This is a genomic window from Alkalibacillus flavidus (genome assembly GCF_040545925.1).
Classification (GTDB): domain Bacteria; phylum Bacillota; class Bacilli; order Bacillales; family Alkalibacillaceae; genus Alkalibacillus; species Alkalibacillus flavidus.
The window spans coordinates 1-42,058 of the sequence record NZ_JBEPMX010000016.1 but is presented as its reverse complement, the minus strand read 5'-3'; the positions used below and the strand labels follow the sequence as shown (position 1 = coordinate 42,058).

Below are 42,058 nucleotides of genomic sequence, written 5' to 3'. Positions count from 1 at the left end.
CAAGAAAAATTAGGCTACCTTCCTCCAATTAAGTTTGGAGAAAAAGTAGCCTAAGAAGGTGTTTTATCTTTGTCTCATTTTACTAGGTCAGTCTATCTCGCGCTCGATCTTTTTTATTAAAATCCACTATAAGAATCGCGTTTAAATTGTCCGTTCGCTTGGTATAAATATTTTTCTGGTACTTGTTCCTCTGCTTTCGGGAACAAGTCACGCTCTTCAAAGCGAATATGGTCTTGTAACAGTTGACCTAAAGCTTGCATCTCTTCAGTCATCGCACGTGTCGAATGTCTTAACTGATGAACATAACCACGGATTTGTGCGTGTTCATATAACATCCGCTTCACCGCGTCGTGATCTACTTCTTCTCCATATGCTAAATACAACGGTATCAAGACGGTTTCTTCATCGACGAAATGTTGTTCACCGTCTGTTTCCCAAAAGTGAATCAACTGTCTGAGCATATCACGGTACCCGTACTTTTGTTGATCTGTGCCTACTTTCGTCATATCGACTGCCATCACTAGAGCATGATGATGATGGTGTGATAACGGATATAATGATTCATGTCGTTTCATCAATCAACGCCTCCTTTGACGTTACCAGAATTTATAACCTGGTGAACCTGGTGCTGGATCTTGAATGATATCCATCACCGGAATCGTATAGGCGACTAAAATGAGCACGAAAGCAATACCGACCCATACTTTCCAATTCTCAAGAATCTTAGGTAATTTCTCCTCTTCGTCAAGCGCTGTACCAATTGGGAATTCTTCTTTGCCAATTGGTTCTGTTTTCGCCAAACGAATAATGAGAACAAGGAACATAAAGATCGAGAATAATAGTAATGTACCACCGACTGCCATCGCGGTTTCGTAACTGCCCCATTGACTAGCGACCTCATGACCATTATAGTCTGTATTTTGCGTACGGCGCGGGTTTCCTAATAAACCTGAAAAGTGCATCGCTGCTGACATAATGAACATACCGATCGTCCATAAAATAATTTGGAAATTAGCTAAAGCGTTCATGCGTTTCGTCAACACACGTCCTTTGAGATGCGGAATTAACCAATACGCAATACCGAAAAACGTTAAAATAACGGTTGCCCCAATGGTAATATGGAAATGGCCTGTTACCCAAATCGTATTATGCACGACTTGGTTCATCTGGTGACTTGCATTAATAATACCACCTGCACCAGCAGGAATGAAGTACGCCATACCGATAAACGCTGATAAAAAGCGAACATCGCTCCATGGTAATCCTTTAAACCAACCAAAAATACCTTTATATCCTTTTTCACGTCCAGCAATTTCAAAACTAGCAAACATTGAAAAAGCGGTCATAAGCGATGGTAGAATTACTGCAAACGTTAAAATAACCTGTAAAAACTTCCAACTCTCACTAATACCCGGCTCTGTTAACTGGTGGTGAAAGCCGACCGGAATCGAGAACAAAATAAATAGCAAAAACGATAAACGCGCTAATGAGTCACTAAAGATCTTGCCACCAATCACTTTTGGCACAACAATGTACCATGCCATATAAGCTGGTAATAACCAGAAATAAACGAGCGGGTGGCCGAAATACCAGAACAATGTACGACTTAACGTCACATTAATTTCTTCTTGGAAGCCGAGTGACCACGGAATAAATTGAAATAAGACGGTCGCAACGACACCTAACGTCGCAATAATCCATAACACGAGTGTGGCAACAGCCATAAAAGCAAATAACGGACTCTTCTGACCTGGATTTGCTTTTCGCCAACCATTGTATTGCGAAATAATCGCGTAACTAGCAAAATACGTCCCGACAATTAATAGGGCTAATGCAATATAAAATAAAGGTGAAGCTTGTAGCGGTGCATAAAATGTATACAACACAGTCGCTTTATTCATGAGGATCATCACAACACCAAGAACTGTTCCAACTGTCATTAGAATAAAGCCGATCCACGCTGACTTACGACGATGTGACGACAACTCACCTGTCGTTCTTGAAACACCTGCATACATAAAACCGAAAATAAATAATGTCGTAAAGACTAATGCTAATAACACACCATGAGCCGTGAGTATTTGATAGTAATTTAACTTAAACGGTAATGTAATCGATTCACTTCTTACCAATGTCTGCAGTAAACCGAGCAAACCACCAATTAAAAGCGCCGTAAACGCGGCATAAAAATGATATAAACTAAGACGTGCATCTAATCGATTCACCATTTACTCCACCTCCAATTCGGCACTCATTAAGTGGTGTCCTGTACCACAATACTCATTACATAAAATCAAAAATGAACCTGCTTCATCGAATGTATACGTCGTTTCATTCACATGACCAGGTGTGGCCATCATGTTAACGGTCGTACCCGCAATTTCAAATCCATGTACGACGTCTTTCGATGTTATCTTAAAGTGAACGGTCGCCCCTTCAGGAATCGTCACTTCATTCGGTGTAAAGCCGTAAGACTGCAAAATCATAACAAGCTCATACTCATTCTCCCCGATTTGATGCAAGCCAGGATCATCAAACGGTGGGGTTTCTTCTACATTTTCAGGATCAACTTTCGTCAAACCACTAGGCGCCCCTTGGCCTGATGCGAAAGCTTGAATGCCTACTGTCGTTAAAAATGCTACTAATGTAATAAATCCAATTGCCAACCACACTTTTTCTAACTTGTGCACGTGCATAAGCTCACTCTCCCTTTAAAAGATAACTTACATAAATCCGACAAAAATCCCTACCCACATCAATGTTATTAATAATCCGACGATTAACACCGAAATAAACGTGCCATAAAGTTTCGGTTCATCATGATTCGACTGCTTTTTTCGACTCATTTCAACGCCTCCTTTTTCATTCCTACTCTTATCATACACATGCCATAATCAGAAAAATGTGATATATATCACATTTTGAGCATAAAAAAATGACAACATTGTGATAGTTATCACAACATTGCCATCGCTTTTATATCAATTTTTCATTAGCTATCATAAACGAACACTAATCTATGTCGCAAGTTTCATGCTCATATTCGATCGATTAACGCTTCATAGTCATGTACGACCACCTGTTGGCGAGTGTATGTAATAATGTTCGATTTTTTCAGTTGATTAAACGTTCGATTGACCGACTCGCGTGTTACCCCGATCATATTCGCCAGGTCCGCATTCGTAATCGGCAAACTAACCAGAATCTCACCATTGTCGTCCGTCTCACCTAATTCGTCGGTTAATTGAAGTAACATCGACACCGTTCGTTCAAACACTGTTTGAGTGCTCATTTGTTGCACCCGTGATTGCAAGTCTAAAATTTTCTTCCCCATAACCCGCATCACTTTGATCGAAATTTGTGGTTTTTGAATTAAAAGGTTTTCAAACGCTTCAATTGGAATGGCTATTAATTCAGTATCAGAAATGGTAACGGCTGTCGCAGGATATGGTGTGTCGTCGAAAAAGCCGACATGCGGAAACATATCATTCGAATGAATGAAATTAATGACTTGTTCCTGGCCGCCTTCACTCACTTTATAAATTTTAACTAAGCCCGAGACGACAAAATAAACCGCATCACGCTTATCACCCTCACGAAACACGACGTCATTCTTTTTCATCTGCTTAGGGCGCGAAATGTCGTTCACTTCGATTAATTCTTCATCTGCTAAATCGCTAAATATCGGAAACTGGCGAAAGAACGTCTTCGAACAAGCCATTGAACCTCTCCTTTAACCCTTGTACCTTATCCTATTATAACGTTGAAACGCCTTCAGTGATAACACGAAACTAAGAATTCTTTATCTGTCTCAGAAAGTTCAACCAATCACTTCGACTCGGGAGATGCCAATCATAAATCACGGACAGCATTCTTAATGCGATAATCAAAGTTAACAAGATCATGTATTCAACCATCTCATCAGCTAAGCCAACTCCGATAACTAAAGCACCTAACACCGCCCACATCGCATAAATTTCTTTATGTAAGACAAGAGGTTTGCGTCCAGCAAGCACATCACGAACCATGCCTCCGCCTGTCCCCGTTAAGACACTTCCAACTATGACAGCTGGCAATGGATAACCTGCAGCCACAGCAAAAAGCGCCCCTTGTACCGCAAACGACGACAAACCGATCGAATCAAAAAATGCGCCCCATTTAGCCCATCCGGTTAAAAACCAATGAAACGGGATAAAAAACAATAACGTGAGTGTAATAAATGCGATCAGAAATAACATACTTTGGTTCCACACTTCTGAAACGGGTAAACCTAGAACAACGTGGCGAATCAAACCTCCGCCAAACGCCGTCGTAAAGCCTAGCAAATACACACCGAACAAATCATAGCGTTCCTCTAAGGCCACGATCGCTCCACTGATAGCAAAAGCCATCGTTCCAATCACATTTAAAATATCCCACGTCATCGTTTCACCTCCCATAAACATGTTTAAGACTTATATTATTTTAACAAATATTGTCGGGTTGTGACGCGTTTACAGGGAATATTTTTGAAAAAAGAAAGAGACCGGCGATTGCCAGTCCCTGTTATCATGATTGGATTTGGTTTTGTGTTTTAGCAATACCGGAGTGCAATGTTTCATGTGACGTCGAAAATTTCACTACGTCCTCCACCGTTTTCAGGTGAAACATCTCAAACGGGATAGATTGGTCTAATTTTCCTTGAATCAACTGCTGAAGCGATTGATGATTTGCTTTCAACTGTTCTAACAGTTCGTCTTTCGTTGGCACAGTCTTACCTTCCCAATCTTGAGGGCTTGTGCCACGTGCGAATAAGTGTGGATAATGTGCTGGTAATTGGCTCGATTCACCGACAGCATTCGTCACTAAGTAATCCGTTGTCACCAACGCATGACCAATGTTCCAGCGTGGGTTGTTATTAAATCCTTGAGGAATACGGTCTAGCTCTTCTTCTGACATCGTTTCTGTTAATTGAATTAAACCGTTGCGAAAAAAATCCATATCTACAAAAATCGTTTGTTCGTTCATTCTCCATCCCCTCCTATAGATGATGTTACCAAAACGAACCCCAAACTTAAAAGCATCCCGCTCGCTATTGAGCGGAATGCTTTAGCTTTAATCCAAGATACGATTGTTCTCGTCAACATCACTTAAGGCACGGTTTTCTGGTTGATCGTAAAACGAGACATAACCATCACCACCACAAACGGTGCATGTATAGCGCCATTCTTCATCGTCCATTAATAAACCTGCGCCATCACACGCTTTACAACGTGACTGTTGTGAACCCATTTAGACACCACTTTCTTGTTTGTTTTTAACCCAGTTAATAATGCCTCCTGCTAGTATTATGTCCAAATGGCGATCAGTTAAACTGTGTTTCACGCGAACTTTTTTGTCTTTTCCTTTAATTCCGACTTCGAATTCATATGACTCTTGAATCTTCTGACGGACATCGCTGAATTCTAATACGTCATCTTGTTCGATCTTGTCGTATTCACTTTCATCCGCAAATGTTAACGGTAAGATACCGAAGTTAATGAGGTTCTGTAAGTGAATACGTGCGAAATCTTTCGTGATCACCGCTTTCATACCTAAATAACGTGGCGCTAAGGCTGCGTGCTCACGACTGGAACCTTGCCCGTAGTTATAACCACCGACAACCGCATGGCCCCCATCATTTCGAAGATTCATCGCACGCTCATAATATTCATCATCGACAATTTCAAACGTGAACGCACTAATCTTCGGTAAATTACTGCGGTATGGTAGAACGCGTGAACCACCCGCTAAAATTTCATCCGTCGAAATATTGTCACCCATTTTCAGTAATACAGGTACTTCAAAATTATCCTGTAACGGCTCCATACTCGGAATCGAACTAATATTAGGGCCTTTATCAAGTTCAACCGTTAAACCTTCAGCTGGAGCTGACGGCTCTTCTAGCATATGCTTTTCTTTTTGGAAATCGACTTTAGTCGGTTCCTTAATTTTTGGATAACTCATATCTAATGTGCGCGGGTCCGTGATTTTACCTGTTAGTGCGGATGCTGCCGCTGTTTCCGGACTACACAAGAACACACTGTCTTCCTTCGTACCAGAACGACCCGGGAAGTTACGCGGCGTTGTTCTTAAACTGTTACGACCGGATGCAGGGGCTTGCCCCATACCGATACAACCGTTACAACCCGCTTGGTGCAGTCGTCCTCCTGCTTGTAGCAAGCTTGCGATATGACCATCTTCGACCAGTTGCGTCAGAATTTGGCGCGATGACGGGTTAATATCTAACGATAAGCCTTGAGCTATATGTTTATTTTTCACAATTTCTGCTACAATCGCAAAGTCGCGATAACCTGGGTTAGCGGATGAGCCAATATATGATTGATAAATCGGTTCACCTGCTACTTCGCTAACTGGTACAACTTTACCTGGACTGGATGGCTTCGCAATAAGCGGTTCCAGTGCAGATAAATCGATTTCTTCATCAATATCGTATTTAGCACCTCGATCAGCCGTTAACTCTTCAAATTCATCCTCACGACCTTGCACTTTCATGAAATGCTTCACTTCTTTATCAGCTGGGAACACTGTACCTGTTGCACCAAGTTCAGCCCCCATATTCGCAATGACGTGACGGTCCATCGCTGATAATTCTTTAACACCTGGACCATAATATTCGATAACTTTGCCAACGCCACCTTTAACATCGTGACGGCGCAATAGTTCTAAAATAACATCCTTTGCACTGACCCAGTCAGGCAACTTACCAGTCAATTTAATGCCCCAAACCTCAGGCATTTTGATGTAATATGGTTCTCCAGCGATTGCTAAAGCAACATCAATACCACCTGCTCCCATCGCAAGCATACCCATACTACCATTAGCACACGTATGACTGTCTGAACCGAGCAGTGTCTTACCTGGTTTAGCTAGCTTTTGCATATGAACAGGGTGACTTACCCCATTACCTGGTCGACTATAGTAAATACCAAAACGATTGGCTGCACTACGTAAAAACATATGGTCGTCCGGGTTACGGTAGTCGTCTTGAATTAAGTTATGGTCCACATACTGAGCAGACACTTCTGTTTTAGCTTGATCAATCCCCATCGCTTCCAGTTCCAACATAACCATCGTACCTGTTGCGTCTTGTGTTAATGTTTGATCAATCTTTAACCCAATCTCTTCACCAGGTGTCATTTCACCCGAGACTAAGTGTTCTGAAATCAATTTCTGTGTTACATTCATTTTCATTCCAACATAACTCCCTTCTTATTATATCCGGACTTCCTATACTTATTGTTCAATGTACCCGACTTCACTATTTCTTAAACCTGTCACAACCGATTAAACGAACACTATTAGAGTGCTCACAACTTAAAAAATCATAATTTTTTTACGAAAAATAATTGCATCCGAATTATAACCATGATATATTTTTCATAATTTACTTAATACTTTAATAATAAAAAGCGTTTAAGTAGACAAGCTAAAAAGCGCTAAAAGGAGAGATTTGATGCAAACCGTTAAACCGAAAACTGTCCCAAAACATTTACGACAATATACTGTTAATCAAAACTATGAAAACTATACACCGATTAATCATGCCGTTTGGCGTTATATTATGCGACAAAATCACAATTTATTGAAAGACCGAGCACACGAGGCTTATACTGATGGACTTAAAGCATCGGCTATTTCGATTGATCATATCCCGAATGTCGATGAAATGAACGAAAGCCTTGCCCCATTTGGTTGGGGCGCTGCCACGATTGACGGCTTCATTCCTGGAGTGGCGTTCTTTGAATTTCAAGCGCAGGGAATTTTACCCGTCGTGGATGAAATTCGCCAGTTAGACAATATTTTATATACACCAGCACCTGACATTGTGCATGAAGCTGCTGGGCACGCGCCGATCTTAGCCGACCCTGAGTATTCAGCATTCGTCAAACGATTTGGCGAAATTGGCATGAAAGCATTAGCAACCAAGGAAGAGCACGACCATTTTGAAGCGGTTCGTCACTACTCGAATTTGCTCGAAAAAGGAAATGCGACAGAAGAAGAAATTGCAGCAGCTAAACAACAAGTCGACGAATGTGAGGCGAAAATCACGGAATTATCAGAAGCACAAATTGTCGGACGATTCTTTTGGTGGACCGTAGAATTCGGATTAATCGGTTCACTCGACGACCCGAAAATTTATGGCGCTGGCCTACTATCCTCAGTCGGTGAAGGAGCTAATGCGTTAAGCGACGACGTTGAGAAGATTCCATTTGATAAAGACAAAGTGATCGAAACGGATTTCGACATTACGAAACCACAACCACATCTATTTGTTTGTAAAAGTTTCCAACAATTATTAGATGCAGCCGAAGAACTCGCCGAGTCGATGGCATTCATGCAAGGTGGTACGGAAAGCTTAGATAAAGCCGTCAAATCTGGCCATACTGCCACTGCCGTCTTATCATCTGGCTTACAGATTACCGGCACGATATCTGAGTTACTAAAAGACGACAACGAAGAAGCAATATTAATCAAAACGGATGGCGAAACAGCTTTAGCGTTTGAGGGTGAGCAATTACAAGGACACGGAACAGAGCGACATCAACACGGATTTCAAGCTCCAATCGGTCACGTCACCAATATCGACAAACCGATTGAGGACATGACAGACAATGAGTTATCAAACCATCAACTAGAAATCGGTGAATGCTTGTCTCTCACATACGACAACGGGTTACAGGTTAACGGAGAGATTACAGCCATTGAAAAACGAAACGAAAAAGTTATTTTAATCACATTAACGAATGGAAGCGTCAGTCGCGGGCAGGATCCACTGATTACCTTTAAGGAAGAGCCGTTTGATTTAGCTATCGGAACTTCTGTCAGTTCTGTTTTTGCCGGCGCAGCTGACGGCGAAAACTTCCATACCGTTATCGAACAGGATGATGAACGAGAATTAGAGTCAGCTGACGACCCTTTAAATGACGTTTATGCCCGTATTCGTAACATCCGCGAGCATGGACCGTCAGTTGAAGCGATTGCTGATAGTCATTCTGAGCTAAATGAGAATCATACGAATGATTGGTTATCTCGTCTCGAATTATTTGAAATGCTTCATGAGATCGCGCCAGATGCACCACTTACTGCTACGATTTTAGAGGAATTACGCCAATTACAAACCCTTAGCGACGATTATCATACGTTAATCGAACGCGGCTTATCAATTTTAGATTAAAAATAAAGCGCGATCACCTAGTTTTTAGGTACTCGCGCTTCTTTTTATGAATACGATAACGCCTCAGCTACAGCACGTTCGACATGGATAAGTGACGTATCAAATACTGGGACAGACACATCCTTCGCTTGTATCAACAACCCGATTTCCGTACAACCAAAAATGACTCCTTCTGCACCACTATTTAGAAGCCGATCTACGACATCCAGGTAGTACTGCTTTGACTCTTGACGAAACTCACCTAATACTAACTCATTAAAAATAATGTGATTAATCTGTTCTTGTTCATTCGGATCAGGCACCATCACATCCACACCGTGTTCCTGCACACGACCTTTATAAAAATCTTGCTCCATTGTATACTTCGTTCCTAATAACGCAACCCGATTTAACCCCTGTTGTCTAATCGCTTCAGCCGTCGCATCCGCAATACGAATCACAGGAAGCTTTGTTGCCTCTTCAATCGGGCTGATGACTTTATGCATCGTGTTCGTTGCGAGGACGATCATGTCAGCACCTGCAAGTTCTAATTTTTTAGCAACGTCGGCTAATTCGGCACCTGCTTTGTCCCACTCACCTTTAGACTGATATGCTTCAATCTCTGCAAAGTCAACACTAAATACAATACATTTGGCCGAGTGAAGTCCACCTAATCTTTCTTTCACAAGACGATTAATCTGTTGGTAATACGTGACTGTCGACTCCCAACTCATACCACCAATAATCCCAATCGTTTTCATATATTCCCCGCCTTTCAACACCATTCGGCAATTATTTCCCCGGAAATAATTGCGAGTTTTACAAATGATGACTAAGATCAATAACCGTTAGAATTATCTTAATTATTCATGAATTCAACAGTTACTTCAAGTTTTTAATTTAAGATTGAAAAACATTTCATAAGAATGGTATGATTTGTAGGCGATTGTCAACAGGCAATCGCAAAATACAGCAGTTAGCCAAAACCTGCTATAAAAAAATTAAGGAGATGACAACATTGAACGAATTATTATTTTTTGTAACATTAGCGATTAATTTTATTGGGATTTTAACCTTTTACAAATTATTCGGTAAAACAGGGCTTTTCGCCTGGATTGCGTTTGCAACGATCGTCGCAAACATTGAAGTGGTCAAAAGCGTGAACATTTTCGGCTTAGAAGCGACGCTCGGAAATGTCGTATACGCAACCATCTTTTTAGCGACCGATTTAATAAACGAAAAATACGGTAAAGAAGAAGCAAGAAAAAGCGTATTCGTCGGCTTGGCGTCGATGGCCTTTTTCGTCATCATGATCCAAATCGACTTACATTATGTACCAAACTCACAAGACTTCGCACAAGAACCGATGGAAACACTATTCAGCATCACACCACGCGTCATGATCGGAAGTTTCGTCGCTTACTTCGTCTCACAATTAATTGACGTTTACGTATTTGATGCCATCAGACAAAAAACAGAAGGTAAATTTTTATTTATCCGTAACAATATAAGTACAGCAACAAGCCAACTCATCGACAGTTTCATTTTTACATTCATCGCATTTTTAGGTGTATTCGAATTCAGCACTGTCGTAATGATCGGTATTACCACTTATTTGTTAAAATTACTCGTATCCATTCTAGACACGCCAATCATTTACCTGGCACGAAAAATGAATGGACCCGTGAAAGAATAACGATTTAAACCATCGTCAAAAGTTGGCGATGGTTTTATTTGTTTAAAAACGAACGTACATAACCCGAAAACACCCAGCACATACTAACCCTGTATCAATCAGAAAGGGTGAAAACGATGGGAAAAGATGAACACAACGGCAAAAGCAAGAAACCACTCGGCCAAACACCGAAACACCAACAAGTCCAAGCCAAAGATGTAGAGTTCGCAGAAGAAATCGCTGACAGTGCCGATTTCGAAGCGCAACGACGCGCAGCCGAAGCCGAGGAACGCACACGACAGGAAAAACATAATAAACGACGATCGTTATAAAGGAATCCCCCAAACCGCTTTGTGTGAGTGGTTTGGGGGATGAATTATTTAAAATGAAATAAGCCATACATAACTAAAATCACAGAGTGCTAAAACCTGCTCCTAAATTTTCTTTTTGTCTTTTTAGTCACATTCATAACTAAAATCACAGAGTGCTAAAACCACGGTATTCATTGACGTATGTCGTGTACAGTCACATTCATAACTAAAATCACAGAGTGCTAAAACTGTCAAATTGCGGTTTTTACTCCAATAACGGTCACATTCATAACTAAAATCACAGAGTGCTAAAACTTCATCTTTGTAACCTGCAGCACACAAACCGTCACATTCATAACTAAAATCACAGAGTGCTAAAACGCGTCGCATTGTGTAAACGGAATTAACCGTGTCACATTCATAACTAAAATCACAGAGTGCTAAAACTTGAGTAATTTTTTATTTATTTACCTTATAGTCACATTCATAACTAAAATCACAGAGTGCTAAAACACGGAAAACTGTTATGAGTAAAATGGTATGGTCACATTCATAACTAAAATCACAGAGTGCTAAAACGGCTCGTCAAAATCTGGAAAAATAAAGTCAGTCACATTCATAACTAAAATCACAGAGTGCTAAAACTAAATAATTAATTTTGCCAGAAGAGTTTGAGTCACATTCATAACTAAAATCACAGAGTGCTAAAACCGCACATCGCACTAACGATTAGGTTTGCTAGTCACATTCATAACTAAAATCACAGAGTGCTAAAACCAACCTATGCGGTTAACTGTTACCGGGACAGTCACATTCATAACTAAAATCACAGAGTGCTAAAACAATTAGCAAAGTCTTCTTCGATTTCGATTGGTCACATTCATAACTAAAATCACAGAGTGCTAAAACAAGCCCAACGCATCGCCGACGAATTTGTCGGTCACATTCATAACTAAAATCACAGAGTGCTAAAACTACAACAAACGTCCAGTCGAGCGCTGTTTTGTCACATTCATAACTAAAATCACAGAGTGCTAAAACGCATATTGCATAATTTTAGACCATTCTCAAGTCACATTCATAACTAAAATCACAGAGTGCTAAAACCTTGGTATTGTAGTCTTTGTTAGTGTGGTTGTCACATTCATAACTAAAATCACAGAGTGCTAAAACGACGAACTGAACGAGGTTGACCGTCGTTAAGTCACATTCATAACTAAAATCACAGAGTGCTAAAACAAGCTACAAATCGATACAGCGCGATGTTGAGTCACATTCATAACTAAAATCACAGAGTGCTAAAACCAGCAACGATGCGGGCACGTCTCGGGTTTGGTCACATTCATAACTAAAATCACAGAGTGCTAAAACTGCCAGGTGTGATCAAACGCTCAATTGCGTGTCACATTCATAACTAAAATCACAGAGTGCTAAAACTTGTCTAATCGGTCGGGTGTTAAAACAGGAGTCACATTCATAACTAAAATCACAGAGTGCTAAAACAATTATGTTTTGGGGCGTACCTAAAAAAGGTCACATTCATAACTAAAATCACAGAGTGCTAAAACCATCATTCCGTTATTGACGTTATAAAACGCGTCACATTCATAACTAAAATCACAGAGTGCTAAAACATTAAAAGAGGTCAATATCTGAGATCGTACGTCACATTCATAACTAAAATCACAGAGTGCTAAAACTGTGTGAGTTTCGTTTTTATAAGTGAGATAGTCACATTCATAACTAAAATCACAGAGTGCTAAAACCTCTAATGAAAATATATCACACTTTTTCATACATCTCCATAACGTACTTATAGACTGGCACATCAATGTTTTCTGCTTTTAAATCTAATTGAAATGGAAAATCCATTTTCATAAACATATAGACAAGGACATACAAAGTAGATGAATCAAACACTATGATGTCTGCCTCACGGTAGTTAGAAATTAAAGGGTTTAATTCAAACATATTTATATGCTGGGTCATAATAGATCCAACGCATTCCCTCAATTCCTCTTCGTGATAATCTAACGGGCTATGCCATTCTAATTCTTCGATTAAATCATTTGTGAAAATTTGTTTATCATAAATATAGTAATTTTGGTAATCAATATGGTTAGTTAGAAATATCATTGATTTGGTGACGACGAAAACGGGTATATCTTCGCCAATAGTGTGCAACAATTCCTTCATCACTTTTTGTTCATAAGGACTTAAGTACAGCTCCGGATACATATAGAAAATCATTTTCTTACCTGTTACTGATTTTTTCAAGTATTGTTTAAGGATAGGTAAGATCACTTTAGCTTGGTTTAAAAAATCATTTGTTTCGTCATCATGTCGCTCCATTAAACCTGTGTTAAATTCAATCATTTTTAAATAAGCATCGACCGAAAAATACTTCAATGAAATCGGGTGTTCTGGCAGTGCATTCTCAGCTAAATCTTCCATTAACGTATTGATCGTTTGAATATAACCATCCGTTTCAACATGATTGAGTAAAGAATGTTTCATCTGTTGCTTCAACAACGATTTAGATCCAATTTTCGCCTCTTCTATAATCATTTCATTTGATAACTGAAATGCTTGCATATATTGACTCTCAACATCAGTGAAATCGTTTTGAATATCTTTTATGGTCATTACATCCTTCACCTTTGACTTAGGCTGAAAATAATTGACGACAGAATCAATTAAATGACTTTCACTCGTTGTATAATTCACAAACAAAGAACTATACGTTCCAATATTTAATTGATATGACTGTTCTTCAAAGTTAACTAACCATTTTTCCTGCATAAAATCCCACCTAGAATTCTATCGTTCGGTTATCACTTAAAATTTCGATATTCCTGTCTTCTTCACCGACTAATATTTTCATGCCTTCAAACTGTTTTTCCGTGATGATCATAGCCCGAACATGACCTTCTTTCGGCAAAAAATTATTGACTTGATTGATGGTTCCTTGAGCCGCTTCTTTATTAATACACGATTTAATATATATTGAATACTGCATCATCAAAAAACCATTGCGAATTAAATTCTTACGAAACTTTGTATACGTTCTAATTTGTGCTTTTGTTTCGACTGGCAAATCAAACATGATCAATACTCTCACGAATCTAAGACTCATGAAAATTCATTTTATTGACATCAGGCATTTTTAATTTTCCAGATTCACCAGTTTCAAAAGCATCAAAAAGTGAACTTACAAAAAGCTCAATTGAACGTATAATAGTGTGCTGTTTCTTGTCTGTTTGCACTTTTGCATGTAATAAATTTATTAATTGAATTCGGTAATCTTTCGTGAGGTAACCTTCTGGAGGATGTTTAATGACGTAATGATCTACGATTGGTCTAAATGGTTCTATGATATCAGAAGCTAAATTGTGGGGATTTCTCTCTCCGATGTGATGAATACCGAGACCTGGAATTAACCCTTTTGCCACAATGGTCCGTGCTATAGCAGAGTGAATAATAGTATAGCCATAATTCAAAGCGGCGTTTTCGATATAATCATCACTGTCACGCGTATAATTCTCATCAAAGAAACTATTAAAATATATACGTGCAGCTTGTCCTTCAATATTATGCTCATCACCTGGTACTAGAGAAAGTTGTAGACTGTCCATCTTTTCTATACGATGTGGTTCAACTAAATGTTTACGCATAATAACTTTCTGGTTTTCTATTTTTCGGTTAATAATCCCAGACCATATCACATCCTTTGTCTCGTCCGACCAGTTAAGCTGTTTCATCATTTGTTTATACTGACCAAAATGTCCGGATACTGGTTGTATCAAACATTCTGGCAAGTATTGTTGATTACATAGTAGTACCAGTATATTGTGTTTTGATAATTCAACCATTAGACGCGAAGATAATTTACATGACAAATCTTCAATCACTAAAGCAAAAATGTCATTCAAGGGGACCACTACATCTAAGTCCCCTTGATATACTCTTAAATTATCCAAGTGCAATGACAATTGATCAACTTGGCTTACGTGCACAACTCGCCAACCCATGAAACCATCCTAACCTTTTGGATATTCAAATTTAAGTTTTTCTTGGTTGACATATTCATTACCTAGAACGTCTGTTGTGATTTTATAAAAACTTTCTGTCTTCCCTCCAATCGTCTTTTTAATTCTATTATTCTTTATCCCTTCACGTTCACAATAATCCTTAAAATCATTGATCACGTTATTAAATTCAACAACATTAGCGTTATCATTATTAACTCCTATAAACCTGAATTTCTCTCCATTCAAGGAACAAATATCATTCGTATATAAACTAAATAAAAAGCCTTCTTCAGAGCTTATATTTTTCTCAGCCAATTTCTCACCATAATATGCCCGTGAGATTTTATAACTGTCACCAACATCTTTCAAGTCATTATAACGAACGGTCACGAATTTATATTTTCCATCATCCCAATAAACATCCATTCGAAACGGTTTAATAGATTGATTGACTACTTTTTTACCTTTAGGGTTAAATTTATGTGAAACATCCTTATGCGTTTTCAACTTATCCCCATAAAACTTAACACTTTTGATTGGCGGTCCGTTCCCTTTTTTACTATACTTATGAACGTAGTCACCAGTTTCTTCATAGTACTTGTGTAACGGGTTCTTCGCTTCACTATATTGTTCAACGATTTGAAGCAAATTGTTAAATGTTTGAGGATCATGATGATACATTAATAGCTTCTCAGGTTTTTTCTTCATCTTATCAACAAGTTTAGTTTGATCTTTATCATATAAATTGCCGATTTTTTCAACTACGTACTCATCTCCGTCATGTTCACGCGTTGAATATAATGTATCGTTCATCAGTTGACGATTCGGCTTCATGTCAACTTTATGGGAATACTTGTAACGGCCGTAATCTTTAATAGCTTTCACTTTGTTCATCCGATTATTGAATGATTCTAAAAAGTCACTATCATCAATAACTTCGCCAGTTTCCGCATCAGCTACTTTAGTCTCGGTCATCACGACATTTTGTTTCTTCAACTCTTTATTATGGTCAAATAAATAACCAGCCATTGCGACAATCAGTGCATCTTCAGCATGGTGTTTGAAATCCGCTCCGCGGTCTTTTGGAAAACGCCACTGCTTTCTTAAGAAATCTGTAAATCCACCGTTAATTGATTTCACATGAACGGTACGATTATTTTCTTTAAAAAATGAAGTTAATAAGGTTAATAATTCACGCGTTGCGTACCGTGTATCGACTAAATTCCGATTAATAAATTCTTTCTGTAGGTCAAACTTGTTAATATCACGCTCTTCTAATAGATACTCTTTCTTCTTCCTTGGCATCTTTTGCGGGTTCTTAGCCATCTGTAAAATATGCGTTTTGAATTTATCATAACTAATTGCACCATTTCCAGATTTCAAATATTGATGTGGTGTTTGATTACCTTTCTTTTGGTTTTCATCTGCTTTGACGAGTACTTTATTATTCTGTGAATCGTCAAACGAGACAGACCTAGGAATAATATGGTCTATTTCGTATTTTTCATGATGATCTAACAAATCGTCGACTGGAATCGGCTCTAGTGAGTACATGCATAATCCATCTTGTAGATGCCACAATCTCAACTTATTGAAAATACCTTTCTTCTTCTCACGTCCTGCTGTCGCTAATTTTTCTTCGACTTGTTTATTAATTTCTCGGTGATTCTTTTGTAAGTTTTTATAAAAGTTTTTCCGATCTTCACTTGAAGATTCTCGTGCTAACTCAACGACAATTTCTTTCGGTTCACCATACTGTTTCATCACTTCATTTACGATTCGAATAGATTGTTTAAATGATCGTTTCACCACGGGGGACAAAATCCAATCATCGATGTGGTTATAAGGCAAGTACTTGCGTCCGGTTAAATCGATCTCTTTCGGTTGTAAACCGTATTTCGAAAACAGCTGCATTTGATTATCATTTGTTGCCCATAGATCAGGCAATATTTGATGAATGACTTTCAAGCTAAGTGAATGGGTACCTGTATAATTTAACTGACTTAATTCCTCTAACTCATAGTCTTTTAATGGTAAGTCTAGTTTTTCTAATTCGTGTTTAACATCACTCGGTGTTTGATAAATCGTTGCTACCTCAGCTATTTCATCAAGGACTTGAGGGTCTTCTATAACATCAACTTTATCAGTGACATTTTTGACCTCATGATAAATCGTAAGTGGCGTAAACAATGGTTTTTGTTTCGAGTTAACACGATAACCGCGAATGTCATGTTCATCAACCTCTATTTTTTTCGCAATTTGTTTTAATGAAGGGTTTTTGTATTTTTTATAAACATGATTAATTATGGACTCTTTTTCTTCTTGTGTCAGACGATCATTCTCAGAACGTGAAATCGTTAAATTATTCAACTCATTCAAAGCATTAAACAATTGAGCTGAATAAGATTCCTTCACCGCTCTAAGTTCTTCCGGATAATAACTACAGCGTCCCATCATTTGTTCATACCACTTATGAACGTCTTCATCCCAGCCGTATTGACTTCCTTCACCTGGACCTTCCCAATACTCGCGACGATTTTTTAATAGATCTATATACTGTTCAATGAATCGCTCATCAATTTCCTTATGATGATTCGTTTGTGTTTCTAGTAATTTTCGTGCTTCTTTTACATAATCATCTGTTTTAAACCGATTGTCATGACCACGGACCTCGCCGTATTGTTCCAATCGCTCTAATTGCAATTCGCATACATAGCGATCCTTTAACGCTTGAGCATTTTTACTTAATTGTTCTTTCGTTGATTGTTCATTTCCACTTCCGCTGTCATCTTCAACTGCTTCAACATTATGTATTCCTCTTCGCTTGCCTAAATGAATTAATGCAATAGCTAATTCATTTTTAGTTAAAGCATGATTTAAGCCTTTTACTCTGACATGATAAGGTGTCTCAATCATGTTATAATCCAAATCTTTTGGAGATTCGACCATATGATAAGACTGTAATAACTGCTTAATTCGTTCTAGTCGGTGACGTCGTCTTCTTAACAATCGACGTGCTCCTCTAAACCCCCGTCTACCTTCATTGTTGTTAACATCCGCTTCAGGAAATAACCGAACACCGGCATCGATAATGTTTTGGTCCTCGTCAATCAACCCCCAGCCAACAGAAGCAATCCCTATATCTAGCCCCAGTGTATACTGACCATCATACGGTTTCATGCCAATTCCTCCCTAAAATATGTATAAATCTAATTATAACTGAATATTCAGTGATTTTCCAGTAAAATAACGAAATATGGAAGAATTAGTCGCTGATTTCTCTAACCTTTAATACAAAAATAAAAGAGCCTGTCAAAAGACAGACTCTTTGGACCCGAAATGGGTCAGCTCCGGTACAGAGACCTTATTTTAGCAGGTTCTGTGACCTTAATTATGAATGTACATTTACTATAAAATATTTCAAATTATTTGTCAACTATTTTTTATTTCCTCCGACTCACCCGCGTCGTTAGCAACAACGATAACCACAGCCCGACACCGATCGCGAAAAATACCGAGAAGGAGGCGAATGCGACGAACAGTTCACCTGTTGCCATGCCTGAAGTTACAGCTGTGAAAACGGCAAATAACATAAAGCCTACGGTTACGGCATACAAGGCAGCGCGAATTCGATTCATCGCGTATAAGTTGGTCGTTTCGCGACTTAATAAACCGTATGTCAGAAAAACGCCGCCGATCACGATGAAGATGCCTGTTCCCGGCACTGCGACAGGATCGACTTCCATGAACATCATGCCGACTGTCATAAACAACCCAAACACAATTAACATACCACTGAGTACAAGAGAGACCGTCGATATGCGATTTGTCATCGACGTGTAGGCAGAAAGTCTTGCTGGATCTTCCCCGTGTTCGCGCATATCCTCGACGAGACCGCTCATGTCCCCCATTGATGCTTTTGCTTCTTGTAATGCTTCTTCTTCAGACATTCCTTGTTTTTTATAATCTGAAATTCGTGCGTGCATATTGGTGATGAGCTCTTGTTTTAAATCAAACAGTTGTTGGCTATCGCCGACGTCTTTAAACAAGTCGTCAATGTAGCGTTGTACGTTTTGATTAAGATTCATTGTCGTCTCCTCCCATAATTAATTGATCTAAGACACCTTTCGCAAATATCCAATCGTTGCGATGTTGTTCATAGGCATCGAGGCCGGATTGGGTGATGCGATAATATTTTCGTCGACCTCCTTGCGTTTCGTCGCCCCAATACGATTCAATGAGCCCGTCTTTTTGCAGCCTACGAAACGCGGTATAAAGGGTCGCTTCTTTCAATTCGTACTGGTTGTCACTTAAGGCGATGATCTGTTTGTAAATGTCGTAACCATAACTATCGCCTTGTCTCAATATGTTTAAAATAATCGTTGATGTATGTCCACGGATTAAGTCCGTTGAAATATGCGATGCCATATAACCTCACCTCCACAAATACAATGTACACCATATTACTTTGTCTGTCAAAGTAATATCTCTGAAATAAATTAAAAAGTGCAGGAATCATTGAGAAATTTGCGAGAATCCTTATGGAAAGTGCAAGAATCATTGAAAAAACTGCAGGAATCCCTTCACAAACTGCAAGAATCATTGAGAAAACTGCAGGAATCCCTTCACAAACTACACGAATCATTCCGAAAACTGCAGGAATCCCCTCACGAATTGCACGAATCACACTCACACAAACGTAAAAATCCCCCTTAGCACAACGCCAAGAGGGATGTCATTCATTTATTAAAATGTGTAATTTAAACTAATCATTTTCCGGTTCACCATTTCGTGAATGGCGTATTTCACGCCTTCGTAACCGTACCCTGACTGTTTGCGCCCACCATAAGGCATGTGGTCAAATCGTAATGTTGGGACGTCATTGACTAATACTTGGCCGACATTGATTCGGTGTGACATATCGATCGCTTGCTTCATGTCATTCGAAAATAGGCCAGCACTTAATCCGTATTGACTGTCATTAATCGCGTGTAACGCTTCATCACTTGATTGAACGCGATTAATGATGACGACGGGACCGAATGCTTCCTCTTTTGAAATTTTAGCGTCTGCTGGGACGTCGGTTAAGACAGTTGGTTCAATGCCTTGTTCTTGTTTTTGCCCGCCTGTCACGATATTAGCGCCGAGTTGTTTTGCTTCGTTGATCCATTCCATTAATCCTTCTTGTGATTGTTCGTCGATTAAGTTGGACAAGTCTGTATTGTTATCGAGTGGATCGCCGAATGTAAGCTTCTCCGTTTCTTGGACGAACTGGTCTAGAAATGAATCGAAAATGTCGTCGTGTACGTATACGCGCTGTGTACTAATGCAGACTTGTCCGTTATAGGAAAACGCTCCATTAACTGTTTTACTTACGACGTCATCTAGGCGGTCGTGCATGCTTTTATCGACGTACAACGCTGAGTTATTACCGAGTTCCAGGGTGACTTTTTTCAGCCCGGCTTGAGATTTAATGTCACGTCCGACACGCGGGCTACCTGTGAATGTTATTTTCTTCACGTCATCACTGTTAAGCAGTACCTCACCTAAATTTTTGCCGTCGCCAGGGATGACTTGATAAGCGTCGCTTGGAAGGCCCGCTTCAACGAGTGCTTCTCGTAACAAAATCGCTGATAACGGCGTTTTCTCAGCTGGTTTAACGATCATTGTATTGCCTGATGCAATGGCTGGTCCGACTTTATGCACGACTAAATTTAATGGAAAATTAAACGGTGTAATCGCGCCAATCACACCTATCGGCTCATATATGGTATACGCATCGCGTCCGGCTCCATTAGGCGCTGCGTCCATCGGAATCGATTCGCCTTCTAATTTACGTGCCTCAACGGAAGCAAACTTTAACGTCTGAACGGTACGATCGACTTCCCCTAACGCATATTTGATCGGTTTACCCGCTTCTTGCGCAATCGTTTCAGCTACCATTTGTTTTTGGTCGGCAATAATGTCGCTCGCACGGTTTAAAATATCGGATCGTTCATGCGCAGGCATTGAGCGGACTGTTTCAAATGCATCACTCGCAAGGTTGACCGCTTTTAACATTTGCCCCTGACTGCATTCTGGAACTCTTACAATTTCTTCTTTCGTATGAGGGTTCATTAACGCATACGTTTCGGTTGCGTTTTTCGTTAATTCATCAAGATAGGGTTGATACTGCAACATCATATCACCTTCCATAGTTTATTACGTCTCCCTTTACTATTCCACAAAATTTCATAAACGTAACACCCTTTAAGCAAATCCATCCCATTCAGCAAAAAATTGTTGCAAATATTGCTCCATAAATTGGTGACGTTCGCAGGCGATCCGATAACCTTCTTCCGTATTCATCTTATCTTTCAATGTTAATAATTTTTCATAAAAATGATTGATGGCAGAACTGTCGCCACGACGATATTGGTCTGGTGTCATGGATTCGCGCGGGAATAAATTCGGATCATGAATGGGACTTCCTTTTGACCCTGAATAAGTAAAACAACGTGCAATCCCGACTGCCCCAATCGCATCGAGCCGGTCAGCATCTTGAACGACCTCCGCTTCAAGACTCGGTAAGGCCTCAAAACCGTGTTTAAACGAAATGGTATCGATAATAGCGAGAATCTGATCTATGTGATATTGCGACACACCTTGATTCTCGAGCCACGATTCAAGATTCGCCCGTTCAAGATCAGGGTCAACCACAACTTTATCATCTATGACATCATGTAGAAGGGCTCCCATCGTCACAACCCACGCATCAACTGTTTCCGTTTTCGAGATGTGTTGAGCATTGTGAACAACGCGTACAATATGCCACCAGTCATGACCCGATCCTTCTGATTCAAGTTTTTCTTTCACCATCTGTTCCGTTCGTCTAATTATCTCTTTTTCATCTTCCATGACTGTGATGCCACCTTTTTTCATAAACTCTCGACAAATTCCGTCACCTTTCACCGTTTACAAATCCTAATCCTTTTATTATGATGTAAGTATAACAAAACTGCATACGTGATGAACATGCACTAGGGGAGCTACGTCGTGTGGCTGAGAAGGAATGTCCTGACCCTCAAGACCCGAACTAGATAATACTAGCGTGGGGAAGTGCAGTGAGGCTTGAACAACTGTAAGCACGACCACACTAAGGCTGAACTGCATTCCCACGGGATGCAGTTTTTTTGTTATGACACTACATTTTAAGGAGGCGATTCGTCATGACGAATCAACAGTGTGGAACTAGTCGCATCGCAGGTGTTCAGTTTACACTCTTTCCGATGAGCGACAACTTTGTGGACATTATTTTGTCTGCATTAGATGAGGTCGACCATTCGAGTGTGTGGAAGGAAACAGATGATGTCACAACGTGTATGAGAGGTAAAATCGTGCATATTTTTGATATCACGAAAGCGATCTTCTTACACGCTGCTAAAACAGGTGAACACGTCGCGATGAGTGGTACCTTTTCAGTCGGTTGCCCAGGTGATAACGAAGCGGACGTGTATATGGCAGAAAGTGACGAGCCGGTCAACGCGCCTAACTTAAGTGCCAACGAACAACAAGCTGGGTGTAAATTTGCCATTCACCCTCTTGGTCGCGACGATTATATGGACAAAATTTACGAACAAATCGACTTATCAAAAGCGCGCGGCGTTGATGTCAGTCCGTCCCATTATATGACGCGTTTAGACGGCGATGTTGCATCGATCTTTGATGCTATGGAAGAAGCTTTCGAAGCTGTGCAGCAAGAGGTATCGCATACGACAATGACCTTTACGATTTCGGCGAATAGCCCGTCTAATCGATAGGAGGATAACCATGACAAAACAATGGAAGTTAAAAGAAATTGTCTTAATGTCCATTTTGGGTGTGGCATTTGCGGTTATTTATTTATTAGCGTTCGGTTTAGGTCAGGGACTCGTCGGGTTGTTAACACCTTTTGGGATCGGGCCATTAGGATATGAGTTTATTTATGGCATTTGGTTTATCGTGTCAATCATCGCAGCCTATATTATCCGTAAGCCTGGTGCTGCATTCACGTCGGAGTTAATCGCTGGTACTGTTGAAGTCTTGATCGGCAGTCCGGCTGGCCCTCAATTAATCATGAGCGCTGCTGTCCAAGGCTTAGGTGCAGAAACGGCTTTTGCCCTTACAAAATGGCAAGATTATCGTACTCGCATCTTAGTGTTAGCTGGTGTTATGACAGCCATCTTTAGTTTTGCGTGGCATTTTTACTCTGCCGGATTTTATGCCTACGAATACTGGTTAGTTGCTATTATGTTAGTCACAAGAATCATCAGTAGCATTCTAATCACAGGGCTTCTCGGTAAATGGCTAAGTGATCAATTAGCTAAAACAGGTGTACTAAGAGGGTACGCGCTTGGAAAAGAACATCGACAAAAAGGTGAGCACCATCATGTCTCATAAACCGGTCCTAACTGCCGAACATTATTCATTTAGTTATGAGACATTAGATCAACCAACATTGGATGACTTAACGTTCTCATTGTATGACAATGAGGCGACGTTGTTGATTGGGCCAAGTGGTTCTGGTAAATCGAGTTTGTCCCTTTGTTTAAATGGTTTATACCCTGATGCGGTTGAAGGTGTCGCATCAGGGGAGATCTTTTACCGAGGTCACTTGATTAAAGACTTCGCTAAAGGAGCACTTAACCAACAAATCGGCATCGTATTTCAAGACCCTGAGAGTCAGTTTTGTATGATCACGGTTGAGGATGAACTCGCATTCACCCTGGAAAATTGCCAAGTACCACGGGACGAAATCGAGCACCGGATCAACCAGATACTGAACCATATCGGAATGATTGACTATAAACAACAAGCAATCCATACACTTTCGGGCGGTCAAAAACAAAAAATCGCACTCGCGTCGGTGTTATTGCTTGAACCAGACGTTCTCATTCTCGATGAACCGACGGCCAATTTAGACCCGATGAGTCGGTTAGAATTTATTCAATTAATTGAACAATTGCGCATGACTATGGCGCTAACGATTCTAATCATCGAGCATCAGGCAGACGACTGGCTTAAACTGATCGATCGAGCCCTCGTTTTAAACCAAGACGGTCAACTGATAGAAGATGGTCCTGTCGATACAATCTTTCAAACAAAACAGACCGTGTTAATGGAACATGGCATCTTCATCCCTGAACAATACAGGCGTCATAACCACCCACGCAAGCCGACTATAGACGCAGTGCACCGTAAGCCGTGTCTCGCGATGAAGAATGTTTCATTTTCAAGAAACCATTCACCTATATTACAGCATATCAATATGACCTTTCATCAAGGTGAAATGATAGCAATTGTCGGTGAGAACGGCGCAGGTAAATCAACATTATTACAATTAATAGCTCGGCTTTTACAACCAAATGACGGGGCAATTACCTTTTTAGAAAAATCGCTCAACGATTGGAAAGAAGCAGCGTTACGTCAACATATGGGCTTTGTATTTCAAAACCCTGAACATCAGTTTCTGACAGACACAACGTATGATGAAGTGGCTTTCAGTATGACGTTGAACGGTTACGACTACGACACAATCAACAGACGAACAACTCAATTATTAAGTGACTTTCAATTACTTCAAGAAAAGTGGCAAAACCCGTTTGCGTTAAGCGGAGGTCAAAAACGCCGCCTCAGTGTCGCGACTATGTTAGACGAAACACCTGATTTATTGTTATTTGATGAACCAACATTTGGCCAAGATGCTCAAACAACTGCAGAATTAATGCATCTGATGACCAATATTCAAAAGCAAGGAACGACGATTGTTTTCGTCACGCATGACATGGACTTAGTCGATCAATATTGCGAATCTGTTTATGTGCTTCATGATCAAAAGGTACAATATTACAACGATCCTAAAACCCTTTGGCAACAAGACACCTTATTAAATCAAGCACGATTACGAAAACCATCTCGACTAGAAGAAGAGAAAGTGGGTGTCGTCCATGGTGTCAGCCGTTAATCCAACTGTTAAAGCAATTGCGATTTTAATTCCAGGGGTTTTACTAGGATTAACTTTCGACATTTACACGCCACTCGTTTATTTGTTGTTCGTATTCGTTGTAACTTTATGGCTGTCTGATATTCCATTCAAGCGATGGATTACGTTTTTCGCCCCATTCGTTTTGTTCATCGCATCGTTTTCGTGGGCTAGATTATTATATACGAGTGACACATTTCAAGGGGGATCGGTTCTCTTTTCATTTTGGACGTTCGAGGTCACAACTGGTGGTGTCGCAGTTGCGATTAGCTTAGCGTTACGCTCATTATGTTTTATCGCATTATCCCTTTTGTTTATCCTGACAACAGATTCGACGAAATTCATGTTAAGTTTGATGCAGCAATTAAAATTGTCACCCAAAATCACATACGGCGTCTTAGCGGGGTACCGTTTTTTACCGACATTTAAGCATGAACTCGACGTATTACGACAAGCACACCGCATTCGTGGCGTTAGTCGGGCCAAAGGAATTCGCGGACGCATTCAACAATTTAAACGTTACAGCATTCCTCTGCTCGCCAATGCGATTCGCAAAGCTGAACGCGTCGCTAATGCGATGGAATCGAAAGGGTTTACAGGAGAACGTGATCGAACGCACTATCACATGATGACCGTCACAAAGCGTGATTGGATCTTTTTAGGGATGATGGTCGGCGCACTTCTCTTAACCTTTGCTACGTCTTACTATTTTGGTTACTTAAATATTTTCGGCCATCAATTTGGATAAGCGACTATCTATTTCGCCGTAAATCGCGGACTTTTCGCCGTAAAATCTATTAAAAGCGCCGTATCCGCCAGTTTTTTCGCCGTATCCATGATAGATTTCGCCGTATACCTAATTAAAATCGCCGAAAAATCCATTTCTTTAACGTAAAAAAGCTGGCCGCGGCCAGCTTTTTTCTGAATTTATTCCCGAATTTCCATCATCCGAAGCAAGACATCAGGTGATTTCGTAATCACGCCGTCTACATCGTACTGCAAGACTTGGTTAGCGGTTCGATCAATATTCGTCGACCAAACCCAAATGTCCATATTGTTACGATTTAGTTCTTGAACTAGTTCATCCGACAACATCGTTTGATGCACGGTATAGAAATCAACATCTAATCGTGACAAGTCGCCGACAGCAGTGAAAACAATTTGCCCGATTTCTACGTTTTCGTTTGCTTGGCGCATCGCCTGTAAAAACTGATAGTTAAAGGACTGCACTTTTACGTGATTCGCGACTTCTTTTTCCTCGATTAAAGTCGCTAACTCTCTAGCCAGTGCATCCTCGTTTTCGTCTGGTTTCACGTCGAGTAGTAGTTGTACTCCCCCTTCTTGAGTCACATCGATTACATCGTCCAACCTTGGCACTTGTTCACCCGCGAATTCATTCGAAAACGAAGAGCCGATATCGTAGTGTTCGAGTTCATCATAGGTCAAGTCACTTACTCGATCGGGTTCACCGGCCGTTCGCAACAATGTCTTATCATGATGCAGGACGAGCACGTTATCCCCTGTCAATTGAACATCAACTTCAATAACATTAATTCCACGTTCAATAGCCGATTCCACAGCACTCATTGAATTTTCTGGTGCATGTTCGGCATCCGCACGATGCGCTGCGACGTCGACATTCCAATTTAAATAAACAATATTGCCACTAATCGTTTGGTTGTAAGCGAAAACCCCTGTCACATACAACACGAATAAGAGCACGATTAAATAACGTTTTTGTTTAAAAAACGCATACGCCTTCCGTTCTCCAACGGCTAAACGCACACTACGGGTTAATTCAAGATTATCATAGATAGTCTCTTCTTTTTCCTTTTTGTATTGATAAAACAAACGTGTCAACATAATCGTATTCACTGGAATCAAGATCAATGTCGACAATGTCGCGACAATACTTGTAAATGTCACTAAATAATGCTCGATTAAATCACCAATGATCGTCCCTGTCATAACGGTCGGAATCAATGAAATCAAATACACTAAAGACGTGCTTAATAAGAAGATCAGCACATTTATAGACAGTACATTAATCAAAATCGATTTTTGGTGCTGTTTTGTTAATGTCATGCTTCGTTTAATCGCCTGACGAATGTTGCATTTTTCAATGACAATGAAATGCAAGACGAAAATAAAACGTAAAATAACGTAAAGCACGAACATTAATATCCCAAAGTAAGCAACTAAATACGTGTAAGATAACGACAAATGCCCTGAGTACAATATCGATGTATTCAAATCATACACAATATCATTGATCGGCGTTTCAATAAACGGGACGAGTAACAATAAGACAAACACAAGCGGCAACACGCTAAAACTAAATAGCTTACGTGACCGTGACAACCCGGTCAAAAATGCATTCGCAATCGTAATCGGTTGCTCGAAATACTGTTTTTGCGAAATGACGATAAACACCGCAAACTGGATAAATAATAAGACAAATACAATCAACCCAACTAACGTTAAGATCGCAACGCCTGTATAACTTAAGGCAATCGAATAAACATCATGATTAATAATGGTCGGCGCATCGACATACATTAAGATACGATTAAAGAAAATGGAAGCAACAGGAACGAACAATAGACTCGTCAACGCCATATACAATAAAGCAAACGCTATATGTTGAGAGTATGTTGTTTTGAAATCGTCTAAGCTGCGTTTAAATAGGCGGAACATAGCGGCCTCCATTTTACTTATTTTAAAGCGATATTCTGTTATAGCTTATGCTAAACGATTATGAACGCTAACACAATTAAGAAACATTTAATTTTTTCATTGACTAAAGATCATCTATCACATATGATAGTAAACAAATCTTCAGAGCGGATAGGCTAAGATGAAGAGGAGTAATTCAGTCGGTCACCTCAGAGAGCTAGTGGTCGGTGTGAACTAGCGTGAACGGCTGAACGAATGGACTTCTGAGCCTCCAACCGAACGTGTATATCACTATTAAGGTTGGCGAATGTCTCATCGTTACCCGAGACACGTATTCAAGCTTGATGCTTCGATACGACTTAAGTGGACTGCTCCGTAAGCAGTCAACAAAGGTGGCACCACGGGTCTTCCGTCCTTTCTCACAAGGATGGAAGGCTCTTTTTTTATACGCAAAAACAGAATCGATCGAAATCGTTGAGTAAGAGGAGTAAGCGAACCGGATTCATAACAGAGAGCTGGCGATGGTGAGATGCTAGCATGATACGATTCGCTGAATGGACTTACGAGAGGTGGCCTGAAACCGAGTACGGCCACCCGGCATTCCACCGTTAACCGGATAGGGTATCGGAAGGTTCCCCCTTGACCTTCCCGTACCCGACATGAAGCGGAAAAGGTTACGATAACTTTTTCAATTGAGGTGGCACCGCGATCAAACGTCGTCCTCTGCATACACAACCCGTATGCAGAGGACTTTTTTTATAGCTAATTATCAGGAGGTTTTACAATGATTCAATACCGTCACGAAACGATTGAAGGCGATCAACATACACCAATATCGATATACCAACGCTTATCAGGCGATAAGAAATTTTTATTAGAAAGTTCATTAAAACACGAGGACAAAGGCCGCTATTCGTTTATCGGCGCAAATCCGTTTTACGAATTCATCGCAAATGGGCAAAGCTTACAATACATTAATGTCCACACCGGCAACTCGACCGAAACAACAGGTGATCCAATCGATGCCTTAGCTCACTTAATCGATGATCAATTAACATTACCGAGCGACATCCCGTTCCTTGCTGGTGGGGTTGGTTACATGGCATACGACCTAGCGAAACAGTTCGAACCGATCGGTGCATCGAGTCACAATGATCTTGATATGCCAGATGTTCATCTCATGTTTTATGAACAAGTCGTTGTTTATGATCATCTCTTACAGACGGTTCATTGTTTCGCATTCGACCGCTGGATTACTGGTGAAACATACGATTTAGACGACGTTATTAACCAAATGTTAAGCGAGTTAACTGAAAACACACCACTCACTAACAGTACATTTGAATTAGACGCATTCGAGTCTAACTTATCCAAACAAACGTATATGAATTATGTGCAACAGATTAAGGACAAAATCGTTGAAGGCGAGTTGTTTCAAGCTGTCTTGTCGCAACGACTAAGCGCATCGTATCAGGGTGACCCGTTTCATTTTTATCGGCAATTGAGGAAACGAAACCCGTCACCCTATATGTATTTTATCGATTTCGACACGTACACCATTCTCGGTGCATCACCGGAAAGTCTCGTTAGTGTGCAAAACGGTTACGTCACGACGAATCCGATTGCCGGCACACGCAAACGCGGCCAAACAACAGCCGAAGATCAAGCGTTAGCAGATGAACTGTTGTCCGATGAAAAGGAAATCGCCGAACACCAAATGTTAGTTGATTTAGGTCGAAATGATGTTGGTCGTATCGCAAGACCAGGCACCGTCGAGTTAACGAAATATATGACGATCGAGCGCTATCGTTATGTGATGCACATCGTGTCTGAAGTCAGCGGTCAATTAAATCCGAATATGACACCGCTTGAAGCACTTAAAGCGACTCTCCCTGCCGGAACTGTCAGTGGTGCCCCTAAAATTCGAGCGATGCAACTACTCGATGACTTAGAGCCGACAAAACGCGGTGCCTATTCAGGGGCTGTCGGTTATGTATCGATTAACGGGCAATTAGACTTTGCGCTTGCGATTCGAACAATGGTGCTAAAAAACGATACCGCATATGTGCAAGCTGGTGCTGGTGTCGTTCATGACTCTGATCCTGAAAGTGAATATGACGAAACATTAAATAAAGCGAAAGCGCTAATGGAGGTCACTTAAATGATTTTACTCATTGATCATTACGATTCATTTACGTATAACTTATTTCAATATTTAGAGGAACTCGGTGCTTCTGTCACTGTGAAACGGCACGATGACGTCGACATCTCATCGATTAAAAACATGCAGCCAGACGCGATCGTTTTATCACCTGGCCCTGGTAAGCCAAACGATTATCCCGATTCCATTGAAACCGTTAAAACATTTTATGAAGAGATTCCGATTTTAGGGATCTGCCTAGGTCATCAAATAATTGCCGAAGCATTTGGCGCCCAAGTCCAAAAAGCGGGTGAGGTAAGGCACGGCAAGAAATCATTAATTTTACACAAAGGAAATGGGTTGTTCGAGTATTTAAGTCAGCCTTTAAATGTGATGCGTTATCACTCACTCGTCGTCAACGAACAAACACTACCGCCATTCTTCAAGCGAAAAGCGATCACGATGGATGACGGTGAGTTAATGGCAATCGAACATGACAATCACCCGTTATTCGGGATTCAATTCCACCCTGAGTCAATCGGTACGACGGAAGGGAAACAAATCTTAAATCGATTTTTACAACGTATCGGAAAGGAGAATCATGATGAACGAATTACAACGATTAGTTAATGGCGAAAAGCTAACCCAAGAGGAAATGACCACCGTTGCTTATAGTTTATTTGACGAGTCGACAACAGAAAGCGAAATTGCCGCTGTCTTAACCGCGTTAAAAGTTAGAGGTGAATCGGTTGAAGAAATCACCGCGATTGTAGACGTCTTACGTGAAAAAGCGATGCCTATCCAAAAACAACTGTCGAATGTGATGGACAATTGTGGCACTGGCGGTGATGGCGCACATACGTTCAACATTAGTACGACGTCTGCCTTCGTTCTTGCAGGGGCTGGCGTTAAAATGGCGAAACACGGTAACCGTAGCGTCTCAAGCCGTACCGGAAGCGCGGACGTGTTAGAAGAACTCGGTGTAGCACTCGATTTCTCGAGCGATGAAGTCGAACATTTAATCGAAACGAACGGGATCGCGTTTTTATTCGCGCCACACGTTCATCATCAATTAAAACCGATTATGAAAGTCCGCCAAGCGCTCAATGTACCGACGATTTTCAACCTAATCGGGCCGTTAACCAACCCCGTCGCCTTAGACACACAATTTTTAGGGGTGTACCGTCGCGACATGCTTATGAAAATGGCGGCTGTCCTCCAACGCCTTGGACGCAAACGTAGTGTCGTTGTGAATGGCGCTGGTTATACTGACGAAGCGACGCTTGCCGGCGAAAATCATTTCGTATTATTAGAAGAAGGTGAGCTCATTCCGTTTACATTAAGTCCTGAAGATGTTGGTTTAAACACTTACGACAACGATTCGATCGTCGGCGGCGATGCGAAGGAAAACGCGAACATTTTACTCGATGTCTTAAACGGCGAACGCGGCGCTTATTATGAAACGACGTTATTCAACGCAGGGATTGGATTATTTGCAGCTAATATGACGAATTCGATTCGCGAAGGCGTTGAAATTGCTAAGGAAACGATTGATTCTGGGCGCGCAAAAGCGAAACTTGATACGTTAATCACGTACAGCCAAAACCGTAAGCGGAAGGAGATTTCGTAATGGATACATTTCTAGATCGAATACTCGACACGAAAAGCGAAGAAATTCAGCACCTTTACCAACAAGATGACCTATTAACTAAGCCTGTTCAACACTCAACAAAACCATCACTATACGAGTCATTTAAACGAGACGATCAATTATCGATTATCGCTGAAATTAAGCGGGCATCCCCTTCCAAAGGTGATATTAATATCGGTATCGAGCCGCCCGAACAGGCTCAATTATACGAAGATGCTGGAGCATCCGCGATTTCAGTTTTGACTGACAAACCATATTTCAAAGGCTCAATCGACGACCTAGTTGACGTGCAGCACAACGTTAACGTTCCTGTTTTGTGTAAAGATTTTATCCTCGATCCGATTCAATTAAAACGGGCCAAGCAAGCTGGCGCGAGCGTCGTGTTATTAATTGCCGCAGCACTATCACCCGAACGGCTAAACGATTTATATGAGCAAGCGACAGCACTCGGATTAGAAGTGTTACTCGAAGTGCACAACGAAGCTGAACTCGACATCGCTCTATCAATTGGCGCGACCATCATCGGGATTAATAATCGCGATTTGATGACCTTTAACGTCGACTTATCTGTAACCGAGTCATTAATCGACCGCATTCAAGACCCAGACAAAGTCATCATCAGCGAAAGTGGATTCCGAACAAAAGACGATGCTGAGCGAGTCGCAAAAGCGGGTGCAGACGGCATTTTAGTTGGCGAATCGTTTATGAAAACCGATGACGTCGAAGGTGCTTTGAGCCAATTGCGCGTCCCAACGACAAGGAGGGGCTCATCATGACAAAGGTTAAAATATGTGGCATTCGCGAACAAGAACATGCCGAAACTGCTGTTCAAGCAGGGGCTGACATGATTGGGTTCGTTTTCGCATATAGTAAGCGACAAGTCACAATCGATCAAGCCAAACCAATCGCCGCTTCTATCCCATCATCCGTCAAAAAAGTTGGCGTCTTTGTCAATGCGTCAAAACAAACTTTGGAACAGACCGCTCATGAAGTCGGGTTAGATTACGTTCAGTTACACGGCGATGAGACACCTGAATTTTGCGAACAACTAAACGTGCCTTATATTAAATCGTTTCGAATTCATGAGGCAAAAGATTTAAAGGCGACGTCACAATACGACAAAGCCGAATATTTACTGCTCGATAGCGCAAGCGGCCCATACCGCGGCGGGAATGGAACTCAATTTGATTGGCATCTATTAGAAACCTTGCCATTTGACCGTCGTCGATTAATATTAGCTGGTGGACTGAATGCCGGTAACATTCAACAAGCAATTAGCGAAACAGCACCCGCTATCGTCGACGTATCAAGCGGCGTCGAACGAGACGGTCGAAAGCAACATGACTTAATTGAAACATTTATCACACGAATAAAGGAGCGTTAAACATGACACAAACAACCGAAACAAACGGCATGTTCGGCCCTTACGGTGGTCAGTTCATTCCAGAGACGTTAATGGGAGCCGTTCAAGAGTTAGAAGAAGCCTATAACGCCATAAAAGATGACGACCAATTTCAAGCGCGACTCAACGATTTATTAACACAATATGTCGGGCGACGTAATCCCCTTTATTACGCGGCCAATTTAACCGAAGAAATCGGTGGCGCTAAAATTTATTTAAAACGTGAAGACCTCAATCATACAGGGGCGCACAAAATTAATAACACAGTCGGGCAGGCGTTGCTAGCCGAACGAATGGGCAAACGAAAAGTCGTTGCTGAAACAGGAGCTGGCCAGCATGGGGTCGCAACGGCAACAGTATGTGCCCTACTCAACCTCGAGTGTGTCATTTTCATGGGCGCAGAAGATATTAAACGGCAAAAATTAAACGTCTTTCGTATGGAATTACTCGGGGCTACTGTCGAATCGGTCGACCAAGGGAGCGCAACGCTAAAAGACGCTGTGAACGAAGCGTTACGGTATTGGGTGAGCCACGTTGATGATACGCATTACATTATGGGGTCTGTTTTAGGACCACATCCATTCCCAACGATGGTCCGCGATTTTCAAAGCGTTATTGGACGTGAAACGAAACAACAACACCTGGATTCGGAAGGGACACTGCCTGATGCTGTCGTCGCATGCGTCGGAGGCGGTAGTAATGCCATGGGCATGTTTTATCCATTTGTCGAGGACAAAAGCGTTCATTTATACGGTGTTGAAGCCGCTGGACATGGCGTCGAGACAGATCACCATGCCGCTACGTTAACGAAAGGTACCCCTGGTATTTTGCACGGGGCGATGATGCATTTATTACAAGATGAAGGTGGTCAAATCCAAGAAGCAAGCTCTATTTCAGCCGGATTAGATTATCCAGGTGTCGGCCCAGAGCATAGCTACTTAAACGATTCAGGTCGTGTGGATTATCGTTCCGTAACAGACGATGATGCATTAAAAGCGTTTCAATTGTTATCACGAACAGAAGGCATTATTCCTGCACTCGAAAGCTCACACGCTGTCGCAGAAGCCGTTCACATTGCCAAAACAATGTCACCTGAACAATCACTCGTTATTTGCTTATCTGGCCGTGGCGACAAAGACGTCGAAGCGGTGCAACATCATTTACAAGGTTAGGAGGCCTATCATGCCAACAATGACACACGGCAAATCATATATCGACACCAAATTTAATCAAACGCTTGAGCAAGGCGACCATCTTTTCGTTCCATACATTATGGCAGGAGACGGTGGTATAGACACACTTATCCCTACGTTACAACGTCTTGACCAAGCAGGGGCATCAGCTATCGAAATCGGAATCCCGTTCTCTGACCCTGTTGCTGATGGCCCCACGATTCAAGATGCAGGCATTCGCGCACGCCAATCGGGTGTGACTTTACATGCGATTCTTGATACACTACAAACAGAACGCCATACAATAGACGCACCGATTATTGCGATGACGTATTTGAACCCCATCGTTCAATACGGCGTTAACCAATTTATGAAAGACGCTCAAGCTGCTGGAATCGATGGCTTAATCATTCCCGACTTGCCGTTAGAGCATAAATCATTTATTGACGACGCAAAAGAAACGTACGGTTTAGCATTAATTCAGCTCGTTTCTTTAACGAGTTCACCCGAACGAATTAAACATATTGCCGAGGCATCGGAAGGGTTTTTATATGCGGTAACAGTTAACGGAATCACCGGTGCGCGTGACACGTTCGCAGACGACCTCGCTGATCATTTTGAATTACTGAAAACACATAGTCACGTACCTGTATTAGCCGGTTTTGGCATTTCAACACCTGACCATGTACGTGACATGACGCAAATCGCTGATGGTGTCGTCGTCGGCAGCCAAATTATTAAAAGTATACAAGCAAATGACTTTAACCATATCCAATCACTTATCGATGCAAAAGATTCTTAGTAGAAAGATGTGACGACCATGCTCGAAACGGTTTTATTATTTTTCGTCGGCTTAAGTGCGACGATATTAGGAACACTGGCTGGCGGCGGTGGCTTAATTAGCCTCCCTGCTATGCTTGCCCTCGGTATTCCTGTCCACTCAGCTATTGGCGCCAATAAAGTCACCAATTCTATCAGCTCGTTTTTCGTTTTCGTGATGGTACTACGCCACCGTGGCGTCACATTAAACGAAGGACTCAAAATCGTTCCTGTCAGTTTGGCAGGCGGTATTACAGGTGGTTACGTGGCATCGGTGATTCCGCCTGATAGAATGTATCAAATTGCGATTAGTCTATTAATCTTTGCCTTTTTATTTTCGTTCATTAATAAGGCAAGCTTCGATGGCACGAATACGTTTCGATTCAAAACACGAGGCACACCGCTATTGTACGGGATCGGTATTTACGATGGCATGTTCGGCCCTGGTCAAGGTACGCTCATGTTATACGTCTTCTCATACCTCCGCATTGCCTACTATCGCGCTGTCGGTTTAATGCGTGCAGCGACATTCGCCAGTTGTTTCGGAGCCGCCATTAGCTATATCGCATCCGGCCATATTATTTGGACGTTAACTTTCACACTTATCACTGGCTCACTCATCGGCGCTCAAATCGGCGTCAGACTAGCTAGTCAATTAAATCCCGATCATATCAAACCTCTCCTCCGCGTGGTGACGGCTATCCTGATCATTTATGTTATCGTTGATAATGTCTGGCTAGCTTAACGGCCATCCTAAAAAATAATTGAAAATAATTCTCAATTTCTGTTGACTCTCCAGCGACTGGAGAGTTTATTATTTAATATCGTCCTCGATTTTCATTGGATCCGTCGGGGTTACATTACCGATCGAACGAATAATGCAAGAAGACTATAACAGTTATAATTCAGTCTTTTTAATGGTGGATGAACAATAGGTTGATAGTGAATTAAAGTCGACATTGCCAGGCGGACGATATGTTTGTTTATACTGTCGTGACGCACGAATACACTCACCAAGTTATTACGAGACGATATTCCAATTTATCGATGAGCATCAATTGACGATTAAAGGCGATGCTATTGAACGCACAATTATTGATCATTACATGTCCCAAAATCCTGAAGATTACTTATCTGAAATTCAAATCCCGGTTGAATAAGGTGTTGCTTCCGAGCAGCATCTTATTCTATTGTCAAACAAAAACAGCCACCTCATATAAAGGTGACTGTTTAATAAAAAATGCGATTTTTTCGTTTCTGCCGTTTTAGTATCCACTGTCCTAACAGCAAGATAACAATCCCGACTTGCCATAGGGCACGCTCGGAATCTTCGAGTATGATATATGTCACAAAGTCGAGTAGCGACGACCAATCGTTTGTCACATAATCCATGATGATGAAGGCGATACCACCAATTATAGAGAGTACGCCTATTGTGACAACCCCTTTTGCGAATCCTTTCAACCTCATTCCCCCATTAATGGCACGTATACTCTCTCGTTATCTAATTCTGAGCTATTTAATCAGACTTTTAAACCATTTTAGCATAAAATGAGGGTTTTAACAGAAATTTTGAGCAATTCAATTAAGTTTTTTGAAATAGATTAGCCTAAAGAAACAGATTATTCTTCAGTCAATGATTCATACCAAACGACACCATTTTTGCCGTTAAACTTCGCGCCATAAAGTGCTTGGTCCGCTCGTTTAATTAATTCATCAGCTTTACTTCCATCTTGTGGGAAAAATGAGACACCAATGCTCACTGTAATATGATACAGTACCCCTTGTAATTCCCAAGGTTCAAACACGACTTCTAAAATTCGTTCAGCTACACGGTTCACTTGTTCTTTAGTTTCTACATCATTTAAAAGTATATTAAATTCATCGCCACCAATACGAGCGATTAGATCATCGTCACGTAACACATTGTTCAATCGTTTCGCAAAATGTTGTAAAAATTCATCGCCGATATCATGCCCTAATTCGTCGTTAATTTCCTTAAAGTTATCACAATCGAGATACAACACACCTAATTGGGCATTCGATTCCTTCGCTTCTTCTAAAGCCAATTCAAACTTGTGTTTGAAATAACGACGATTAGCAAGACCTGTTAACGGATCATTGTTCGCTAAATATTGCGCCTGCTCTTCCACTTGTTTACGGGCTGTGATATCGAACAATATTCCTTGAAAACCGACAACTTCTCCGTAGTGATCAACCTCGAGCATGGTGCGATCACTTACCCAGCGCACTTCATCGTCAGCGGTCAAGATACGATATTCTTGTTCATACTCTCTGACATCGTTTTCAATATAATAGGCCACTTTACTTCCGATTGTTAAAACGTCATCAGGATGCATTATTGAACTATATGACATTCCTTGTTTCATTAAATCTTTAGCATCATAGCCAAATTGATTAATATTTTGAGAAACAAATTCTATTGGCCAACCTTCTTCAGCACTCCACTTGATAATTATTGTTGGTGTTTTTTCTAATACGTTTCGGGCTGTTTTAAGCAATTCTTCTGACGTTTTTTTCTCAATAATGACAGCTGCTAAATTAGCGAATATGTCTAAAACATTTAGTTCAGCTTCTGAAGGCTCACGTGCTTCATCAATATAAAAAGCCAATGTGCCAACTAATTGATGTTTACTCGTAATCACTGGGTGTGACCAACTTGCCTTTAAATTATACTGTTCAGCAATCTGTTTACGGTATGGAGCATAACGCCAATCGGTTTTAATATTTTCTACGATGATTGGTTCACGGAAAAATGCAGACGTACCACACGACCCTTCACCGTTCGCAACCGGAACTTCACCAACCTCTTCGAAAAACTTCGCTGGAAAGCTTGGCCCCATGCCATCAGTTAATACATCTCTTTCTTCATCATAAAACAATAACGTTGTCCAAACGCCGGGCAAAGTCATATCCAATGTTTCGATCAATTTGTTTAATGTATCGTTGAGAGGAATTTCATCTTGAGCCATTAAATGCACAACTTCACTTTGCTCGACTAATAATTGCTCAACATTTATCGGTTTTACCATTATAAGATGCCACCCACCATCCGTTTAAATTTCAGATATTTAATTTTAACATTTATTGTGTAAAAATTCCAGCACTTAAGACCTAGACCTGCTTGTTTTTTGAAAAATACTATTTCTCTACGGTTTCATTTGAAATATATCCCTTTAAAGCTTCTAGCATACGATCTGACAGAGGTTCATTAGGGTTTTTATAATTTGATAAATCGTCTTGACCATCTGAGACTTTTAGCACATGATCCATCTTGTAAACGATTACCAATTGCGATTCATCGTGGGCTTCAGCTAAACGTTCTGCGTCTTCCTCGGTAACTTGCCGGTCATGTGTCCCTTGTATAATCAATGGCGGGACCTCTAATTCCGATATCGAGTCAGCCGGATCATAAGCCATCCATGACATTAAAAATGGTTGAATCGTCGGACGAAATATACTGTATAGTTCGCTATTGATAGCCTCTTCTTCCACCATATTACCCTCACGCAACTGTTCCAAAACATCACTGGCTTGTTGCATTGAGTCTTGCGGTAATTGTTGTTCTAATTGATCTTGTAACACGTCATCGATTGGCCGACCCGCTCCAGCAATCGAGATAAATCCATCAACGTCTGTTTGTAATGCTGCTAATTGACCAATGAGCGCACCTTGGCTATGACCGATAACGACGACTTGTTTATAATCTTCGTTCAATCGCTCAATCCATTGCACAGCGTCTTCCGCCATCCGCTCAATCGTCATTTCTTCTTCTGGAATGGATACATCTTGATTTTCACCAGCGCCGCGCTTACCGTAACGTAAACTTGCGACACCTTGAGAAGCCAAGGATTCAGCCAACAGTTTCAAACTATCGCTTTCAACACCAGATCCATTCCCATTACGATCTGTTGGGCCAGAACCTGGGATGATTAAGGCTACCGTTTCATTTGTGGCCTCACTTGGTTGTTCCAATTCACCTTTTAACGTTCCGACTTCTGTCTCGACAGATAGCCAATCAACTTCCTCATTTGCTTCAGACTGAGTCATTAGCTCACCTTCTTCTAATGCAAAATCAAACGTATGCCCTTGCTGCTTGAAGTCACCTGTCAGTTTACCATCGGACGGTAAATCGCTTACAAATTCAATGAATTGACCCGGAACATCCATTTGAAAACGAACTTGTCCCTCATCATGTTCTAATGAAGACAGTGGATAACGACTAATGCCTTGAGCTGGAATATCGATAAAGCCAACGATTTGATCTTGCTCATCATGCTCAAAGGTAAGCTGAATGTTTAACGGCATATTAGGCACTTCAATTTGACCGTGCCAAACCCCTAATAAGTCATCTAACGGATCCGTTTCATTAGTCGACTCAGATTCATTCGTACATCCGATCAGCACTAATATAACAGCTAACCATAACCATTTTCGCACAGGTTAACCCCCCTTTCCTTTGATCAATTAAAAAATGATAACAACGAAAAACCAAACAATCATCACGGTCATAATCACGACTTTCGCTACAGCGCCACCGAGAAAACCTAACAGTGAACCGACCACTGCGCGAAATGCTGCTTGAATATGCTTACGTTGTAGCAGCTCGACAATCAACACAGAAACCGCTGGAACAACGATAATACCAAACGGTGGAATCACAAATGAGCCGACAATAACGCCAATCGCGGCAGCCCATTCGCCTTGTTTCGAACCACCAAACCGTTTAACAAAATAACTATTGGCGACGATATCCGCAACAATTAAGACAACCGTTAAAATCGCCATCGATACCCAAAAAATCCACGACAATTCATCAGCATTTATACCGAAATGATAAACGAAAAAGCCAACCCACAGAACAAGCGGCGCCGGAATAACAGGGAAAATAACACCTGCATAACTTAATACGAAAAACGCAATCACTAATATCCACCAAATAATATCCATATCGTTATATCAAGCCTCTCAAAACTCATTATTTAATTAAATCGTAATCGATACAACTAATAATTACAATTATATTGCCATCATTCGACATTTTGCAAAAGTTTTCCTGCACTTTTTTGATTTTTTATGTTAAAAGTGCGCCTTTAAAAGACGCACTCTTTTATTTTCATGATAAACGTTTGAAATGAATGGACTGGACTTGTTGACTTGTCGGGTGATACACAACATCACCTTGCATCGTCACATCGCTAACTTCCGTTTCTAACACCATCTCATACGTCTCCTTCATGCGACCACCAGACATTTGTTCTTTATTCGTTTGACGACTTTGTTTCATGCGGGCATTGGGAAAAGCGGCTTGCATCATATTCATAAGCATCTGTTCGTAACGACTACCGTTACTAGCTGACACACGTGAAATGACAACCGGTATGACCCCTAAATCAAGATTAGCCCCAAGTGCTTGAAACGCTTGACGATGCAAATTCAAACGGTTTTTTGGATAGCCAGAAACAGAATCAACAACTTTAACCGTAATCGACTGGCCCGTTTCTAAGTATGTGACTTTTAATAAATCACCGCACTGATAAGGACTGTTCGGACTCACCGCTGTTGTCATATTATTCATATCAGACCATGACAAATTACATTTTGTCACCTCTCCTCCTTCAGTCCAAGTCGCATCACCTGCTACTGATCCATCTTCATGTTCTACTCTAAACGGTGCATATACATAAGTGGGGGATAAATAATAAAGCTGTTCATAATCGTTCATATCGTGTAACCTCCTGATCATCATTTAGCTTCACATCACATTGTATGCATCATTTTTAATAATCGTTTAACTATTTTGTGAAATGCGTGGCATCTAAGGTGCTTTTACGTTTTCGTTAACTGACTTTCGTGGTATAATACGTGTGGACGATTAAGAAAGGAAGGGAAGTATAGTGGGTAAAAGAATATTATTTTTCTTATTAACAAACATTCTCGTATTAACAACGATCGTCATTGTTTGGACTGCAATTGTGTCGTTTACTGACATTGGCCCGATGTATGATGCAACGGGCAGTATTGGAAGTTATGGCTCATTAGCGGTCTTCAGTATTCTAGTCGGTTTCGCCGGCTCTTTCATTTCGCTTGCGATGTCACGCTGGATGGCGAAGAAAATGATGAAAGTACAAGTCCTTGACCCAAATGACAACTTATCAACAGCAGAACGCCAGCTCGTTGAACGTGTTCATCGCTTATCTCGTTCAGCTGGTTTAATGCATATGCCGGAAGTCGGTATTTATCGTTCACAAGAGGTAAACGCCTTTGCGACCGGGCCGTCTAAGAAGAAATCACTCGTCGCTGTTTCAACTGGCTTATTAAACTCGATGGATGATGATGCTGTCGAAGGCGTGCTCGCACACGAAGTTGCACACGTGTCAAACGGTGACATGGTAACGATGACGTTACTCCAAGGTGTCATTAACACCTTTGTCGTCTTCTTATCACGTATCGTCGCATCGATCGTATCTAATTTTGTTAATGAAGAAATGCGATTTGTCGTTCATTTCGCATCGATTATCATTTTCCAAATTTTATTCTCGATCTTAGGCAGTATGGTCGTCATGGCGTTCTCACGTTACCGTGAATTCCACGCCGATCGAGGTGGCGCAGACTTAGCTGGTAAAGATAAAATGCAACATGCTCTTCGTTCACTGAAGAACACAGTAAATACTGTGCAGGACAACACGAACGACGACGCAATCCAAACAATGAAAATTAATAATAAAGGCGGTCTCATGAAGTTACTTTCATCTCACCCAGATTTAGATGAACGTATCCGCCGCTTAGAACAAAAATAAAACTGAACCTGACCGAATACGTCGGTCAGGTTCAGTTTTATTTTATAGATTTGAATTTCGCCGTATCGTGGATGAATTTCGCCGTATCGCGGATGAATTTCGCCGTATCGCGGATGAATTTCGCCGTATCGCGGATGAATTTCGCCGTATCGCGGATGAATTTC

The 42,058-nt window shown here is 41.0% G+C and carries 41 protein-coding genes, 1 CRISPR repeat array, 1 riboswitch and 2 other annotated features; of the genes, 17 read left to right on the top strand and 24 right to left on the bottom strand.

Features of this window, described 5'->3' with window-relative positions; genetic code table 11:
• Positions 1 to 116: 116 nt before the first annotated feature.
• The 9 genes from ABID56_RS12285 to ABID56_RS12245 form a co-directional block, all read right to left on the bottom strand.
• Complete coding sequence (locus ABID56_RS12285) at positions 117 to 575, bottom strand: hemerythrin domain-containing protein (RefSeq protein ID WP_354221654.1); 459 nt, start codon at positions 573 to 575, stop codon at positions 117 to 119.
• A 21-nt stretch (positions 576 to 596) separates the two neighbouring features.
• A complete protein-coding gene (locus tag ABID56_RS12280; RefSeq protein WP_354221652.1) occupies positions 597 to 2,228 on the bottom strand; it encodes a b(o/a)3-type cytochrome-c oxidase subunit 1 in 1,632 nt (543 codons plus the stop codon).
• Positions 2,229 to 2,696 carry a cytochrome c oxidase subunit II gene (locus ABID56_RS12275; protein ID WP_354221650.1) on the bottom strand — a complete coding sequence of 156 codons (468 nt, stop codon included), beginning with the start codon at positions 2,694 to 2,696 and terminating at the stop codon, positions 2,229 to 2,231.
• Between the two features lie 27 nt (positions 2,697 to 2,723).
• A complete protein-coding gene (locus ABID56_RS12270; RefSeq protein ID WP_354221648.1) occupies positions 2,724 to 2,846 on the bottom strand; it encodes a cytochrome c oxidase subunit 2A in 123 nt (40 codons plus the stop codon).
• Between the two features lie 191 nt (positions 2,847 to 3,037).
• Positions 3,038 to 3,721 carry a Crp/Fnr family transcriptional regulator gene (locus ABID56_RS12265; protein WP_354221646.1) on the bottom strand — a complete coding sequence of 228 codons (684 nt, stop codon included), beginning with the start codon at positions 3,719 to 3,721 and terminating at the stop codon, positions 3,038 to 3,040.
• 70 nt (positions 3,722 to 3,791) lie between these two features.
• Positions 3,792 to 4,424 carry a trimeric intracellular cation channel family protein gene (locus ABID56_RS12260; protein WP_354221644.1) on the bottom strand — a complete coding sequence of 211 codons (633 nt, stop codon included), beginning with the start codon at positions 4,422 to 4,424 and terminating at the stop codon, positions 3,792 to 3,794.
• A gap of 124 nt (positions 4,425 to 4,548) precedes the next feature.
• The gene (locus tag ABID56_RS12255; protein WP_354221642.1) at positions 4,549 to 5,007 is read right to left on the bottom strand and encodes a DinB family protein; all 459 of its coding nucleotides are present in this window, start codon (positions 5,005 to 5,007) and stop codon (positions 4,549 to 4,551) included.
• 87 nt (positions 5,008 to 5,094) lie between these two features.
• Positions 5,095 to 5,271, bottom strand: a complete 177-nt coding sequence (locus ABID56_RS12250) for a hypothetical protein (protein ID WP_354221640.1) — start codon at positions 5,269 to 5,271, stop codon at positions 5,095 to 5,097.
• Complete coding sequence (locus ABID56_RS12245) at positions 5,272 to 7,233, bottom strand: aconitate hydratase (protein WP_354221638.1); 1,962 nt, start codon at positions 7,231 to 7,233, stop codon at positions 5,272 to 5,274.
• A gap of 262 nt (positions 7,234 to 7,495) precedes the next feature.
• Here ABID56_RS12245 and ABID56_RS12240 point away from each other — a divergent pair, with 262 nt between their 5' ends.
• Positions 7,496 to 9,217 (top strand): aromatic amino acid hydroxylase, encoded by a 1,722-nt coding sequence (locus ABID56_RS12240; protein ID WP_354221636.1) that lies wholly within the window; start codon positions 7,496 to 7,498, stop codon positions 9,215 to 9,217.
• 44 nt (positions 9,218 to 9,261) lie between these two features.
• Here ABID56_RS12240 and ABID56_RS12235 read toward each other — a convergent pair whose 3' ends face one another.
• Positions 9,262 to 9,957: an aspartate/glutamate racemase family protein gene (locus ABID56_RS12235; RefSeq protein WP_354221634.1), complete on the bottom strand. Its 696-nt coding sequence runs from the start codon at positions 9,955 to 9,957 to the stop codon at positions 9,262 to 9,264.
• Positions 9,958 to 10,214: 257 nt separating this feature from the next.
• On the opposite strand from ABID56_RS12235, the gene ABID56_RS12230 reads away from it, so the two are divergent.
• On the top strand, positions 10,215 to 10,892 hold the full coding sequence (locus ABID56_RS12230) for a queuosine precursor transporter (protein ID WP_354221632.1): 678 nt from the start codon (positions 10,215 to 10,217) through the stop codon (positions 10,890 to 10,892).
• Between the two features lie 116 nt (positions 10,893 to 11,008).
• A complete protein-coding gene (locus ABID56_RS12225) occupies positions 11,009 to 11,203 on the top strand; it encodes a YfhD family protein (protein WP_354221630.1) in 195 nt (64 codons plus the stop codon).
• 60 nt (positions 11,204 to 11,263) lie between these two features.
• Positions 11,264 to 12,948: direct repeats of the CRISPR family, unit length 36 nt; unit sequence GTCACATTCATAACTAAAATCACAGAGTGCTAAAAC.
• Positions 12,949 to 12,964: 16 nt separating this feature from the next.
• Here ABID56_RS12225 and ABID56_RS12220 read toward each other — a convergent pair.
• From ABID56_RS12220 to ABID56_RS12185, 8 genes are all read right to left on the bottom strand, one after another.
• A complete protein-coding gene (locus ABID56_RS12220; RefSeq protein ID WP_354221628.1) occupies positions 12,965 to 13,984 on the bottom strand; it encodes a hypothetical protein in 1,020 nt (339 codons plus the stop codon).
• 10 nt (positions 13,985 to 13,994) lie between these two features.
• Positions 13,995 to 14,303, bottom strand: a complete 309-nt coding sequence (gene cas2, locus ABID56_RS12215) for a CRISPR-associated endonuclease Cas2 (RefSeq protein WP_354221626.1) — start codon at positions 14,301 to 14,303, stop codon at positions 13,995 to 13,997.
• 4 nt (positions 14,304 to 14,307) lie between these two features.
• Positions 14,308 to 15,213, bottom strand: coding sequence for a type II CRISPR-associated endonuclease Cas1 (gene cas1, locus ABID56_RS12210; RefSeq protein WP_354221624.1), 906 nt, complete (start codon positions 15,211 to 15,213; stop codon positions 14,308 to 14,310).
• A 9-nt stretch (positions 15,214 to 15,222) separates the two neighbouring features.
• Positions 15,223 to 18,393: a type II CRISPR RNA-guided endonuclease Cas9 gene (gene cas9 / locus ABID56_RS12205; RefSeq protein ID WP_354221622.1), complete on the bottom strand. Its 3,171-nt coding sequence runs from the start codon at positions 18,391 to 18,393 to the stop codon at positions 15,223 to 15,225.
• 263 nt (positions 18,394 to 18,656) lie between these two features.
• Positions 18,657 to 19,301, bottom strand: coding sequence for a permease prefix domain 1-containing protein (locus tag ABID56_RS12200; protein WP_354221620.1), 645 nt, complete (start codon positions 19,299 to 19,301; stop codon positions 18,657 to 18,659).
• Positions 19,291 to 19,641: a PadR family transcriptional regulator gene (locus ABID56_RS12195; RefSeq protein WP_354221617.1), complete on the bottom strand. Its 351-nt coding sequence runs from the start codon at positions 19,639 to 19,641 to the stop codon at positions 19,291 to 19,293. The genes ABID56_RS12200 and ABID56_RS12195 overlap by 11 nt, the downstream gene beginning before the upstream one ends.
• 318 nt (positions 19,642 to 19,959) lie before the next feature.
• Positions 19,960 to 21,408 carry an aldehyde dehydrogenase family protein gene (locus ABID56_RS12190; protein WP_354221615.1) on the bottom strand — a complete coding sequence of 483 codons (1,449 nt, stop codon included), beginning with the start codon at positions 21,406 to 21,408 and terminating at the stop codon, positions 19,960 to 19,962.
• A gap of 54 nt (positions 21,409 to 21,462) precedes the next feature.
• Positions 21,463 to 22,164 (bottom strand): HD domain-containing protein, encoded by a 702-nt coding sequence (locus ABID56_RS12185; RefSeq protein WP_354221613.1) that lies wholly within the window; start codon positions 22,162 to 22,164, stop codon positions 21,463 to 21,465.
• Between the two features lie 60 nt (positions 22,165 to 22,224).
• Positions 22,225 to 22,327: riboswitch (TPP riboswitch) on the top strand.
• Between the two features lie 94 nt (positions 22,328 to 22,421).
• Between ABID56_RS12185 and ABID56_RS12180 the strand changes: the two genes are divergently transcribed.
• From ABID56_RS12180 to ABID56_RS12165, 4 genes are read left to right on the top strand one after another with little or no spacing between them, the layout of a single operon-like run.
• Positions 22,422 to 23,012: a YkoF family thiamine/hydroxymethylpyrimidine-binding protein gene (locus ABID56_RS12180; RefSeq protein ID WP_354221611.1), complete on the top strand. Its 591-nt coding sequence runs from the start codon at positions 22,422 to 22,424 to the stop codon at positions 23,010 to 23,012.
• A gap of 10 nt (positions 23,013 to 23,022) precedes the next feature.
• Positions 23,023 to 23,631, top strand: a complete 609-nt coding sequence (locus ABID56_RS12175; RefSeq protein WP_354221609.1) for an ECF transporter S component — start codon at positions 23,023 to 23,025, stop codon at positions 23,629 to 23,631.
• Positions 23,621 to 25,195: an ABC transporter ATP-binding protein gene (locus tag ABID56_RS12170; RefSeq protein ID WP_354221607.1), complete on the top strand. Its 1,575-nt coding sequence runs from the start codon at positions 23,621 to 23,623 to the stop codon at positions 25,193 to 25,195. Before ABID56_RS12175 ends, ABID56_RS12170 begins: the two co-directional genes overlap by 11 nt.
• Positions 25,179 to 25,961 carry an energy-coupling factor transporter transmembrane component T family protein gene (locus ABID56_RS12165; protein ID WP_354221605.1) on the top strand — a complete coding sequence of 261 codons (783 nt, stop codon included), beginning with the start codon at positions 25,179 to 25,181 and terminating at the stop codon, positions 25,959 to 25,961. The genes ABID56_RS12170 and ABID56_RS12165 overlap by 17 nt, the downstream gene beginning before the upstream one ends.
• Positions 25,962 to 26,140: 179 nt before the next feature.
• Here the strand turns inward: ABID56_RS12165 and ABID56_RS12160 are convergent, their stop codons facing one another.
• Positions 26,141 to 27,910, bottom strand: a complete 1,770-nt coding sequence (locus ABID56_RS12160) for a glycerophosphodiester phosphodiesterase family protein (RefSeq protein WP_354221603.1) — start codon at positions 27,908 to 27,910, stop codon at positions 26,141 to 26,143.
• 148 nt (positions 27,911 to 28,058) lie between these two features.
• Positions 28,059 to 28,309, top strand: a binding site (T-box leader).
• A gap of 45 nt (positions 28,310 to 28,354) precedes the next feature.
• Positions 28,355 to 28,616, top strand: a binding site (T-box leader).
• A 57-nt stretch (positions 28,617 to 28,673) separates the two neighbouring features.
• Here ABID56_RS12160 and trpE point away from each other — a divergent pair.
• From trpE to ABID56_RS12115, 9 genes are all read left to right on the top strand, one after another.
• Complete coding sequence (gene trpE, locus ABID56_RS12155; RefSeq protein ID WP_354221601.1) at positions 28,674 to 30,050, top strand: anthranilate synthase component I; 1,377 nt, start codon at positions 28,674 to 28,676, stop codon at positions 30,048 to 30,050.
• The gene (locus ABID56_RS12150) at positions 30,051 to 30,659 is read left to right on the top strand and encodes an anthranilate synthase component II (RefSeq protein WP_354221599.1); all 609 of its coding nucleotides are present in this window, start codon (positions 30,051 to 30,053) and stop codon (positions 30,657 to 30,659) included.
• On the top strand, positions 30,631 to 31,659 hold the full coding sequence (gene trpD, locus ABID56_RS12145) for an anthranilate phosphoribosyltransferase (protein WP_354221597.1): 1,029 nt from the start codon (positions 30,631 to 30,633) through the stop codon (positions 31,657 to 31,659). The genes ABID56_RS12150 and trpD overlap by 29 nt, the downstream gene beginning before the upstream one ends.
• Positions 31,659 to 32,456 (top strand): indole-3-glycerol phosphate synthase TrpC, encoded by a 798-nt coding sequence (gene trpC, locus ABID56_RS12140; protein ID WP_354221595.1) that lies wholly within the window; start codon positions 31,659 to 31,661, stop codon positions 32,454 to 32,456. Before trpD ends, trpC begins: the two co-directional genes overlap by 1 nt.
• Positions 32,453 to 33,064 carry a phosphoribosylanthranilate isomerase gene (locus ABID56_RS12135; RefSeq protein WP_354221594.1) on the top strand — a complete coding sequence of 204 codons (612 nt, stop codon included), beginning with the start codon at positions 32,453 to 32,455 and terminating at the stop codon, positions 33,062 to 33,064. Before trpC ends, ABID56_RS12135 begins: the two co-directional genes overlap by 4 nt.
• A gap of 2 nt (positions 33,065 to 33,066) precedes the next feature.
• Complete coding sequence (gene trpB / locus ABID56_RS12130) at positions 33,067 to 34,254, top strand: tryptophan synthase subunit beta (protein WP_354221592.1); 1,188 nt, start codon at positions 33,067 to 33,069, stop codon at positions 34,252 to 34,254.
• Between the two features lie 10 nt (positions 34,255 to 34,264).
• The gene (trpA, locus tag ABID56_RS12125) at positions 34,265 to 35,056 is read left to right on the top strand and encodes a tryptophan synthase subunit alpha (protein ID WP_377946584.1); all 792 of its coding nucleotides are present in this window, start codon (positions 34,265 to 34,267) and stop codon (positions 35,054 to 35,056) included.
• A gap of 18 nt (positions 35,057 to 35,074) precedes the next feature.
• Positions 35,075 to 35,818 carry a sulfite exporter TauE/SafE family protein gene (locus ABID56_RS12120; RefSeq protein ID WP_354221590.1) on the top strand — a complete coding sequence of 248 codons (744 nt, stop codon included), beginning with the start codon at positions 35,075 to 35,077 and terminating at the stop codon, positions 35,816 to 35,818.
• 214 nt (positions 35,819 to 36,032) lie between these two features.
• Positions 36,033 to 36,233, top strand: coding sequence for a GyrI-like domain-containing protein (locus ABID56_RS12115; protein ID WP_354221588.1), 201 nt, complete (start codon positions 36,033 to 36,035; stop codon positions 36,231 to 36,233).
• 70 nt (positions 36,234 to 36,303) lie between these two features.
• Here ABID56_RS12115 and ABID56_RS12110 read toward each other — a convergent pair whose 3' ends face one another.
• The 5 genes from ABID56_RS12110 to ABID56_RS12090 form a co-directional block, all read right to left on the bottom strand.
• Positions 36,304 to 36,537, bottom strand: a complete 234-nt coding sequence (locus tag ABID56_RS12110; protein ID WP_354221586.1) for a hypothetical protein — start codon at positions 36,535 to 36,537, stop codon at positions 36,304 to 36,306.
• 158 nt (positions 36,538 to 36,695) lie between these two features.
• Positions 36,696 to 38,126 carry a sensor domain-containing diguanylate cyclase gene (locus tag ABID56_RS12105; RefSeq protein WP_354221584.1) on the bottom strand — a complete coding sequence of 477 codons (1,431 nt, stop codon included), beginning with the start codon at positions 38,124 to 38,126 and terminating at the stop codon, positions 36,696 to 36,698.
• Between the two features lie 109 nt (positions 38,127 to 38,235).
• Positions 38,236 to 39,534, bottom strand: coding sequence for an alpha/beta hydrolase (locus ABID56_RS12100; RefSeq protein WP_354221582.1), 1,299 nt, complete (start codon positions 39,532 to 39,534; stop codon positions 38,236 to 38,238).
• Between the two features lie 27 nt (positions 39,535 to 39,561).
• Positions 39,562 to 40,044 carry a DUF456 domain-containing protein gene (locus ABID56_RS12095; protein WP_354221580.1) on the bottom strand — a complete coding sequence of 161 codons (483 nt, stop codon included), beginning with the start codon at positions 40,042 to 40,044 and terminating at the stop codon, positions 39,562 to 39,564.
• A gap of 166 nt (positions 40,045 to 40,210) precedes the next feature.
• Positions 40,211 to 40,819 (bottom strand): RlpA-like double-psi beta-barrel domain-containing protein, encoded by a 609-nt coding sequence (locus ABID56_RS12090; protein ID WP_354221578.1) that lies wholly within the window; start codon positions 40,817 to 40,819, stop codon positions 40,211 to 40,213.
• Between the two features lie 172 nt (positions 40,820 to 40,991).
• Between ABID56_RS12090 and htpX the strand changes: the two genes are divergently transcribed.
• Positions 40,992 to 41,894, top strand: coding sequence for a protease HtpX (htpX, locus tag ABID56_RS12085; RefSeq protein ID WP_354221576.1), 903 nt, complete (start codon positions 40,992 to 40,994; stop codon positions 41,892 to 41,894).
• Positions 41,895 to 42,058 lie beyond the last annotated feature (164 nt).

What these genes read in the sequence shown, in the direction of transcription:
- ABID56_RS12285 (WP_354221654.1), bottom strand. Translation starts at nt 575, where the DNA reads ATGAAACGACATGAATCATTATATCCGTTATCACACCATCATCATCAT.
- ABID56_RS12280 (WP_354221652.1), bottom strand. Translation starts at nt 2,228, where the DNA reads ATGGTGAATCGATTAGATGCACGTCTTAGTTTATATCATTTTTATGCC.
- ABID56_RS12275 (WP_354221650.1), bottom strand. Translation starts at nt 2,696, where the DNA reads ATGCACGTGCACAAGTTAGAAAAAGTGTGGTTGGCAATTGGATTTATT.
- ABID56_RS12270 (WP_354221648.1), bottom strand. Translation starts at nt 2,846, where the DNA reads ATGAGTCGAAAAAAGCAGTCGAATCATGATGAACCGAAACTTTATGGC.
- ABID56_RS12265 (WP_354221646.1), bottom strand. Translation starts at nt 3,721, where the DNA reads ATGGCTTGTTCGAAGACGTTCTTTCGCCAGTTTCCGATATTTAGCGAT.
- ABID56_RS12260 (WP_354221644.1), bottom strand. Translation starts at nt 4,424, where the DNA reads ATGACGTGGGATATTTTAAATGTGATTGGAACGATGGCTTTTGCTATC.
- ABID56_RS12255 (WP_354221642.1), bottom strand. Translation starts at nt 5,007, where the DNA reads ATGAACGAACAAACGATTTTTGTAGATATGGATTTTTTTCGCAACGGT.
- ABID56_RS12250 (WP_354221640.1), bottom strand. Translation starts at nt 5,271, where the DNA reads ATGGGTTCACAACAGTCACGTTGTAAAGCGTGTGATGGCGCAGGTTTA.
- ABID56_RS12245 (WP_354221638.1), bottom strand. Translation starts at nt 7,233, where the DNA reads ATGAAAATGAATGTAACACAGAAATTGATTTCAGAACACTTAGTCTCG.
- ABID56_RS12240 (WP_354221636.1), top strand. Translation starts at nt 7,496, where the DNA reads ATGCAAACCGTTAAACCGAAAACTGTCCCAAAACATTTACGACAATAT.
- ABID56_RS12235 (WP_354221634.1), bottom strand. Translation starts at nt 9,957, where the DNA reads ATGAAAACGATTGGGATTATTGGTGGTATGAGTTGGGAGTCGACAGTC.
- ABID56_RS12225 (WP_354221630.1), top strand. Translation starts at nt 11,009, where the DNA reads ATGGGAAAAGATGAACACAACGGCAAAAGCAAGAAACCACTCGGCCAA.
- ABID56_RS12220 (WP_354221628.1), bottom strand. Translation starts at nt 13,984, where the DNA reads ATGCAGGAAAAATGGTTAGTTAACTTTGAAGAACAGTCATATCAATTA.
- cas1 (WP_354221624.1), bottom strand. Translation starts at nt 15,213, where the DNA reads ATGGGTTGGCGAGTTGTGCACGTAAGCCAAGTTGATCAATTGTCATTG.
- cas9 (WP_354221622.1), bottom strand. Translation starts at nt 18,393, where the DNA reads ATGAAACCGTATGATGGTCAGTATACACTGGGGCTAGATATAGGGATT.
- ABID56_RS12200 (WP_354221620.1), bottom strand. Translation starts at nt 19,301, where the DNA reads ATGAATCTTAATCAAAACGTACAACGCTACATTGACGACTTGTTTAAA.
- ABID56_RS12195 (WP_354221617.1), bottom strand. Translation starts at nt 19,641, where the DNA reads ATGGCATCGCATATTTCAACGGACTTAATCCGTGGACATACATCAACG.
- ABID56_RS12190 (WP_354221615.1), bottom strand. Translation starts at nt 21,408, where the DNA reads ATGGAAGGTGATATGATGTTGCAGTATCAACCCTATCTTGATGAATTA.
- ABID56_RS12180 (WP_354221611.1), top strand. Translation starts at nt 22,422, where the DNA reads ATGACGAATCAACAGTGTGGAACTAGTCGCATCGCAGGTGTTCAGTTT.
- ABID56_RS12175 (WP_354221609.1), top strand. Translation starts at nt 23,023, where the DNA reads ATGACAAAACAATGGAAGTTAAAAGAAATTGTCTTAATGTCCATTTTG.
- ABID56_RS12170 (WP_354221607.1), top strand. Translation starts at nt 23,621, where the DNA reads ATGTCTCATAAACCGGTCCTAACTGCCGAACATTATTCATTTAGTTAT.
- ABID56_RS12165 (WP_354221605.1), top strand. Translation starts at nt 25,179, where the DNA reads ATGGTGTCAGCCGTTAATCCAACTGTTAAAGCAATTGCGATTTTAATT.
- ABID56_RS12160 (WP_354221603.1), bottom strand. Translation starts at nt 27,910, where the DNA reads ATGTTCCGCCTATTTAAACGCAGCTTAGACGATTTCAAAACAACATAC.
- trpE (WP_354221601.1), top strand. Translation starts at nt 28,674, where the DNA reads ATGATTCAATACCGTCACGAAACGATTGAAGGCGATCAACATACACCA.
- ABID56_RS12150 (WP_354221599.1), top strand. Translation starts at nt 30,051, where the DNA reads ATGATTTTACTCATTGATCATTACGATTCATTTACGTATAACTTATTT.
- trpD (WP_354221597.1), top strand. Translation starts at nt 30,631, where the DNA reads ATGATGAACGAATTACAACGATTAGTTAATGGCGAAAAGCTAACCCAA.
- trpC (WP_354221595.1), top strand. Translation starts at nt 31,659, where the DNA reads ATGGATACATTTCTAGATCGAATACTCGACACGAAAAGCGAAGAAATT.
- ABID56_RS12135 (WP_354221594.1), top strand. Translation starts at nt 32,453, where the DNA reads ATGACAAAGGTTAAAATATGTGGCATTCGCGAACAAGAACATGCCGAA.
- trpB (WP_354221592.1), top strand. Translation starts at nt 33,067, where the DNA reads ATGACACAAACAACCGAAACAAACGGCATGTTCGGCCCTTACGGTGGT.
- trpA (WP_377946584.1), top strand. Translation starts at nt 34,265, where the DNA reads ATGCCAACAATGACACACGGCAAATCATATATCGACACCAAATTTAAT.
- ABID56_RS12120 (WP_354221590.1), top strand. Translation starts at nt 35,075, where the DNA reads ATGCTCGAAACGGTTTTATTATTTTTCGTCGGCTTAAGTGCGACGATA.
- ABID56_RS12105 (WP_354221584.1), bottom strand. Translation starts at nt 38,126, where the DNA reads ATGGTAAAACCGATAAATGTTGAGCAATTATTAGTCGAGCAAAGTGAA.
- ABID56_RS12095 (WP_354221580.1), bottom strand. Translation starts at nt 40,044, where the DNA reads ATGGATATTATTTGGTGGATATTAGTGATTGCGTTTTTCGTATTAAGT.
- ABID56_RS12090 (WP_354221578.1), bottom strand. Translation starts at nt 40,819, where the DNA reads ATGAACGATTATGAACAGCTTTATTATTTATCCCCCACTTATGTATAT.